Annotated in this window: 46 protein-coding genes (1 of these 46 running past the window's edge); 30 read left to right on the top strand and 16 right to left on the bottom strand. The window is 72.5% G+C overall.

Annotated features, from left to right (window positions below; translation table 11 throughout):
• From ACIQFX_RS28215 to ACIQFX_RS28180, 8 genes are all read left to right on the top strand, one after another.
• A protein-coding gene (locus ACIQFX_RS28215) for an acyl-CoA dehydrogenase family protein (RefSeq protein WP_402468910.1) crosses the window boundary here: on the top strand, window positions 1-975 show its 3' portion. It extends 948 nt beyond the left edge of the window; only the last 975 of its 1,923 coding nucleotides appear in the window; the start codon falls outside the window, past its left edge; the stop codon is at window positions 973-975.
• A 176-nt stretch (window positions 976-1,151) separates the two neighbouring features.
• Window positions 1,152-2,399, top strand: a complete 1,248-nt coding sequence (gene aroA / locus ACIQFX_RS28210) for a 3-phosphoshikimate 1-carboxyvinyltransferase (RefSeq protein ID WP_402468908.1) — start codon at window positions 1,152-1,154, stop codon at window positions 2,397-2,399.
• A gap of 80 nt (window positions 2,400-2,479) precedes the next feature.
• Complete coding sequence (dxr, locus tag ACIQFX_RS28205) at window positions 2,480-3,730, top strand: 1-deoxy-D-xylulose-5-phosphate reductoisomerase (RefSeq protein WP_402468905.1); 1,251 nt, start codon at window positions 2,480-2,482, stop codon at window positions 3,728-3,730.
• The gene (locus tag ACIQFX_RS28200; RefSeq protein WP_402468903.1) at window positions 3,727-5,037 is read left to right on the top strand and encodes a M50 family metallopeptidase; all 1,311 of its coding nucleotides are present in this window, start codon (window positions 3,727-3,729) and stop codon (window positions 5,035-5,037) included. The genes dxr and ACIQFX_RS28200 overlap by 4 nt, the downstream gene beginning before the upstream one ends.
• Window positions 5,038-5,140: 103 nt before the next feature.
• Complete coding sequence (gene ispG, locus ACIQFX_RS28195) at window positions 5,141-6,298, top strand: flavodoxin-dependent (E)-4-hydroxy-3-methylbut-2-enyl-diphosphate synthase (RefSeq protein WP_402468901.1); 1,158 nt, start codon at window positions 5,141-5,143, stop codon at window positions 6,296-6,298.
• A 227-nt stretch (window positions 6,299-6,525) separates the two neighbouring features.
• Window positions 6,526-7,371, top strand: a complete 846-nt coding sequence (locus tag ACIQFX_RS28190; protein WP_402468899.1) for a GNAT family N-acetyltransferase — start codon at window positions 6,526-6,528, stop codon at window positions 7,369-7,371.
• A 28-nt stretch (window positions 7,372-7,399) separates the two neighbouring features.
• Window positions 7,400-7,945, top strand: a complete 546-nt coding sequence (locus ACIQFX_RS28185) for a GNAT family N-acetyltransferase (RefSeq protein ID WP_402468896.1) — start codon at window positions 7,400-7,402, stop codon at window positions 7,943-7,945.
• 71 nt (window positions 7,946-8,016) lie between these two features.
• Complete coding sequence (locus tag ACIQFX_RS28180) at window positions 8,017-9,717, top strand: proline--tRNA ligase (protein ID WP_402468893.1); 1,701 nt, start codon at window positions 8,017-8,019, stop codon at window positions 9,715-9,717.
• A gap of 352 nt (window positions 9,718-10,069) precedes the next feature.
• Here the strand turns inward: ACIQFX_RS28180 and ACIQFX_RS28175 are convergent, their stop codons facing one another.
• From ACIQFX_RS28175 to ACIQFX_RS28160, 4 genes are read right to left on the bottom strand one after another with little or no spacing between them, the layout of a single operon-like run.
• The gene (locus tag ACIQFX_RS28175) at window positions 10,070-11,059 is read right to left on the bottom strand and encodes a slipin family protein (RefSeq protein ID WP_402468890.1); all 990 of its coding nucleotides are present in this window, start codon (window positions 11,057-11,059) and stop codon (window positions 10,070-10,072) included.
• A 46-nt stretch (window positions 11,060-11,105) separates the two neighbouring features.
• On the bottom strand, window positions 11,106-12,047 hold the full coding sequence (locus ACIQFX_RS28170; protein WP_402468888.1) for an aminoglycoside phosphotransferase family protein: 942 nt from the start codon (window positions 12,045-12,047) through the stop codon (window positions 11,106-11,108).
• Between the two features lie 32 nt (window positions 12,048-12,079).
• A complete protein-coding gene (locus tag ACIQFX_RS28165; protein ID WP_402468886.1) occupies window positions 12,080-12,496 on the bottom strand; it encodes a ferritin-like domain-containing protein in 417 nt (138 codons plus the stop codon).
• Complete coding sequence (locus ACIQFX_RS28160; RefSeq protein WP_402468884.1) at window positions 12,493-13,089, bottom strand: hypothetical protein; 597 nt, start codon at window positions 13,087-13,089, stop codon at window positions 12,493-12,495. The genes ACIQFX_RS28165 and ACIQFX_RS28160 overlap by 4 nt, the downstream gene beginning before the upstream one ends.
• Before the next feature lie 168 nt (window positions 13,090-13,257).
• Between ACIQFX_RS28160 and rimP the strand changes: the two genes are divergently transcribed.
• From rimP to ACIQFX_RS28115, 9 genes are all read left to right on the top strand, one after another.
• On the top strand, window positions 13,258-13,755 hold the full coding sequence (gene rimP / locus ACIQFX_RS28155) for a ribosome maturation factor RimP (protein WP_402468882.1): 498 nt from the start codon (window positions 13,258-13,260) through the stop codon (window positions 13,753-13,755).
• 2 nt (window positions 13,756-13,757) lie between these two features.
• Window positions 13,758-14,753: a transcription termination factor NusA gene (gene nusA, locus ACIQFX_RS28150; protein ID WP_367826738.1), complete on the top strand. Its 996-nt coding sequence runs from the start codon at window positions 13,758-13,760 to the stop codon at window positions 14,751-14,753.
• A 74-nt stretch (window positions 14,754-14,827) separates the two neighbouring features.
• Window positions 14,828-15,109 (top strand): YlxR family protein, encoded by a 282-nt coding sequence (locus ACIQFX_RS28145; protein WP_078905268.1) that lies wholly within the window; start codon window positions 14,828-14,830, stop codon window positions 15,107-15,109.
• Window positions 15,110-15,255: 146 nt separating this feature from the next.
• A complete protein-coding gene (gene infB, locus ACIQFX_RS28140; protein ID WP_402468879.1) occupies window positions 15,256-18,339 on the top strand; it encodes a translation initiation factor IF-2 in 3,084 nt (1,027 codons plus the stop codon).
• A 150-nt stretch (window positions 18,340-18,489) separates the two neighbouring features.
• Window positions 18,490-18,783: a DUF503 domain-containing protein gene (locus tag ACIQFX_RS28135; protein ID WP_017235865.1), complete on the top strand. Its 294-nt coding sequence runs from the start codon at window positions 18,490-18,492 to the stop codon at window positions 18,781-18,783.
• A 30-nt stretch (window positions 18,784-18,813) separates the two neighbouring features.
• Window positions 18,814-19,254 carry a 30S ribosome-binding factor RbfA gene (gene rbfA, locus ACIQFX_RS28130; protein WP_017235864.1) on the top strand — a complete coding sequence of 147 codons (441 nt, stop codon included), beginning with the start codon at window positions 18,814-18,816 and terminating at the stop codon, window positions 19,252-19,254.
• Window positions 19,251-20,150, top strand: a complete 900-nt coding sequence (gene truB / locus ACIQFX_RS28125) for a tRNA pseudouridine(55) synthase TruB (protein ID WP_402468876.1) — start codon at window positions 19,251-19,253, stop codon at window positions 20,148-20,150. Before rbfA ends, truB begins: the two co-directional genes overlap by 4 nt.
• Window positions 20,151-20,398: 248 nt before the next feature.
• The gene (locus ACIQFX_RS28120; protein ID WP_402468874.1) at window positions 20,399-24,205 is read left to right on the top strand and encodes a trypsin-like peptidase domain-containing protein; all 3,807 of its coding nucleotides are present in this window, start codon (window positions 20,399-20,401) and stop codon (window positions 24,203-24,205) included.
• A gap of 31 nt (window positions 24,206-24,236) precedes the next feature.
• A complete protein-coding gene (locus ACIQFX_RS28115; RefSeq protein ID WP_402468871.1) occupies window positions 24,237-25,202 on the top strand; it encodes a bifunctional riboflavin kinase/FAD synthetase in 966 nt (321 codons plus the stop codon).
• A 97-nt stretch (window positions 25,203-25,299) separates the two neighbouring features.
• On the opposite strand, the gene ACIQFX_RS28110 is transcribed toward ACIQFX_RS28115, so the two are convergent.
• The 8 genes from ACIQFX_RS28110 to eccE all read right to left on the bottom strand — a co-directional run bounded on the left by ACIQFX_RS28110 (window position 25,300) and on the right by eccE (window position 37,221).
• On the bottom strand, window positions 25,300-26,373 hold the full coding sequence (locus ACIQFX_RS28110) for an ABC transporter ATP-binding protein (protein ID WP_402468868.1): 1,074 nt from the start codon (window positions 26,371-26,373) through the stop codon (window positions 25,300-25,302).
• Entirely contained in the window at window positions 26,370-27,335 is a 966-nt protein-coding gene (locus ACIQFX_RS28105) for an ABC transporter ATP-binding protein (protein WP_402468866.1), read from the bottom strand. The genes ACIQFX_RS28110 and ACIQFX_RS28105 overlap by 4 nt, the downstream gene beginning before the upstream one ends.
• Window positions 27,332-28,342 carry an ABC transporter permease gene (locus ACIQFX_RS28100; protein WP_402468863.1) on the bottom strand — a complete coding sequence of 337 codons (1,011 nt, stop codon included), beginning with the start codon at window positions 28,340-28,342 and terminating at the stop codon, window positions 27,332-27,334. The genes ACIQFX_RS28105 and ACIQFX_RS28100 overlap by 4 nt, the downstream gene beginning before the upstream one ends.
• Window positions 28,339-29,400, bottom strand: coding sequence for an ABC transporter permease (locus ACIQFX_RS28095; protein ID WP_402468861.1), 1,062 nt, complete (start codon window positions 29,398-29,400; stop codon window positions 28,339-28,341). Before ACIQFX_RS28095 ends, ACIQFX_RS28100 begins: the two co-directional genes overlap by 4 nt.
• 3 nt (window positions 29,401-29,403) lie before the next feature.
• Window positions 29,404-31,236, bottom strand: coding sequence for an ABC transporter substrate-binding protein (locus ACIQFX_RS28090; RefSeq protein ID WP_402469315.1), 1,833 nt, complete (start codon window positions 31,234-31,236; stop codon window positions 29,404-29,406).
• A gap of 192 nt (window positions 31,237-31,428) precedes the next feature.
• Window positions 31,429-34,842, bottom strand: a complete 3,414-nt coding sequence (locus ACIQFX_RS28085) for an SCO5717 family growth-regulating ATPase (protein WP_402468859.1) — start codon at window positions 34,840-34,842, stop codon at window positions 31,429-31,431.
• Between the two features lie 238 nt (window positions 34,843-35,080).
• The gene (locus ACIQFX_RS28080) at window positions 35,081-35,917 is read right to left on the bottom strand and encodes a hypothetical protein (RefSeq protein ID WP_402468856.1); all 837 of its coding nucleotides are present in this window, start codon (window positions 35,915-35,917) and stop codon (window positions 35,081-35,083) included.
• Entirely contained in the window at window positions 35,917-37,221 is a 1,305-nt protein-coding gene (eccE, locus tag ACIQFX_RS28075) for a type VII secretion protein EccE (protein WP_402468854.1), read from the bottom strand. The genes ACIQFX_RS28080 and eccE overlap by 1 nt, the downstream gene beginning before the upstream one ends.
• A 188-nt stretch (window positions 37,222-37,409) precedes the next feature.
• Here eccE and eccB point away from each other — a divergent pair, with 188 nt between their 5' ends.
• From eccB to ACIQFX_RS28055, 4 genes are all read left to right on the top strand, one after another.
• Window positions 37,410-38,957, top strand: coding sequence for a type VII secretion protein EccB (gene eccB, locus ACIQFX_RS28070; protein WP_402468851.1), 1,548 nt, complete (start codon window positions 37,410-37,412; stop codon window positions 38,955-38,957).
• 13 nt (window positions 38,958-38,970) lie between these two features.
• Window positions 38,971-40,227, top strand: coding sequence for a type VII secretion-associated serine protease mycosin (gene mycP, locus ACIQFX_RS28065; RefSeq protein ID WP_402468849.1), 1,257 nt, complete (start codon window positions 38,971-38,973; stop codon window positions 40,225-40,227).
• A 190-nt stretch (window positions 40,228-40,417) separates the two neighbouring features.
• Window positions 40,418-40,768: a WXG100 family type VII secretion target gene (locus ACIQFX_RS28060; protein ID WP_376480946.1), complete on the top strand. Its 351-nt coding sequence runs from the start codon at window positions 40,418-40,420 to the stop codon at window positions 40,766-40,768.
• Between the two features lie 50 nt (window positions 40,769-40,818).
• Window positions 40,819-41,109: a WXG100 family type VII secretion target gene (locus ACIQFX_RS28055; protein WP_017235850.1), complete on the top strand. Its 291-nt coding sequence runs from the start codon at window positions 40,819-40,821 to the stop codon at window positions 41,107-41,109.
• A gap of 73 nt (window positions 41,110-41,182) precedes the next feature.
• Here ACIQFX_RS28055 and ACIQFX_RS28050 read toward each other — a convergent pair whose 3' ends face one another.
• Window positions 41,183-41,467 carry a DUF397 domain-containing protein gene (locus tag ACIQFX_RS28050; RefSeq protein WP_402468845.1) on the bottom strand — a complete coding sequence of 95 codons (285 nt, stop codon included), beginning with the start codon at window positions 41,465-41,467 and terminating at the stop codon, window positions 41,183-41,185.
• Window positions 41,468-41,530: 63 nt separating this feature from the next.
• Window positions 41,531-45,484, bottom strand: a complete 3,954-nt coding sequence (gene eccCa, locus ACIQFX_RS28045) for a type VII secretion protein EccCa (protein ID WP_402468842.1) — start codon at window positions 45,482-45,484, stop codon at window positions 41,531-41,533.
• A 184-nt stretch (window positions 45,485-45,668) separates the two neighbouring features.
• On the opposite strand from eccCa, the gene eccD reads away from it, so the two are divergent.
• The 6 genes from eccD (at window position 45,669) to ACIQFX_RS28015 (ending at window position 52,763) form a co-directional block, all read left to right on the top strand.
• The gene (eccD, locus tag ACIQFX_RS28040) at window positions 45,669-47,144 is read left to right on the top strand and encodes a type VII secretion integral membrane protein EccD (protein ID WP_402468840.1); all 1,476 of its coding nucleotides are present in this window, start codon (window positions 45,669-45,671) and stop codon (window positions 47,142-47,144) included.
• A 213-nt stretch (window positions 47,145-47,357) separates the two neighbouring features.
• Complete coding sequence (gene rpsO / locus ACIQFX_RS28035; protein ID WP_030693282.1) at window positions 47,358-47,648, top strand: 30S ribosomal protein S15; 291 nt, start codon at window positions 47,358-47,360, stop codon at window positions 47,646-47,648.
• Window positions 47,649-47,931: 283 nt separating this feature from the next.
• On the top strand, window positions 47,932-50,151 hold the full coding sequence (locus ACIQFX_RS28030; RefSeq protein WP_402468837.1) for a polyribonucleotide nucleotidyltransferase: 2,220 nt from the start codon (window positions 47,932-47,934) through the stop codon (window positions 50,149-50,151).
• The gene (locus ACIQFX_RS28025; RefSeq protein ID WP_402468835.1) at window positions 50,148-51,527 is read left to right on the top strand and encodes a M16 family metallopeptidase; all 1,380 of its coding nucleotides are present in this window, start codon (window positions 50,148-50,150) and stop codon (window positions 51,525-51,527) included. Before ACIQFX_RS28030 ends, ACIQFX_RS28025 begins: the two co-directional genes overlap by 4 nt.
• A 25-nt stretch (window positions 51,528-51,552) precedes the next feature.
• The gene (dapB, locus tag ACIQFX_RS28020; protein ID WP_402468833.1) at window positions 51,553-52,305 is read left to right on the top strand and encodes a 4-hydroxy-tetrahydrodipicolinate reductase; all 753 of its coding nucleotides are present in this window, start codon (window positions 51,553-51,555) and stop codon (window positions 52,303-52,305) included.
• 5 nt (window positions 52,306-52,310) lie between these two features.
• Window positions 52,311-52,763, top strand: a complete 453-nt coding sequence (locus tag ACIQFX_RS28015; RefSeq protein ID WP_367826714.1) for a hypothetical protein — start codon at window positions 52,311-52,313, stop codon at window positions 52,761-52,763.
• Here ACIQFX_RS28015 and ACIQFX_RS28010 read toward each other — a convergent pair.
• Complete coding sequence (locus tag ACIQFX_RS28010; protein WP_402468831.1) at window positions 52,753-53,313, bottom strand: hypothetical protein; 561 nt, start codon at window positions 53,311-53,313, stop codon at window positions 52,753-52,755. The genes ACIQFX_RS28015 and ACIQFX_RS28010 overlap by 11 nt on opposite strands.
• Window positions 53,314-53,367: 54 nt before the next feature.
• Window positions 53,368-53,607 carry a hypothetical protein gene (locus ACIQFX_RS28005; protein ID WP_367826712.1) on the bottom strand — a complete coding sequence of 80 codons (240 nt, stop codon included), beginning with the start codon at window positions 53,605-53,607 and terminating at the stop codon, window positions 53,368-53,370.
• 165 nt (window positions 53,608-53,772) lie between these two features.
• Between ACIQFX_RS28005 and thyX the strand changes: the two genes are divergently transcribed.
• The 3 genes from thyX (at window position 53,773) to ACIQFX_RS27990 (ending at window position 57,375) form a co-directional block, all read left to right on the top strand.
• Window positions 53,773-54,513, top strand: a complete 741-nt coding sequence (gene thyX, locus ACIQFX_RS28000) for an FAD-dependent thymidylate synthase (protein ID WP_402468829.1) — start codon at window positions 53,773-53,775, stop codon at window positions 54,511-54,513.
• 178 nt (window positions 54,514-54,691) lie between these two features.
• The gene (gene dapA / locus ACIQFX_RS27995) at window positions 54,692-55,591 is read left to right on the top strand and encodes a 4-hydroxy-tetrahydrodipicolinate synthase (protein WP_402468827.1); all 900 of its coding nucleotides are present in this window, start codon (window positions 54,692-54,694) and stop codon (window positions 55,589-55,591) included.
• Between the two features lie 98 nt (window positions 55,592-55,689).
• Complete coding sequence (locus ACIQFX_RS27990) at window positions 55,690-57,375, top strand: ribonuclease J (protein WP_402468825.1); 1,686 nt, start codon at window positions 55,690-55,692, stop codon at window positions 57,373-57,375.
• Window positions 57,376-57,671 lie beyond the last annotated feature (296 nt).

The raw sequence follows: 57,671 nt of genomic DNA, 5'->3' as shown, positions 1-57,671 counted from the left end.
GTGCGCGAGCAGTGGGGCAAGCCCGTGGCCCGCCACGAGGCCGTCGGCACCAAGATCTCCTTCATCGCCGCCACCGCGTTCGCCCTGGAAGCCGTCGTCGACCTCGCCTCCCAACTGGCCGACGAGGACCGCAACGACATCCGGATCGAGGCCGCCCTCGCCAAGCTGTACGGCTCCGAGAAGGCCTGGCTGATCGCCGACGAACTCGTCCAGATCCGCGGCGGCCGCGGCTACGAGACCGCCGACTCCCTCGCCGCCCGCGGCGAACGCGCCGTCCCCGCCGAGCAGTTGCTCCGGGACCTCCGCATCAACCGGATCTTCGAGGGCTCCACCGAGATCATGCACCTGCTGATCGCCCGCGAGGCCGTCGACGCCCACCTCTCCGTCGCCGGCGACCTCATCGATCCCGACACCTCCCTCGCCGACAAGGCCAGGGCGGGCGCCCGCGCCGGCGGCTTCTACGCCCGCTGGCTGCCCGGACTCGTGGCCGGCCAGGGGCAACTCCCGCGCTCGTACGCGGAGTTCGGCGACCTGGCCGCCCACCTCCGGTACGTCGAACGCACCTCCCGCAAGCTCGCCCGCTCCACCTTCTACGCCATGTCCCGCTGGCGGGGCCGCATGGAGCTCAAGCAGGCCTTCCTCGGCCGGATCGTCGACATCGGCGCCGAACTCTTCGCCATGAGCGCGGCCTGCGTCCGCGCCGAACTCCTCCGCACCACCACCGACCACGGCCGTGAGGCCCACCAGCTCGCCGACGCCTTCTGCCGCCAGGCCCGCCTCCGCGTCGACGACCTCTTCACCCACCTCTGGTCCAACACCGACGACCTCGACCGCCGGGTCGCCGACGGGGTGCTCGCCGGCCGCTACACCTGGCTGGAGGAGGGCATCGTCGACCCGGGCGACGACGGGCCCTGGATCGCGGACGCCACGCCGGGGCCGTCGACCCGGGAGAACGTCCACCGCCGCATCCCCTGACCGCCGCGTCCCGGCCGGATCGTCGTCCTGGGCGACGGCACCGTGACGGGGCCGCCTCTACCGGTGGGGGTGCGGCCTCGATCGGGCAGGGCCCGCGGTGCCACGCCTCGGTGCGCGGCGTTCCGCGATGCGGAACGCGGGTCCGCCCGGCGGGACGGGACGGCAGGATGGGGGGCGTGACCGTCATCGACATCCCCGGATCCAAGTCCGTCACCGCCCGCGCGCTGTTCCTCGCCGCGGCCGCGGAGGGCACGACGACCCTCCTCAGGCCGCTCGTCTCCGACGACACCGAGGGCTTCGCCGAGGGCCTCACCGCCCTCGGCTACGCCGTCCGCCGCGAGGACGACGCCTGGCACATCGAGGGCCGCCCCGCGGGACCCGGCGCGGAGTCCGCCGACGTCTACTGCCGCGACGGTGCCACCACCGCCCGCTTCCTGCCCACCCTCGCCGCCGCGGGCCACGGCACCTACCGGTTCGACGCCTCCGCGCAGATGCGGCGACGGCCCCTGGCTCCGCTGACGGCGGCCCTGCGCACGCTCGGCGTCGACCTGCGGCACGGCGGGAAGGAGGGGCACCACCCCCTCGACGTCCACGCGCACGGCGTGAAGGGCGGGGCGCTGACCCTCGACGCGGGGCAGTCCTCGCAGTACCTGACGGCCCTGCTCATGCTGGGCCCGCTCACCGCGGAGGGCCTCGACATCACCGTCACGGACCTGGTCTCGGAGCCGTACGTCGAGATCACGCTGGCGATGATGCGGAGCTTCGGTGCGGAGGTCACGCGGGAGGACGGCCGGGAGGGGCGTACGTACCGGGTGGCTCCCACCGGCTACCGGGCGCGGACGTACGGCATCGAGCCCGACGCCTCCACCGCCAGCTACTTCTTCGCCGCCGCGGCCCTCGAACCGGGCCGGTCGGTCACCGTGCCGGGGCTCGGCACCGGCGCCCTCCAGGGCGACCTGGCGTTCGTCGACGTGCTGCGCCGCATGGGCGCCGACGTCGAGACCACCGACGCCGCGACGACGGTCCGGTCCACCGGCGGGCTGCGCGGCCTGACGGTCAACATGCGGGACATCTCGGACACGATGCCGACGCTGGCGGCCATCGCGCCGTTCGCCGACGGGACGGTCCGCATCGAGGACGTGGCGAACACGCGGGTCAAGGAGTGCGACCGGCTCGACGCCTGCGCGGAGAACCTCCGCCGCCTCGGCGTCACCGTGCGGACCGGCCCGGACTGGATCGAGATCGACCCCGGCGCCCCCGCCGGACCGGCCGAGATCGCCACACACGGCGACCACCGGATCGTCATGTCGTTCGCGGTGACGGCGCTGCGCACGCCCGGGATCACCTTCGACGACCCGGGGTGCGTGAAGAAGACGTTCCCCGATTTCCACCGGGCCTTCGGCGACTTCGTCCGTACGGTGTGAGGACGGCGCCCCGCGGACGCCGCACCCCTTGAGGACCACCCCGTGAGGACCGCACGGGGTTTGCGGCAAGAATGGGGGGCATGAGCGACCGCCCCTCTCCTCTCGCCGACCCGCACATCGCCTTCGACGCGTCCGAAGGACGCCGGGACATCGTCGTCCTCGGCTCGACCGGGTCCATCGGCACGCAGGCCATCGACCTGGTGCTGCGCAACCCCGACCGTTTCCGGGTCACCGCCCTGGCCGCTTCCGGCGGCCGGGTCGGACTGCTCGCCGAGCAGGCGCACCGGTTGAAGGTCGCGGCGGTCGCCGTCGCCCGGGAGGAGGTGCTGCCGGAGCTGCGGGACGCGCTGAAGGCGCTGTACGGCACGGAGCCGCTGCCGGAGCTCCTGGCGGGCCCCGACGCGGCGACCCGGCTGGCGGCCTCGCCGTGCCACACGGTGCTCAACGGCATCACCGGCTCCATCGGCCTCGCGCCGACCCTCGCGGCCCTCGAAGCCGGCCGTACGCTCGCCCTCGCCAACAAGGAGTCGCTGATCGTCGGCGGCCCGCTGGTGAAGGCGCTCGCGAAGCCGGGGCAGATCATCCCGGTCGACTCCGAGCACGCGGCCCTCTTCCAGGCGCTCGCCGCCGGCACCCGCGCCGACGTCCGCAAGCTGGTCGTCACGGCCTCCGGAGGCCCGTTCCGCGGGCGTACGCGGGAGCAGCTGGCCGACGTCACCCGCGAGGACGCGCTCGCCCACCCGACCTGGGCGATGGGCCCGGTGATCACGGTCAACAGCGCGACCCTGGTGAACAAGGGCCTGGAGGTCATCGAGGCCCACCTGCTCTACGACATCCCCTTCGACCGCATCGAGGTCGTCGTCCACCCCCAGTCGTACGTCCACTCGATGGTCGAGTTCTCGGACGGTTCGACGCTCGCCCAGGCGACCCCGCCGGACATGCGCGGCCCCATCGCCATCGGCATCGGCTGGCCGGAGCGGGTCCCGGACGCGGCCCCGGCCTTCGACTGGACCAAGGCCTCCACCTGGGAGTTCTTCCCGCTGGACACGGAGGCCTTCCCGTCCGTCGGCCTGGCCCGGCACGTCGGCACGCTGGGCGGTACGGCCCCCGCCGTCTTCAACGCGGCGAACGAGGAGTGCGTGGAGGCTTTTCTCGCCGGGCGGCTGCCGTTCAACGGAATCATGGATACCGTCACTGCGGTCGTCACCGAGCACGGACAGCCCGCCAAGGGAACCTCGCTCACGGTGTCGGACGTCCTCGAAGCGGAGACCTGGGCGCGCGCCCGGGCCCGTGAGCTCGCAGCGAAGGCAACAGCGGAGGCCCGCGCATGACCGAAATGCTCCTGTACGCCCTGGGCATCGTGCTGTTCGCCCTCGGGCTCCTCGTCTCCATCGCGTGGCACGAGCTCGGGCACCTCTCCACGGCCAAGCTCTTCGGCATCCGCGTGCCGCAGTACATGGTCGGCTTCGGCCCCACCATCTGGTCGAAGAAGCGCGGCGAGACCGAGTACGGCATCAAGGCCATTCCGGCCGGCGGCTACATCCGCATGATCGGCATGTTCCCGCCCGGCGAGGACGGCAAGATCGAGGCCCGCTCCACCTCGCCGTGGCGCTCCATGATCGAGGACGCCCGCGAGGCCTCGTACGAGGAACTCCAGCCCGGCGACGAGACCCGGCTCTTCTACACGCGCAAGCCGTGGAAGCGCGTCATCGTGATGTTCGCCGGACCGTTCATGAACCTGGTCCTCGCGGCGGCGCTGTTCTTCGGCTCGATGATGACGCTGGGCGTCGCGAGCCCGACGACCCAGGTCGCGGGCGTCCAGAAGTGCGTCCTCAAGCTGAGCGACGAGCGCAAGGAGTGCCGCACGGGCGACCCGGTGTCCCCGGCGTTCGCGGCCGGCCTGAAGGACGGGGACAAGATCCTCGCCCTGAACGGGCAGACGGTGAAGGACTGGGACGCCCTCTCCGACAGCATCCGCAACGCCGCCATCGGCCCCGCCACGCTCACCGTCGAGCGGGACGGGCAGCGGATCGACCTGCACCCCACCCTCGTCTCCAACGAGGTCGAGAAGAAGGACGCCGACGGCAACGTCGTCCGGCCCGTCCAGTACGTCAAGGCCGGCTACCTCGGCTTCCAGCCGGAGTCCGAGGTCGCGCCCCTCACGTTCGGCGAGACCAGCGAGCGGATGACCGACCTCCTGGAGAGCGGCGTCCACTCCGTCATCGCCCTCCCCGGCAAGATCCCCGGCCTGTGGGACGCCACCTTCGGCGACGGCGAGCGCGCCGAGGACTCCCCGGTGGGCGTGCTCGGCGCCGCCAGGATCACCGGCGAGCTGATGACCGTCGAGGCGCCGCCGACGACGATCCTCGTGATGTTCATGAACCTGCTGGTCATGTTCAACGTCTCGCTGTTCCTGTTCAACATGCTCCCGCTGCTGCCGCTCGACGGCGGCCACATCGCGGGCGCCCTGTGGGAGTCCGTACGCCGCCACACGGCCCGGATCTTCCGGCGCCCCGACCCCGGCCCGTTCGACGTGGCCAAGCTGATGCCCGCCGCCTACGTGGTGGCCGGCGTCTTCGTCTGCTTCACCCTGCTCGTCCTCGCCGCCGACATCGTCAACCCGGTGAAGCTGACGTAACCCTCACGGGGGTCGGACCCGGTGGTGTCCGGCCCCCCGCCCCCGGGGCGGTAACCTCGGAGACCTGAGCCCGCCGACGCACAACCTTGAGGTTGCACAAAAGATGACCGCGATTTCTCTCGGTATCCCGACCGTCCCGACCCGGCTCGCCGAGCGGCGCAAGAGCCGTCAGATCCAGGTCGGCAGCGTGGCCGTCGGCGGTGACGCCCCCGTCTCCGTGCAGTCGATGACCACGACCCGCACGTCCGACATCGGCGCCACGCTCCAGCAGATCGCCGAGCTCACCGCCTCCGGCTGCCAGATCGTGCGCGTCGCCTGTCCCACCCAGGACGACGCCGACGCGCTCGCCACCATCGCCCGGAAGTCGTCGATCCCGGTCATCGCCGACATCCACTTCCAGCCGAAGTACGTCTTCGCCGCGATCGACGCCGGCTGCGCGGCCGTCCGCGTCAACCCGGGCAACATCAAGCAGTTCGACGACAAGGTCAAGGAGATCGCCAAGGCGGCCTCCGACGCCGGGACCCCGATCCGCATCGGCGTCAACGCGGGCTCGCTCGACGCGCGGCTCCTGAAGAAGTACGGCAGGGCCACCCCCGAGGCGCTCGTCGAGTCGGCGCTCTGGGAGGCCTCCCTCTTCGAGGAGCACGGCTTCCGCGACATCAAGATCTCGGTCAAGCACAACGACCCGGTCATCATGGTCGAGGCCTACCGCCAGCTCGCCGCCCAGTGCGACTACCCGCTGCACCTCGGCGTCACGGAGGCGGGCCCGGCCTTCCAGGGCACCATCAAGTCGGCCGTCGCCTTCGGCGCCCTGCTCTCCCAGGGCATCGGCGACACCATCCGCGTCTCGCTCTCCGCGCCGCCGGCCGAGGAGATCAAGGTCGGCATGCAGATCCTGGAGTCGCTGAACCTGCGCCAGCGCCGCCTGGAGATCGTCTCCTGCCCGTCCTGCGGCCGCGCCCAGGTCGACGTCTACAAGCTCGCCGAGGAGGTCACCGCCGGCCTCGACGGCATGACCGTCCCGCTGCGCGTCGCCGTCATGGGCTGCGTCGTCAACGGCCCCGGCGAGGCCCGCGAGGCCGACCTCGGCGTCGCCTCCGGCAACGGCAAGGGCCAGATCTTCGTGAAGGGCGAGGTCATCAAGACCGTCCCCGAGTCGAAGATCGTCGAGACCCTCATCGAAGAGGCGCTCAAGATCGCCGAGCAGATGGAGAAGGACGGCATCGCCAGCGGCGAGCCGACCGTCGCCATCGGCGTCTGACACCCCGGACGCCCTGGGCGTCCGACACCCGGACGCCCCCGGCGTACGACGCCCAGGACCCCCTCGGCGTACGACGCGCCCCGGACGCCCTCGGCGCCCGCTCCGGCGCACGCGCGAAGCCCCTCCACCCCACCGGGCGGAGGGGCTTCGCGCGTGCGGGACGACCCCTCACTCAGGGCACGGGGGTACAGTGCGGAGACCAGCAGACCGCACCGTGAGGCCCCCTCGTGTTGACACAGACGACCACCCGGGTCCTCGAACCCGCCGACCTCGGCGCCGCGCTCGCCGTCCTGGAGAGCGCCCCCGTCGAGAACGCCTTCGTGGCCGCGCGCGTCCAGGTCGCGGGGCTCGACCCCTGGCGGCTCGGCGGCGAGATGTGGGGCTGGTACACCGAGGGCAGACTGCGCTCCCTCTGCTACTCCGGCGCCAACCTCGTGCCCATCTGCGCCACCCCCGAGGCCGTCCGCGCCTTCGCCGAACGGGCGCGCAGGATCGGCCGCCGCTGCTCGTCGATCGTCGGCCCCGCCGAACCCACCGCCGAACTCTGGCGGCTCCTGGAGCCCAGCTGGGGCCCCGCGCGCGACGTCAGGGCCCACCAGCCGCTGATGGTCACCGAGGAGCCCTCCGCCACCGTCACCCCCGACGCGCTCGTGCGCCGCGTCCGCAAGGACGAGATGGAGGCGATCATGCCCGCCTGCGTGGCCATGTTCACCGAGGAGGTCGGCATCTCCCCGCTCGCCAACGACGGGGGACTCCTCTACCAGGCCCGGGTCGCCGAGCTGGTCGGGGCGGGCCGCTCCTTCGCCCGCATCGAGGACGGCAAGGTCGTCTTCAAGGCCGAGATCGGCGCCGCGACCCGCCAGGCCTGCCAGATCCAGGGCGTCTGGGTCGCCCCCGAGCACCGCGGCAAGGGCCTCTCCGAGACCGGCATGGCCGCCGTGCTCCGGTACGCCCTGGCGGACGTCGCCCCCGTCGTCAGCCTGTACGTCAACGACTACAACACCCCCGCGAGGGCCGCGTACCGCCGCGTCGGCTTCCGTGAGACGGGCGCCTTCATGAGCGTGCTGTTCTGAGGCCCCGGCCGCTTGTAGGGTGCGCCGCATGGATGACGCAGAGGTCGTGATCGGGCCGGTCAATCTCGCCGCCCGGGTGGACGAAGCCCTCGACGTACAGGCGCTCGCCTTCGGCCTGGACGCGGGCGAGGTCGCCGTACGCCGCCACATCGTGCTGCGCCACCTGCTCAGCCCCGGCGCCCGCGCCTACGGGGCCACCACCCCCGACGGACGGCTCGTCGGCTTCGTGTACGGCATGCCCAACGACCGCACCCACTGGTGGTCCACCGTCGTCGAGGCGTACCTCAGGGCCACCGGCACCGCCGACTGGCTCGACGACTCCTTCGTCATCACGGAACTGCACGTCCACCCCGACTTCCAGGGCCGCGGCGTGGGCCGGGAACTGATCACGACCATCACCGACGGCGCCGCGGAACCCCGCTCGATCCTCTCCGCGATCGACATCGACTCCCCGGCCCGCGGCCTCTACCGCGCCCTCGGCTACCGGGACCTCGCCCGCCAGGTGCACTTCCCGAGCGCCGCCCGCCCGTACGCCGTGATGGGCGCGCCGCTGCCGCTGCTGCGCCGGAACTGATTTCTCCGACCAGGGGCGGCCCGGCTAACCTCGGGGCCATCAACGTCAGTCCCGGCAGGAGTACGAGAATCATGGCCAACGCACCGGTCCAGCGCATGTCCCAGTTGATGGCGAAGACGCTGCGCGACGACCCGGCGGACGCCGAGGTCCTCAGCCACAAGCTCCTCGTCCGCGCGGGCTACGTCCGCCGCACCGCCGCCGGCATCTGGAGCTGGCTGCCCCTCGGCAAGAAGGTCCTCGCCAACGTCGAGCGCATCGTCCGCGAGGAGATGGACGCCATCGGCGCCCAGGAGGTCTCCCTCCCCGCCCTCCTGCCCCGCGAGCCCTACGAGGCGACCGGCCGCTGGGACGAGTACGGCGCCGAGCTGTTCCGCCTCCAGGACCGCAAGGGCGGCGACTACCTCCTCGGCCCCACCCACGAGGAGATCTTCACCCTCCTGGTCAAGGACCAGTGCTCCTCGTACAAGGACCTGCCGGTCATCCTGTACCAGATCCAGACGAAGTTCCGCGACGAGGCCCGCCCCCGCGCCGGCATCCTCCGCGGCCGCGAGTTCCTCATGAAGGACTCCTACTCCTTCGACACCGAGGACGAGGGCCTCGCCCAGTCCTACGCCCTGCACCGCCAGGCCTACCAGCGCGTCTTCGAGCGCCTCGGCCTCGACTACCGCATCTGCGCCGCCACCGCGGGCGCGATGGGCGGCTCGAAGTCCGAGGAGTTCCTCGCCCCCGCCGAGGCCGGCGAGGACACCTTCGCCGACTGCCCCAACTGCGACTTCGCGGCGAACACCGAAGCCGTCTACCAGCAGGTCAAGACGGTCGACGCCGCCTCGGTCCCCGCCGCCGAGGAGATCCCCACCCCCGACACCCCCACCATCGAGACGCTCGCCGCCTCGCTGGGCGTGCCGGCCTCCGCCACCCTGAAGAACCTCCTGGTGAAGGTCGACGGCGAGATCGTCGCCGTCGGCGTCCCCGGCGACCGCGAGGTCGACATGGACAAGGTCGAGGCGCACTTCGCCCCGGCCGCCGTCGAGCTCGTCACCGAGGCCGACTTCGCCGTCCGCTCCGACCTGGTCCGCGGCTACGTCGGCCCCCAGGGCCTGGAGAAGGTCACCTACATCGCCGACCCCCGCGTCGCCCCCGGCACCGCCTGGATCACCGGCGCCAACAAGGAGGGCATGCACGCGAAGAACGTCGTCGCGGGCCGCGACTTCGAGGTCGGCGAGTACGTCGACGTCGTCGTCGTCCAGGAAGGCGACCCGTGCCCCAAGTGCGGCACCGGCCTCAAGCTGGACCGCGCCATCGAGATCGGCCACATCTTCCAGCTCGGCCGCAAGTACGCCGACGCCCTCAAGCTCGACGTCCTCGGCCAGAACGGCAAGCCCGTCCGCGTCACCATGGGCTCCTACGGCATCGGCGTCTCCCGCGCCGTCGCCGCCCTCGCCGAGCAGACCGCCGACGACAAGGGCCTCTGCTGGCCCGCCGAGGTCGCCCCCGCCGACGTCCACGTCGTCGCCGCCGGCAAGGCCCTCCAGACCGAGCTCGCCCTCGAGGTCTCCGACAAGCTCGCCGCCGCCGGGCTCCGCGTCCTCGTCGACGACCGCCCCGGCGTCTCCCCCGGCGTCAAGTTCACCGACTCCGAGCTCATGGGTGTCCCCAAGATCCTCGTCGCCGGCCGCCGCGCCGCCGAGGGCATCCTCGAGCTCAAGGACCGCCGCACCGGCGACCGCCAGGAACTCACCATCGCCGAAGCCCTCACCCACCTCACCGCCTAACCCCCGACGGGCCCCACTCCCGGGGCCCGTCCCCCACTCCCGTGGTGGCGCCCACCGCCGTGTGGGCCTGCGCCCGCGCGCCCAGCCCGTCGGCCCGCCGCCGTGTGGGCCCGCACGGTGGCAGGCTGGCGCAGCGCACAGCCTGGGCACGGCAGCGGGCGCAGCCGACAGCGGCCGGGAACGGCAAGCCTGCGCACGCCTCGGGGCGGCAGAGGCGCAGCCTGCAACGCGGTGGGCCGCGGCCAAGGCCCGGCGAGGTCGCCCACAACCCGCGGCCAAGGCCCGGCGAGGTCGCCCACACCCCGCGGGCGGCGGCGCGCGGCCAGGGCCCGTGGCACGGAGGCGCCCGCAGTCAGGGCGCGGCGTCCGGCTCGTGCGGTGTGGGGTCGATGGAGGGCCCGGTGAGGTCGCCGATGGAGTCGAGCGCGTCGACGCGCCCCTTGAGGTAGGCGTCGCTGAGCACCGACGCGGCCGCGTCGGTGCCGGGCACGGTCCCGGAGTCGGGCGCGGCGGAACCGGCCGCGGTACCGGAGTCGGGCGCGGCGGAACCGGCCGCGGTCTCGGAGTCGGCCGCGGCGGCACTCGGCGCGGCGCGTTCGAGGAAGCGGAGGAGCTCGACGGGGATGGGGAGGACGAGGGTGGAGTTCTTCTCGGCGGAGACGGCCATGACGGTCTGGAGGAGGCGGAGCTGGAGCGCCGCGGGCTGGGCGGACATGACGCCCGCCGCTTCGGCGAGCTTCTTGGAGGCCTGGAGTTCGGCGTCGGCGTTGATGACGCGGGCGCGCCGCTCGCGGTCGGCCTCGGCCTGGCGGGCCATGGAGCGCTTCATGGTCTCGGGGAGGGAGACGTCCTTGATCTCGACGCGGTCGATGGCGACGCCCCAGCCCATGGCGGGGCTGTCGAGCATGAGCTCGAGGCCTTGGTTGAGCTTCTCGCGGTTGGAGAGGAGGTCGTCGAGGTCGCTCTTGCCGATGATGGAGCGGAGCGAGGTCTGCGCCATCTGGGAGACGGCGAACTTGTAGTCCTCGACGCGGATGAGCGCGTCGGCGGCGTCGACGACCTTGAAGTAGACGACGGCGTCGACGCGGACGGTCACGTTGTCGCGGGTGATGCCCTCCTGCGCGGGGACGGGCATCGTGACGATCTGCATGTTGACCTTGTGGAGCCGGTCGACGACCGGGACGATCATGGTGAAGCCGGGGGAGCGGATGCCGTCGCGCAGCCGGCCGAAACGGAAGACGACGCCGCGCTCGTACTGCTTGACCACCCGTGCCGCCGCGGCCGCGTACACCGCGGTCGCCGCGGCCGCGCCGGCCACCGCCATCAGCAGCTCTTGGAACATCACGGCCCCCTGGGATCGAGCCGAACGGTACAAAAAGGGTATTCCCCTACAGCCAGCTCGCGAACTCCAGGAGCAGCTCGGCGTCCTGCCGCCGTCCGGCGGTCAGTGCCCGCGTCCCCGATTCGACGGCGCGGAAGAGGGTCCAGCCGTGGAGCCGTTCCCGGTCGAGGTCGAGGGAGTCGGCCAGTTTGTTGACCCGTCTGCGGGCAGTCGAGGCGCCGGAGGAGGCGGCGACGAGGTCCTCGACCCGGTCGCGTACGAGCCGGGCGAGGTCGTAGGCGCGCTCGCCGACCAGCGGCTCGGGGCCGACGGCCAGCCAGGGGGCGCGGTCGCCGGCGAGCACTTTGCCCTGGCGGAAGTTGCCGTGCAGCAGCAGGGACTCGGCGGGGGCGGCGACGAGCTCCTCGCGGGCGGCGAGGGCGGCGGCGGTCAGCGCGGCGATCTCGGCCGAGGTCGCGGCGGCCCCGGTCGAGGCCTCGGGGGAGTCGGACCCCTGGAGGTAGGGGGCCATGGCCCGGGCCTGGCGGGCCGTGCGCTCGGCCACCGTCTCGAAGCCGTGCCCGGCCGGGGGCTCGACCCACAGTTTGCGTACGGTCCCGGCGGCTTCGAGGAGCGCCTTCGCCTCGGGGAGGGAGCGCAGCGAGACCTCGGGGTGGAGGCGTTCGAGGACGAGCGCGCCCTGCCCGGCCTCGTCGAGGAGCTGGACCGCGCCCCAGCCGTTCCAGTGCGCGAGGGCGTCCCGTTCCAGGTCCGGCCGGGTGAACGGGGGTGCGATCTTGAGCGCGGCGGGGGAGCCGTCGGGTCGCCGGACGAGGGCGACGAGGCTGCTGCGCCCGCCGGGGGCCATCACCCGTTCGGCGTCCAGGGAGGTGTGGCCGAGCGCTTCGTCGGCGAGCGCGGGCAGCTTCGCGAGCCACTCGGCCGCCGCGGCGTCCCCGTACGTCTCGCCGAGGCTCCTGGCGAGTCGCTGCGGCGGTTCGAAACCCATGCGTGCGTCGTTTCCTTCGGTCGGGTCGGGGCTCAGACCCGCTCGGCGAGCCCAGGAAAGGTTACGTCGCTGCCGCGCCAGCGGACGGCCCGTACCGCCGTCTCCCGGAGCGCGGCGGCGGCCTCGCGGCGCAGCGGGCCGCCGGTGGCGCGTACGAGGTCGGAGTAGGCGCCGGCCACCCGGTCCTCCAGGATCGCGGCCAGGCGCACGGCGCCGGCCGGGTCCGCGACCCGGAAGGGCAGCTCGTACGCGGCCTCCGAGGCGACGGGCGTGCCGCCGAGGTCGCGGACGGTGCGGCGCAGCGCGTCCCGGCGCGCCCGGTGGGCCTCGTAGGCCGCGGTGGCCTCGGGGCGCCGTTCCGTTCCGATCCGGCCGCCGACGACCCCGTACCCGTACACCGCCGCGTGTTCGGCGGCCAGGGCGGCCTGGGCCGCGTCGAGGGCGGTCATGCCCGTGCTCCTTCGGTCAGCAGGTAGGCGTGGGCGGCGCCGGCCGCCGCCACGGAGGCGAGCAGCCGGGCGTACTCGGGCGGGGCGGTGAGCAGGGCGGTCGTGTGCTCGTCGGCGGCGGCGCGCGCGGCGGCGGCGAGCTCCTTCAGCGCCGCCCGGGGCTCGGCGGGCACCGGCGCCGGAGCGGGCCCGGCGGGTGTGGTCGCGGTGGCGGGCGGAGTGGTGGACGAGGCCGCGGACGGCGCGGCGGAGGCCTTCGCGGAGTCCGGCGCGGGGGTCGCCGTCGTGCCGCCTTCGCCGAGGGCCGTCGCGTGGGCCGCCACCGAGCGCCGCAGCGGGGTCAGGCGGGGCGCGAGGGCGGGGTGCGCGGCGAGGGTGGCGTCGTAACGTTCCAGCAGGCCGTGTGCGGAGGTCACGGCGCGCCGGCGGAGCTCCGCCTCGGCGCGCGCCACCCGTTCGGCCTCCCGTCGGGCCTCCTGTTCGGCGGCGCTCGGCGGCGTGCCGCCGTCGGATGGGGAGCCGCAGCCGGCGAGGGCCGCCGCTCCCGCCGCCGCGCCCGCCACCAGGAGCGCGCGCCTGCCCGTCGTCGTCACGCCTTCTCCCTCGGCTGTCGTCCGTCGTCGAAGATCGTCGAGATCACCGCAGGCGAGCGTACCCGCGGGCCCCGGGGCGGTGGACGGCAACACCCTCCGGGACCGGATACCCTTTGGTCTGACACGCGACGAACCCACAACAGCACACGCGGCCGAGGAGTCACCCGGATGAGCACCACCCAGAGCGACAGGCTGCGCGGACTCGTGGAGCCGCTCGTCGCCGCGAAGGACCTGGATCTGGAAGAGATCGAGGTGTCCCGGGCGGGCCGCCGCGGACTGCTGCGGATCGTCGTCGACTCGGACGAGGGCGTCGAGCTGGACGTCTGTGCCGAGCTGAGCCGCGCGATCTCCGAGAAGCTCGACGAGACCGACGCGATGGGCGAGGGCGAGTACGTCCTCGAAGTCAGCTCCCCCGGTGCCGACCGCCCCCTGACGGAGCACCGCCACTACGTGCGCGCCACCGGCCGGCTGGTCAAGTTCCAGCTCGCCGAGGACGGCGAGCTCGTCGCCCGGATCCTCGCCGTGGACGAGGACGGCCTCGACCTCGAAGTGCCGGGCGTGAAGGGGCGCAAGCCCACCGCCCGCCGGGTCGTGTTCGCCGACGTCGCCAAGGCGCGTGTCGAGATCGAGTTCAACCGCAAGGACAAGAAGGAAGAGGAGGCGTAGCCGTGGACATCGACGTGAAGCTTCTCAAGGGCTTGGCGCATGAGAAGGAGATCTCCTTCGACCTGCTGGTCGAGGCGATCGAGTCGGCCCTCCTCATCGCCTACCACCGCACCCCCGACGCCCGCCGCCACGCGCGCGTGGAGCTGAACCGGCAGACCGGTCACGTCACGGTGTGGGCGAAGGAAGACCCCTCCGAGCTGGAGGAGGGGCAGGAGCCCAAGGACTTCGACGACACCCCGTCGGACTTCGGCCGGATCGCGGCGAGCACCGCCCGCCAGGTCATCCAGCAGCGGCTGCGGGACGCCGAGAACGACGTGACGTTCGGCGAGTACGCGCGCCGTGAGGGCGATGTCGTCGCCGGTGTGGTGCAGCAGGGCAAGGACCCGAAGAACGTCCTGGTCCGTCTGGACGACAAGCTGGAGGCGATCCTCCCGGTCCAGGAGCAGGTGCCGGGCGAGGACTACACGCACGGTCTGCGCCTGCGGACGTACGTCGTCCGGGTGGCCAAGGGCGTCCGCGGTCCGTCCGTCACCCTTTCGCGCACCCACCCCAATCTGGTGAAGAAGCTCTTCGCCCTGGAGGTGCCGGAGATCGCCGACGGTTCCGTCGAGATCGCGGCCATCGCCCGCGAGGCCGGCCACCGCACCAAGATCGCCGTCCGTTCCACCCGTTCGGGCCTGAACCCCAAGGGCGCCTGCATCGGCCCGATGGGCAGCCGCGTCCGCAACGTGATGGCGGAGCTGCTCGGCGAGAAGATCGACATCGTCGACTGGTCGGACGACCCGGCCGAGATGGTGGCGAACGCGCTCTCCCCGGCGCGGGTCTCCAAGGTCGAGGTCGTCGACCTGGCCGCCCGTTCCGCCCGGGTGACGGTGCCGGACTACCAGCTGTCGCTGGCGATCGGCAAGGAGGGGCAGAACGCCCGCCTCGCCGCGCGCCTCACCGGCTGGCGGATCGACATCCGTCCGGACACGGAGCCGGCCGGTCCGCAGGACTGAGACCGTTTTTGGCCAACAACTGTTCGATTCTTGCCCCAAACGGGTGGGGTCGGTACGGGGAGGTAGACTTAATCGTGTCTGGCCGGACGCAAGCCCGCGTATGCCCTGAACGAACCTGTGTGGGATGTCGGGAGCGAGCGGCCAAGAGCGATCTGCTGCGGATCGTGGTGATCAAGGACGAGTGTGTTCCGGATGATCGCGGTACGCTGCCCGGCCGGGGTGCGTACGTGCACCCCGCCGTGGTCTGTCTCGACCTTGCGGTCCGCCGCCGGGCGTTCCCCAGGGCCTTCAAGGTCCAGGGCCCGCTCGACACGGCGGAACTGCGTCACCACGTCGAGCGGTCGGCACCGCAGTGAAGAAGTACGGCACGGATCACCGTGCGGTCAGGTACCTCGCGAGTTGGAAGTAGGTCGAGATTGCGATGAGCACTCGATGAGTACGCGATGAGTACGCCCATGAAGTAGCGACGGTCCGGCGGTAATCCGGACCTCAAAGGAGCGAAGTGGCTAAGGTCCGGGTATACGAACTCGCCAAGGAGTTCGGCGTGGAGAGCAAGGTCGTCATGGCCAAGCTCCAAGAACTCGGTGAATTCGTCCGTTCGGCGTCCTCGACGATCGAGGCGCCGGTCGTGCGCAAGTTGACTGATGCTTTGCAGGGTCCCGGCGGTGGCGCCGGCAAGACCGCAGCGAAGCCCGGCGCGCCCCGCAAGGCGACGCCTTCCCCCGCCGCGCCGAAGCCGGCGCCGGCATCCCCCGCGCCGTCCCCGGCGCAGACTGCTCGTCCCGCCGCCCCGAAGCCTGGCGCGCCCACCCCGGCGCCCAAGCCCGCGGCCGCGGAGAAGCCCGCGACGCCGGCCCCCGGCGGCACGCGTCCCACCCCGGGTCCGAAGCCCGCGGCCGCGCCGAAGCCGGCGCCGGCCTCCCCGGCTCCGACGACCCCGGAATTCACCGCGCCTCCGGCGGCTCCGGCCGCCCAGCGCCCCGCCGGCGCGACCCCGGGCCCCCGCCCGGCTGCCGCCCGCCCGGGTCAGCAGGCTCCCCGCCCGCAGGGTCAGGGTGCTCCGCGTCCCGGTGGCCAGCAGGCCCCTCGTCCGGGCGGTGCCCGTCCGGCCGGCCCGCGTCCCGGCAACAACCCGTTCACCTCGGGTGGCTCCACCGGCATGGCGCGACCGCAGTCGCCCCGCCCCGGTGGCGGCGCCCCGCGTCCGCAGGGCGGCCCCGGCGCCGTTCCGGGCGCTCCGCGTCCGCAGGGCGGCCCCGGTGGCGCCCCGCGTCCGCAGGGCCAGGGCGGCGCGCGTCCCACCCCCGGTGGCATGCCGCGTCCGCAGGCTCCCCGTCCGGGCGGCGCGCCCGGCGGTAACCGTCCGAACCCGGGCATGATGCCGCAGCGTCCCGCTGCCGGCCCGCGCCCCGGTCCCGGCGGTCGTGGTCCCGGTGGCCCCGGCGGTCGTCCGGGTGGTCCCGGTGGCGGCGGCGGTCGTCCCGGCTTCGCCGGTCGTCCGGCCGGTCCCGGCGGCGGTGGCGGCGGCTTCGCCGGCCGTCCCGGTGGTCCCGGTGGTGGCGGCGGCGGTCGTCCGGGTGGTCCCGGCGGTGGCGGCGGCTTCGGCGGTCGTCCCGGTGGCTTCGGTGGCCGTCCCGGTGGTCCGGGTGCCCGTGGTGGCACGCAGGGCGCCTTCGGTCGTCCCGGTGGTCCCGCGCGTCGTGGTCGCAAGTCGAAGCGTCAGAGGCGCCAGGAGTACGAGGCCATGCAGGCCCCGTCCGTGGGCGGCGTGATGCTGCCTCGCGGCAACGGCGACACCATTCGCCTGTCGCGCGGTGCCTCCCTCACCGACTTCGCCGAGAAGATCGGCGCCAACCCGGCGTCGCTCGTCGCGGTGATGATGAACCTCGGTGAGATGGTCACGGCCACGCAGTCCGTCTCCGACGACACGCTGACGATGCTCGGCGAGGAGATGAACTACACCGTTCAGATCGTCTCGCCCGAGGAGGAGGACCGCGAGCTCCTCGAGTCCTTCGACATCGAGTTCGGCGAGGACGAGGGCGGCGAAGAGGCTCTGGTCTCCCGTCCGCCGGTCGTCACCGTCATGGGTCACGTCGACCACGGTAAGACCCGACTGCTCGACGCGATCCGCAAGACGAACGTCGTCGCGGGCGAGGCCGGTGGCATCACCCAGCACATCGGTGCCTACCAGGTGGGTACCGAGGTCAACGGCGAAGAGCGTCGCATCACCTTCATCGACACCCCGGGTCACGAGGCGTTCACCGCCATGCGTGCCCGTGGTGCGAAGTCGACCGACATCGCGATCCTCGTGGTCGCGGCCAACGACGGCGTCATGCCGCAGACGATCGAGGCGCTCAACCACGCCAAGGCCGCCGGCGTCCCGATCGTCGTCGCGGTCAACAAGATCGACGTCGAGGGTGCCGACCCGACCAAGGTCCGCGGCCAGCTGACCGAGTTCGGTCTCGTGGCCGAGGAGTACGGCGGCGACACGATGTTCGTCGACATCTCCGCCAAGCAGGGTCTGCACATCGACTCCCTGCTCGAGGCCGTCGTCCTCACCGCCGACGCCTCGCTCGACCTGCGGGCCAACCCGAACCAGGACGCGCAGGGCATCGCGATCGAGTCCCACCTCGACCGCGGTCGTGGTGCGGTCTCGACCGTCCTCGTCCAGCGCGGAACGCTGCGCATCGGCGACACCGTGGTGGTCGGCGACGCGTACGGCCGAGTCCGGGCGATGCTCGACGACAAGGGCAACAACGTCGAGGAGGCGACCCCGTCGACTCCCGTCCTGGTGCTCGGTCTCACCAACGTGCCGGGTGCCGGCGACAACCTCCTGGTCGTCGACGAGGACCGTACGGCCCGTCAGATCGCCGAGAAGCGCGCCGCGCGTGAGCGCAACGCCGCCTTCGCCAAGCGCGTCCGCCGGGTGTCCCTCGAGGACCTCGACAAGGTGCTCAAGGCCGGTCTCGTCCAGGAACTCAACCTCATCATCAAGGGCGACGCGTCCGGTGCGGTCGAGGCCCTCGAAGCCTCGCTGCTCCAGCTCGACGTCGGCGAAGAGGTCGACATCCGCGTCCTGCACCGCGGTGTGGGTGCGGTCACCGAGTCCGACATCGACCTGGCGATGGGCTCCGACGCCATCGTCATCGGCTACAACGTCCGTGCGGCCGGCCGTGCCGCGCAGATGGCGGAGCGCGAAGGCGTCGACGTCCGCTACTACTCGGTGATCTACCAGGCCATCGAGGAGATCGAGGCGGCGCTCAAGGGCCTCCTCAAGCCGGAGTACGAAGAGGTCGAGCTCGGTACGGCGGAGATCCGCGAGGTCTTCCGCTCGTCCAAGCTGGGCAACATCGCGGGTGTTCTCATCCGCTCCGGCGAGGTCAAGCGCAACACCAAGGCGCGCCTCATCCGCGACGGCAAGGTCATCGCCGAGGACCTCACCATCCACGGTCTGCGCCGCTTCAAGGACGACGTCACCGAGATTCGTGAAGGCTACGAGGGCGGTATCAACCTCGGAAACTACAACGACATCAAGATCGACGACGTCATCGCGACGTACGAGATGCGCGAGAAGCCGCGCGCCTGATCGCGTCCGATCGTGCAGGTGAGTCGGGGCCGGTCGGCGGAAGTTATTCCGTCGATCGGCCCCGGCCGTTGCGTGTACGGTTCTGGTGTCCCTGCCGAGCGACGGCCCGGCAGGCCACCGAACCCGAACCGGCGGGACATCCGGCACCGCATGTACGTGGGGACTCTGTCCTTCGATCTGCTCCTCGGCGACGTCCACTCGTTGAAGGAGAAACGCTCCGTCGTCCGGCCCATCGTCGCCGAGCTCCAGCGCAAGTTCTCCGTGAGCGCGGCCGAGGTGGGCGACCAGGACCTCCACCGCAGGGCCCGGCTGGGCGTCGCGCTGGTGTCCGGGGACCACGGATTCGTATCGGACGTGCTCGACCGCTGTGAGCGGCTCGTCGCCGCGCGTCCCGAGGTGGAGCTGCTGTCGGTGCGCCGCAGGCTCCACACTGATGAAGACTGACTTGAGCAAGGCAAAGAAGGAGAAGGACCAGTGGCCGACAACGCGCGGGCGAAGAAGCTGGCGGACCTCATCCGGGAGGTGGTCGCCGAGAAGCTGCAGCGCGGCATCAAGGACCCCCGCCTGGGTACGCACGTGACCATCACGGACACCCGCGTCACCGGTGACCTGCGGGAGGCCACGGTCTTCTACACGGTCTACGGCGACGACGAGGAGCGCGCGAGCGCCGCGGCCGGCCTGGAGAGCGCCAAGGGCATCCTCCGTTCGGCCGTGGGCCGGGCGGCGGGGACCAAGTTCACCCCGACCCTGACCTTCGTGGCCGACGCCCTCCCGGAGAACGCCAAGACGATCGAGGACCTCCTCGACAAGGCGCGGGCCTCGGACGCCCAGGTGCGGGAGGCCTCCTCGGGCGCCTCCTTCGCGGGCGACGCCGACCCCTACAAGAAGCCGGGCGAGGACGAAGCCGCCGAATGAGCACCGCAGCCAAGACGCCCGACGGCCTTGTCATCGTCGACAAGCCGTCGGGCTTCACCTCGCACGACGTCGTGGCCAAGATGCGCGGGATCGCCAAGACCCGCCGCGTGGGCCACGCCGGCACGCTCGACCCCATGGCCACCGGCGTCCTCGTCCTCGGCGTGGAGCGGGCGACCAAGCTCCTCGGTCACCTCGCGCTGACCGAGAAGGAGTACCTGGGCACCATCCGGCTGGGCCAGACGACGATCACCGACGACGCCGAGGGCGAGATCACCGCCTCCGTGGACGCCTCCAAGGTGACCCGCGAGGGCATCGACGCGGGCGTCGCCGAGCTCACCGGCGCGATCATGCAGGTGCCGTCGAAGGTCTCCGCGATCAAGATCGACGGCAAGCGGTCGTACGCGCGCGTGCGCGGCGGCGAGGAGTTCGAGATCCCGGCCCGCCCGGTCACCGTCTCCTCCTTCCGGGTGTACGACGTGCGGGAGGCCGTGGCCGAGGACGGCACGCCCGTCGTCGACCTCGTCGTCTCGGTCGTCTGCTCCTCCGGTACGTACATCCGCGCGCTGGCCCGGGACCTCGGTGCCGGGCTCGGGGTGGGCGGTCACCTGACCGCGCTGCGCCGCACCCGTGTCGGGCCGTACAAGCTGGACGCGGCCAGGACCCTGGACCAGCTCCAGGAGGACCTGACGGTCATGCCGGTCGCCGACGCGGCCGCGGCGGCGTTCCCGCGCTGGGACGTCGACGAGAAGCGGGCCAAGCTGCTGCTCAACGGCGTCCGCCTGGAGATGCCGGAGTACCCGAAGGGGCCCGTCGCGGTCTTCGGGCCGGAGGGCACGCTGCTCGCGCTGGTCGAGGACCAGCGGGGCAAGGCGAAGAGCCTCGCCGTCTTCGGCTGAGGACGTTCCCGAAGCCCTCGTGGGGCGGACACGCACACGCGTGTCCGCCCCACGGCGTTTCCCCCGGCTTCCCCCGCGCCCCCCGGCTTCCCCTGCGTTCCCCCGGCTTCCCCCGGGAGGTCTCTGTCCGGCGGAGCGCCGGAAAGTCACCCCATCGGGGAGGCGCTCGAAGTGAACGGGGGAGTGACAGGGGGCGCGTTTCCCCGCGAGCGCCGTGGCGTGATCACCGGCGACCTACCGTCGTCACCATGGGACGCGGGGACCTGGCGACGCTGGTGCGGATCTGCGATCTGGCGGGCCGGCCGCGCGGCACCGGGTTCCTCGCCGACCACCACGGAACGGTCGTCACCAGTCATGAAGCCGTCGACGGGCTCAGTCGCGTCGTCCTGCACGCCCCCGGCGACCGCACCTGGCTCGCCGAGGCCGAGGCCGTCGTCCGACTGCCCCAGAGCGGGCTCGCCCTCGTACGCACCGAAGGGCTCGGCGGGCGCCCGCTGCCGCTCGCGACCCGCGCCGAGATCGAACCCGGTACGTACGTGCGGATCGCCGCCCACGGCTGGCGCGAGGCGCGCGTCCTCGGCCCCGCCGCCGTCACGTACACCGCCACCGACCGCTTCCACGCCCTCGACGACGCCCTCGAACTCGCCATCGGCACCGAGGGCGCCGAGGCCCTCAGGCTCGGCGGCCAGGCCGCCGGCGGGCCCGTCCTCGACACCGCCACCGGCACCGTCCTCGCCGTCCTCGGCACCGCCCTGCACGGCGACCGCCAGGCCGCCGGATACGCGGTGCCGCTCCGGCCCGACGGCCCCCTCACCGCCCTGCTGCGCCGCAACGCGGCCACCGTCCCCGCCTACGGGCCCGACCTCAACCTTGCCGGCGTCCTCGAACTCACCGCCACCTCCACCGGACCCGCACCCGAACAGGGACCCTGGCCCGAACCCGTCGAACGCCCCGACTGCGCCCGCGAGTTCGCCCGCTTCACCGCCGGCGGCGTGCCCGTGCTCGCGCTGGTCGGCGGCCCCGGCACCGGCCGCACCACCGCCCTCGCCTCTCTCTGCGCCCACCGGGCCCGCGGCGAGGCGCCCGCCCCCACCGTCCGGCTGCGCGGCGCCGACCTGCGTGCCGAGGACCGCTCCCTCGCCGACGCCGTCGACCGCGCCCTCCACCAGGCGGGCCGCATCGTCGCCGCCTCCGGAGCCCTCGGCGACACCACGACCGCCACCCCGGAACGGGCCGCCGCGCTCGCCCGGGAAGCCGGACGCCCCCTCCTCGTCGTCCTCGACGGCCCCGAGGAGATGCCGCCGCGCCTGGCCCACCGCCTCGCCGACTGGACCGCCGCCACCGAGGGGTGGCTCCGCGCCCACGACGTCCGCCTCGTCACCGCCTGCCGCCCGGAGCACTGGGAACAGGCCGGCGCGCTCTACGGCCCCGACGCCCTCCACCGGCCGTCGGGACACCCCGGGGACGGGCCGCCCGCCGCCGTCGCCCTCGGCCCGTACTCCGAGGCCGAGGCCAGGGCCGTACGCCAGGGGTACGGGATCGGCGAGACGGACCTCGCCGAGGCGGACGCCCGGCACCCGCTCGCCCTCCGGCTGCTCGCCGAGGTCCGCGCGGCCCTGCCGGACGGCGTCCCCGGACGGCCCGGCCGCGAGGAGATCTTCACCGCCCACCTCGACCTCATGTGCCTCCGCGTCGCCGTCCGGATCGCCGCGGGCTCCCGGCCCCTCCTCCGCGGCACCGCCGTCCGCCGGCTCGCCGCGCGCGTCACCGGCCAGGTCCACGAGGCGGCCCGCCGCTGCCTCGGACCCGGACACGGCCTCCTCGACCGCGCCTCCTTCGAGGAGCTGTTCCCCTGGCGTGAAGGCTGGGCCTCCGCCGTCCTCACCGAAGGCCTCCTCGTCCCCGCCGGCTCCGGCTACCGCTTCGCCCACGAGGAACTCGCCGACTGGGTCCAGGCCGCCCACCTCGACCTCGACACCGCCCTCCACTCCCTGGTCCACCGTCACCACACCGAACCGCCCGGCCCCGGCACCGACCACCCCGTACGACACACGCGCACCGCGGCGGCGGGTGGCCCTGGTGTCCCCGGCGCCCCCGTCGCCGGTGGCGTTCCCGGCGTCCCGGGCGGCCCCGGCGTCCCTCCGCCCCGCCCCGGAGCCGACCGACCCGTACGACGCACGCGCACCGCGCCGGACGGCGAGGTGGCGGGCGGCCCTGTCGGCTCCGGCGCCCCCGCGCCGACCGTCGGCGTGCCCCGGCAGCGGGACGGTGTCCCGCAGCGGCAGGGCGTCCCCCCGGCGGGGGAGGTCGAGCACCTGCCCGTGCCTCCGCATCGCATCGGTCCGGTCCTCCAGGCCCTGCTGCTGCTCCACCGGGAGCGCGGGCCGGCCGGACTCGCCCCGCGCCTGGCCGCGCTCGTCGAGTCCCTCGCACGCTTCGCGGACAGGAGCCCCGACGAGGCCGCCGGCGGGGACGGGCCGTGGTGGGCCGCCCGGCTGCTCGGCGAGAGCATCCGGCGGTTGCCCGACCCCCGCCCCTACCTGCCCGTCCTGCGGCTGCTGGCCGACCGCGTCGGAGCCCGGCCCGGCCGACACCCGGCCCTCACCCCCTTCGGACCCGCCTTCTGGCAGGCCCTGCCGCTCGGCGAGGACGAGCGCATCGACCTGCTGCGGCGCCTCGTCCCGGCGGACCCGCCGCCGGGACACCCCGAGGGCACGCCGGCGGGCGACGCCGAGAACATGTCCGCGGGCGCAGACGCGGACGGGTCCGCGGGCGCGTCGCCCCGCCGGGTGCGCGGCGAGGAGCGGGCCCTCGACGTCGTCGCGGGGATGCTGGTGGCGGACCCCCGGGGAGTGCAGCCGCTGCTGTGCCGCTGGTTCGGCGACGAGCGGCCGCTGCCGGCCGTGCCGCACGAGACGGTGGCGACGGCGGCGCAGGCGCTGCTGCACGCCCGCAGGGGTCCGGCCGTCGACGACCTGTGCGAGGCGCTGGTGGCGACGGCGCACCCGCTGGCGGACGGGCTGCTCGCCAGGCTCGCCGGCGACGAGCCGTCGGCCGTGTGCCGGGCGGTCGACCGGTGGGCCCACGACGACGGGCGGCCGGAGCGGCGGGTGGCCGCCGCCGCGTACGGGCAGCTGGTCGCCGGGCACGCGGCGACCTCCGCCGACCGGGAGCTGCTGCGCTACGCCGCGCTCGCCCTGCTCGCCCGCCCCGGCGACCGGGCGCTCCACGGGGCGGCCCTGGGCCTGCTGGTCCGCGACCCGCACACCCGCGCCCGGCATCTGCCCCGGGCGCTGGCCGAGCCGCAGGTGCCCGCGTCCGCGCTCGCCGAGGCGCTGAGCAGCCACCCCGAGTTGGTCCTCGGCGCGCTCCGGACCCGGCTGCGGGGCGACGGCGAGGCGCCGGCCGCCGCGCTGCGGGCGCTCGCCGAGGTCGACACGCCCGCCCTGGCCCGCCGGATCGCGGTCCTCGTGCGCGACTACGCGGGCCGCCACCCCGAGGGCGCCGGGCACGTGGCCGCCTTCGTCGACCGCCGGTTCGAGGACGGCCCGGCGGCCAGGGCCGTCCTCCACCCGCTGGTCGCCGGCCTGATCAGGGGCCGTCCCGCCGCTGTCCGCCGCGCCCTGGCGCCCGTCCTCGCCGCGCCAGGCACAGGCGCCTCCCGCCATCTGCGGGCCGAGCTGCTCGACGTACTCGTCGAGCACGAGCGGTACGAGGCGGAGGTGGGGGAGTTCACGGTCCTGGAGGCGCTCCTGCGGGCCGCGGCCGAGGGCGCGGGGCGGCGCAGCGAGCCGCGCACCCGGGACCTCGTGCACCGGGTCGGCGTGCTGTGCGCCCGTACGCCCGAGGGGGTCCGGCGGTTCGACCGGGCCCTCGCCGGGCACTGCCGCGAGCTGTCCGGTGTCGCCGGGCTGCTCGCCGACTGGACGGCGGCCGCCCCCGGCGACTGGGCACCGTTGCTGGGCCCGGACACCCTCCGGGTGCTGCGGAGCCGCGGCACCTCCATGCCGATGCCAACCGAAGGCCGTGGGCATGGCAGTCTTAGACCGGCGTAATCGGCGAACAGGCGGACGAGGAGCGGTCACAGTGCAGCGCTGGCGTGGCTTGGAGGACATTCCCCAGGACTGGGGGCGCAGCGTCGTCACCATCGGCTCCTACGACGGGGTGCACCGCGGACACCAGCTGATCATCGGGCGCGCCGTCGAGCGCGCCCGGGAGCTCGGCGTCCCCACCGTCGTGGTGACGTTCGACCCGCACCCCTCCGAGGTCGTGCGGCCCGGCAGCCATCCGCCGCTGCTCGCCCCGCACCACCGGCGTGCCGAGCTGATCGCGGAACTCGGCGTGGACGCGGTGCTCGTGCTGCCGTTCACCGCCGAGTTCTCCCAGCTGTCCCCGGCCGACTTCATCGTCAAGGTGCTGGTCGACAAGCTGCACGCCAAGGCCGTCATCGAGGGCCCCAACTTCCGCTTCGGGCACCGGGCCGCGGGCAACGTCGCGTTCCTCGCCGAGCTCGGCGAGACGTACGACTACGAGGTCGAGGTCATCGACCTGTACGTCAGCGGGGAGGCGGGCGGCGGCCAGCCGTTCTCGTCGACGCTCACCCGCCGGCTCGTCGCCGAGGGCGACATGACCGGAGCGGGCGAGATCCTCGGACGCCCGCACCGGGTCGAGGGCATCGTCGTCCGCGGCGCCCAGCGCGGCCGCGAGCTCGGCTTCCCGACGGCCAACGTCGAGACGCTCCCGCACACGGCGATCCCGGCGGACGGCGTCTACGCCGGCTGGCTGACGGCGGCGGGGGAGCGGATGCCGGCGGCCATCTCGGTCGGCACCAACCCCCAGTTCGACGGCACGGAGCGGACCGTCGAGGCGTACGCGATCGACCGCGAGGGCCTCGACCTGTACGGGCTGCACGTGTCCGTGGACTTCCTGGCGTACGTGCGCGGCATGCTCAAGTTCGACACCCTCGACGACCTGCTCCTGGCCATGGCCGGCGACGTGAAGCGCTGCCGGGAGCTGACGGAGACCTACGACCGGGAGAACCCCGCTTCGTAGGGCCCCGCCCGACGGCGGGACGGCCGGAGGCACCGGGGCGAAGCCCGCGGTGCCCCGGACCTGTGAGCCGGCGGGCCGGTACCCCGGTCCGGGGCGCTCAGCCGCCCGCCCTCGCCCCCGCCGCCTCCCGTCCCGCCCAGTGGCAGGCCACCGCCTGCTCCCCGCCGCCGCCCAGGATCGGCAGGAGTTCTTCGCGGCAGCGTTCCGCGACGGCCGCCGCCTCGCCCGAGGCGAGGATCTGGCAGCGGGCGTGGAAGCGGCAGCCGGAGGGGATGCGGGAGGGGTCCGGGGGTTCGCCGGTCAGCACGACCGGCGCGTCGCCGGACTCCGGAAGGACCGACAACAGGGCCTGGGTGTAAGGGTGTCGGGGACGGGTGAGGACGGACTCCACGGTGCCGGTCTCCACGACCCGGCCCAGGTACATCACCGCCACCCGGTCGGCGATGTTCCACGCGAGCCCGAGGTCGTGCGTCACCACCAGCGCGGAGAGCCCTAGTTCGTCGCGCAGGCGCAGCAGCAGCGCCAGGATCTCGCCGCGTACGGACGCGTCGAGCGAGGCCACCGGCTCGTCGGCGACGATCAGCTCGGGCTCCAGGACGAGCGCGCCCGCGATGACGACGCGCTGCCGCTGCCCGCCGGACAGCTCGTGCGGGTAGCGCAGGAAGAAGCGCTCCGGGGGCCGCAGTCCGGCCCGGGCGAGGGCGCCGGCGACCGCGGCCCGCTCGTCCCCCGCGTACCCGTGGATCCGGAGCCCCTCCGCGACCGCGTCGTACACGGTGTGCCGGGGGTTCAGCGAGCCGCTGGGGTCCTGGAGGACCAGCTGCGCCCGCTTCCGGTAGGCCTTGAGGGCCCCGGAGGCGTACGACAGCGGTGCGCCGTCGAAGGCGACCGTGCCCGACGTGGGGCGGACCAGGCCGAGGAGGGAGCGGGCCAGTGTCGTCTTGCCGCAGCCCGACTCCCCGACGAGGGCCACGATCTCGCCGGTGCCGATGTCCAGGTCCACCCCGTCCACCGCGCGCGCGGGTGGCGCGCCGCGCCGGCCGGGGAAGGTGACGTGCAGGCCGCGCGCCGAGAGCAGCGGCCCCGCGGAGGTCCCCGTACGCCCGGCGCCGCCGGGGCCCGCGGAGTCGTCGGCGGCGCCGTCCACGGCGTCGCTCACGGTGTCCGTCATGCCGTGCTCCCCACGTGTACGCAGGCGGCGCGGCGCCCCGCGCCCGCCTCCCGCAGTTCCTGGTCCTCCGCGGCGCAGGCGTCGAGCGCCACCGGGCAGCGCGGCCGGAAGGCGCAGCCGCCCGGCAGGTCGGCCGGGTCGGGCGGGTCGCCCGGCAGGCCGCGCGGCGCCCGCCGGGACGCGGGGTCGCCGATGCGGGGGAACGCCGAGGACAGCGCCCGCCCGTACGGGTGCTCGGCGGCCTCGTACACGGCCCGCGCCGGCCCCTCCTCGACGACCCGGCCCGCGTACATCACGGCGAGCCGGTCGCAGGTGTCGGCGAGGACGGCCAGGTCGTGGCTGATCATCAGGAGGCTGATGGACTGCTCGGCGACGAGCCCCTCGATCAGCCGCAGGATCTGCGCCTGGATCATCACGTCCAGGGCCGTCGTCGGTTCGTCCGCCACGATCAGCCGGGGGTCGCAGGCCAGCGCCATCGCGATCATCACGCGCTGCCGCTGCCCGCCGGACAGCTCGTGCGGGTAGGCGGCGGCCCGCGCGGCGGGCAGACCGACGTGTTCGAGCAGCTCCCCGACCCGCTCGCGCGCCGCCGCGGGGGTCGCCCGGCCGTGCACGAGCAGCGGCTCGGCGATCTGGTCGCCGATCCGGTGCACGGCGTTCAGCGAGTGCATCGCGCCCTGGAAGACGATCGACGCGCCCGCCCAGCGCACGGCCCGCAGCCGGCCCCACTTCATGGCGAGGACGTCCTCGCCGTCGAGCAGGACCTCGCCCTCGATCCGCGCCGAGGCCGGGAGCAGCCGCAGCAGCGCGAGCGCGAGGGTGGACTTGCCGCAGCCGGACTCGCCCGCCACGCCCAGCTTGCTCCCCGCCTCCAGGGACAGGTCGACCCCGCGCACGGCGGGCACGGCGTCCGCGCCCGATCCGTACGTCACCTTCAGATTCCGTACTTCGAGCAGGCTCAACGCCCCACCCCCAGCTTCGGGTTGAGCACGGACTCGACGGCCCGTCCGCACAGGGTGAACGCCAGGGCGACGAGCGCGATGGCGATTCCGGGCGGGGCCAGGTACCACCAGTGCCCGGAGGAGACCGCGCCCGCCTCGCGGGCGTCCTGGAGCATCCCGCCCCAGGAGACCACCGTCGGATCGCCGAGCCCGAGGAACGCGAGGGTCGCCTCCGTGAGGATGGCTGTGGAGATCCCGAGCGTGGTCTGCGCGAGCACCAGCGGCATCACGTTCGGCAGCACGTGCTTGCTCATGACGTGGCCGTGGCCCCCGCCGAGCGCGGTCGCCCGCTCGATGTACGGGCGGGACTCCACGGCGATCGTCTGCGCCCGCACCAGCCGGGCGGTGGTCGGCCAGGAGGTCACCCCGATGGCCAGGACCACCGTCCACATCGACCGGGACATGACGGTGGCGAGCACGATCGCCAGGACCAGCGTCGGCATCACCAGGAACCAGTCGGTGATCCGCATGACGACGGTCGAGAACCAGCCTCCGTAGTGCCCGGCGATGATCCCGACCAGCGTGCCGATCGCGACCGACAGGGTCGCCGCGAGCAGGCCGACGAGCAGCGAGATCCGCGCCCCCCAGATCAGCAGGCCGAGCAGCGAGCGCCCGAACTGGTCCGTGCCGAGTGGGAATTCGGCGCTCGGCGGCTCCAGCGCGGTGCCCGGGGCCTCGGTCACCGACTGCACGTCGGCGCCGACGAGCAGCGGCGCGGCGAGGGCGATCAGGGCGATCAGCGTGAGCCCGGCGAGGCCGGCGAGCCCGGCGCGGTGGGTGCGGTACCGCTTCCAGAAGCGGGCCACCGTCGCGCGGCGGCGCGCCCACACCAGCGACGTCCCGGTCGGGGGCGTGTCCTTCGCGACCGTGGAGTCGGTGGAGTCGGTGGAGTCGGTGGAGTCGGTGGAGTCGGTGGAGTCGGTGGAGTCCGTGGGATCCGTGGGCTCCGTGGTGTCCGTCGTGGTCATCGTCCCACCCGGGGATCGAGCAGCGGATAGAGCAGGTCGGCGATCAGGTTCATCAGGATCATCGCCCCGGCGAAGACCACGAACAGGCCTTGCACGAGCGGCAGGTCGGGCACGCTCAGCGCCTGGTAGAACAGCCCGCCGAGCCCCGGCCAGGAGAACACCGTCTCCACCAGGATCGACCCGGCCGCCACATGGCCCAGGTTGATGAAGATCATGGTGACGGTCGGGAGCAGCGCGTTCGGCACGGCGTGCCGCCGCCGCACCACGTCGTCGCGCAGTCCCTTCGCGCGGGCCGTCGTCAGGTAGTCGCCGCCCATCTCGTCGAGGAGCGAGGAGCGCATCACGAGCAGCGTCTGCGCGTAGCCGACCGCCACCAGGGTGACCACCGGCAGGACCAGGTGGTGGGCGACGTCGAGGACGTGGGCGAAGCCGGTCTCGCCCGTGCCGGACTCCATGCCGCCGGTCGGGAAGAGCCCCGGGATCGGCCCCATGCCGACCGAGAAGACGATGATGAGCAGCAGTCCGAGCCAGAAGGACGGCACCGACCACAGGGTCAGCGCGATGCCGGTGTTCACCTTGTCGCCGAGGCCGCCGTGCCGCCACGCCGAGCGGGTGCCGAGCCACAGCCCGAGCGCCGAGTAGAGCACCACGGCGACGCCGGTCAGCAGCAGCGTGGCGGGCAGCTTCTCCGCGATCAGGTCGCCGACGGGCGCGCGGAACTGGAACGAGGTGCCGAGGTCGCCGCTCAGCGCCTTGGCGCAGTAGTCGGTGAACTGCTGCCACAGCGGCAGGTCGAGGCCGAACTGGCGCCTCAGCGTGGCCAGTTGCTCGGCCGAGGTGGGTACGCCGTGGGTCATCGCCTTGACCGGGTCACCGGGGATGATCCGGAAGAGGAAGAAGCTGGTGACCAGCACGGCGAAGAGCGAGACGAGTGCGCCGCCGAGCTTCCCCGCCGCGTGGCGGAGGTACCCGGCGGAGGAACCGGTGCGGGACGCGCCGTCCGTGGCGCGGGCCTCCTCGGCCCGCGCCACGTCGGCGGGGGTGCTTGCCGTCGTCACGTCCTACTCGCGGTCGTCGGCGGTGGAGCGGCGGCGCAGTCCGAGGAAGAGGCCGACGCCGAGCACGACCACCACGGCCGCGCCGATGCCGACGACCACCCCGGTGGACGAGCCGCCCTGGTCGTCCTCGGCCTGCGCGGTGGGCACGGCGGACCACCAGCTCCAGTAGCCGTCTTGCCCCCACAGGTTGCCGGCGGCCTCCGGCATGGTCGTGATGGACCGGATCTGGTCCGTGCGGTACGCCTCCAGGGCGTTCGGGTAGGCCATGATGTTCATGTACCCCGTGTCGTACAGCCGGGACTGCATCCGCTTCACCAGATCCGCCCGCTTGGCGGCGTCGTACTCCACCGCCTGCTGCGCGTAGAGCCCGTCGAACTCCTTGTCGCAGATGAAGTTGTCGGTGGCCCCGCTGTCCTTCGGTGTCGCCGGCAGCGTGCCGCAGGTGTGGATCGACAGGACGTAGTCGGGGTCGGGGTTGACCGACCAGCCGTCGAAGGCGAGGTCGTAGTCGCCCTTGACCCACGGGTCGGAGACGCTGTCCAGGCACTCGACCTTGAGCCCGACGCCGATCTTGCCCCACCACTCCTGGAGGTACTTGCCGACCGCCTTGTCGTTCGGGTCGGTGGCGTGGCACAGGATCCGGAAGTCGAGCGGCCTGCCGTCCTTGCCGACGCGCTTGCCGTCGGCGTTCTTCCGGTAGCCGGCGGCGTCGAGGACCTTCTCCGCGGCGGCCGGGTCGTACCCCCGCTTCTGCCCGGCCGGCGGCTCCCAGAAGTACGAGCCGAAGCGCGGCGGGATGTAGCCCTGGCCCTCGACGGCGTGGCCCTGGAAGACCTTGTCGACGATGGTGGTGCGGTCGACCGCGAGGAAGAGCGCCTTGCGCACGGCGGGGTCGAGGAGTGCCGGGTGGCCGTTGCCGAAGGTCTTGCCGTCCTTGGCCTTCGCGCCCGGGTTGGTCGCCAGCGCGTAGAAGCGGCGGCCGGGGGCGTCGTTGACCTTGATGTCCTTCTGGGTCTTCAGGGCGTCGGCCTGGGCGGGCGTCAGGTTCGGGACGAAGGACACCTCGCCCTTCTGCAGGGCGGCGACGGCCGCGTCACCGTCCTTGTAGTACTTGAAGACCAGCTCGTCGAACTTGGGTGCGCCCCGCCAGAACTTCCTGTTCGGCTTGAGCTTGATGTACTGGTCGACCTTGAAGTCGGTGATGACGAACGGGCCGTTGCCCACGATGGGGAACTGCTTGTCGTTGTTGAACTTCGAGAAGTCGCCGACCTTCTCCCAGACGTGCTTCGGCACGATCGGCACGTCGAGCGCCGTCATCGTCGCCTGCGGCTTCTTCAGCCGGATCACCAGCGTCTGCGGGGTGGTGGCGGTGACCTGCGCGAAGTTGGCCGTGAAGCTGCCGTTCGCCGTGGCGGCGTTCGGGTCGGTCATCATCTTGCCGAAGGTCCAGGCCGCGTCCTCGGCGGTGACCGGCTTGCCGTCGGACCACGTCGAGTCCTTGCGGATCGTGTACGTCCACGTCAGCTTGTCCGCCGACGCCGACCAGGCCGTCGCCAGGCCCGGGACCGTCCGCGCGTCCTTCGGGTCGTAGTTGGTGAGGTACTCGTACGCCAGCCGGTGGATGCTGGTCGAGGTGAGCTTCTGGGCGAGGAACGGGCTCAGCGAGTCGATGCTCTGCGAGACGGCCACCGTGAGGGTGGTGCCGCCGGACTTCTCGTCCTCCGCCTGCGCGGTGCCGGGGACGGCGGCGAGCGAACCGGCGGCGAGACCGGCGGCGAGCACCACCCGGAGGGCTCTGCGGGCGGGGGCGGGACGGGGTGGAACCTTCGTGACCATGACCATGGGACGTGACCTCGCGTCGGGGTTTCTGTCGTGGATCTTGGGCTGACGATGGGTGAAGCGAAGGTGTATCAGCGCTGGTCTGCCGTCGTCAACGACCACTCAAACCCCTTGTGGGCTGCGGGAACGCCAAGAGGCTCCGTATCGGAGAGCCGATACGGAGCCTCATTGGTCTATGCCTGTGACGCCTTACTGCTGAGGGGCTGGCGGTGCCTGCGGAGGCGTCTCCGGGTCCGCCTGCGGGGGCAGCGGCTGCCCCGGCTGAGACGGCGCCGGCTGCTGCTGCCAGGCCTGGGGCACGCCCGGCTGACCCGGCTGCTGCGGGTACGGCTGTCCGGGCTGCGGCACCTGCGCCGGATACGGCTGCCCGGGAGCGGGCTGCCCCGGCGCGTACTGTCCCGGTGCGTACTGCCCGGGCGCGTACTGACCGGGCATCGCCTGCCCCGGCATCGGCTGACCCGGCTGCGGGTACGTCTGGGACGGGTAGGGCTGACCCGGCTGCTGCGGGTACGGCTGTCCGGGCTGCGGCACCTGGGGCGCGTACGGCTGACCGGGGACCGGCTGCCCGGGCGGCGCGTACTGACCGTGCGTCGGCTGACCCGGCATCGGCTGGCCGGGCACGTGCTGACCCGGCATCGGCTGACCCGGCATCGGCGGCGCCATGTGCGGCGGCACCGCACCCTGGCCGTCGCCGGTCCACAGGCCCTGCGCCTGCTGCGCGCGGACGAAGTCCTCGGCCACCATCGCCGAGAGGTGGAAGTACGCCTCCCGGGTCTTCGGCCGCATCATGTCGAGGTCGACCTCGGCGCCGGCCGAGAGGTGCTCGTCGAAGGGCACGACCACGACGCCGCGGCAGCGGGTCTGGAAGTGCTGGACGATGTCCTCGACCTTGATCATCTTGCCGGTCTCGCGGACCCCGGAGATGACCGTGATGGACCGCTGCACCAGGTCCGCGTAGCCGTGCGCGGACAGCCAGTCCAGCGTCGTCGACGCGCTCGACGCGCCGTCCACCGACGGCGTCGAGATGATGATCAGCTGGTCGGCCAGGTCGAGCACCCCGCGCATGGCGCTGTACAGCAGACCCGTGCCCGAGTCGGTCAGGATGATCGGGTACTGCTTGCCGAGGACGTCGATCGCCCGCCGGTAGTCCTCGTCGTTGAACGTCGTCGAGACGGCCGGGTCCACGTCGTTGGCGAGGATCTCCAGACCGGACGGCGCCTGCGAGGTGAACCGGCGGATGTCCATGTACGAGTTGAGGTACGGGATCGCCTGCACCAGGTCGCGGATGGTCGCCCCGGTCTCGCGCCGCACCCGGCGGCCCAGGGTGCCGGCGTCCGGGTTCGCGTCGATCGCCAGGATCTTGTCCTGCCGCTCGGTCGCCAGGGTCGCCCCGAGCGCGGTCGTCGTCGTGGTCTTGCCGACACCGCCCTTGAGCGAGATGACCGCGATCCGGTAGCAGGAGAGCACCGGCGTCCGGATCAGGTCCAGCTTCCGCTGCCGCTCCGCCTCCTCCTTCTTGCCGCCCAGCTTGAAACGGGCCGCGCTGCCCGGCGTCCGGCTCGACTTCGGCTTCTGCTTGTTGTTCCGGAGCAGACGGTCGGACGACAGCTCGACGGCCGCGTTGTACCCGAGCGGCGCCCCCGGCACCGACCGCTCCCGCTGGTCGTGCGTCACCGGCGACGGCCAGGCCGCACCCGTCCGCGGATCGACGGCCTGCTGGCCCTCCCGCGGCGGCTGCGCCTGCGGCTGCGGGGCCTGCGGCACCTGAGGCGCCCCCGGCGCCACGGCTCCGGGCTGCGGGTACCCGTACCCACCCTGCGCCTGCGCCTGCGGCGGTACGCCCCCGCCGGCCCCGGGCTGCTGCGGGTAGCCGTAACCGGCCTGCTGCGGCGGAGTCCCGGGGTGCGGGAACCCGTAGCCACCCTGCGCCTCCGGCTGCGGCTGCGCCTGCGGCGGTACGGGAGCGGGCGCGGCCGCCGTGGGTGCGGCGGGCGCGGCCGGAGCCGGCCAGCCCGCGGTCGGCGGCAGCGGCGCGGCCGGCGGCAGCTCCTGCCCGCCAGGACCGGGCTGCCCGCCCGGACCGGGCTGCGCGGGCCACTGCTGCGCGGGCCCGGGAGCCGCCGGCTGGAACGACGGCGGCAGCGGCGGCAGCCCGGCCCCGCCCTGCGGAACGTGCGGCGCCTGCGGGCCCTGCTGACCGGCACCCGGGTACGCCCCGGGCATGCTGCCGTCGGCGCCCGGCGCCGCCGGGTACCCGGGCGCCGGGAACGGCCCGGGCGCCACACCGTGACCACCCGGCTGACCCGGCCGGCCGCGCTGACCCGCCTGCGGACCGGCGGCCGGATACGGCGCCTGCCCCGCGTCGGGACCCGATCCCTGCGGGGCGGCCCCGCCCGGATAGGGCGCCTGGCCCGCGCCCGGACCGAAGCCCTGCGGCGGGGGAACCTCGTGCGGCGCCGCGGTCGGGTACGGCCCCGCGACCGGAGCCGCACCGGGGCCACCGGCCTGCGGCGCGGCGATCGGGTACGCCCCGGGCGCGCCCGGAACACCGTCGATCGGTTCGGCGGCGGGGAACGGCGGGGGAACGGCCGCCTCGACGGCCTCGACCGCCGCCTCAGGCGCGGCCGGGCTCTCGGCGCCGGAAACACCGGAAGCGTCGGGAGCAGCGGGGGCGTCCGTCAGGGACCCGGAGTCTCCGGAATCCGCGGAGTCCCCGGAACCCGCGGAGTCCGCGGCGGCGTCCGCCTCGACGCCGGTGCCGGTGCCGGTGCCGGACACGGACTCGGCGTCGGCGTCGACGACCGCCACGGAATCCGCGGCCGCTTCGGCGTCGTTCGTGCGGTCGGCGTCGCCGTCGGCCACATCGTCGGCCGCGGCCTCCGCCGCGACGTCCTCACCGGCCGAGCCGGTGGCCGACTCGTCCGCCACGCCCTCCGCCGACGAGCCGTCAGCGCCGTCACCGCTGTCAGCGCCCTCGGCGGCGGTCTCGGCCGGCGGCGGCGTCTCGGAGGCGAGCCGGATCGGCTCGTCGGGCTCCGGCGCGGTGGTGATCGGGACGGGGCCGGTGCCGGCGGGCGCACCCGTACCGCCGGTTCCGTCGGGGGAGGTCGCGCCCGCGCGCTCGGCGATCTCGCGCTGCAGCGCGGCGGGGGAGAAGCGCATGGTCGCGCCGCTCTCCACGTCTCCGCCACCGAAGGGCGCGCCGGGCGCGCCCCCGTGCGGCCCGACGGCCGGTGCGACGGGTGCGAAGGGCTCGGCCGGAGCGGGCGCGACCGGCGGCACGGCGACCGGCGGCACGGCCGCGGGCGGTGCCGCCGGGGCCGGGGTCTGGTTCCAGCCGGGTTCGAAGCCGCTGCCCGCCGGAAGTCCGGGGACGGGGACGCCGGGGACGGGAGGGAGTCCGGGCACCGGGACCGGCGTACCGCTCGGGGGCGGGGGAGTGACACCGCCCGTCCCCGTACCGCCCGACGCGTTCTGCGTGTACCAGGCGGGCGGGGTGTAGTCGATGGTGAACTCACCCGTCATCTCGGCGGGATCCGCGTCGGACTGATCGTCGGCGGGCGGATTCCAACCCCCGTGGACCTCGTCGCGATCGCCGTTCACTTTGCCTCCTGGTGTGGTCGAGCACCCTTGTGCCGTGGTGGGCGGGGCCCGTCCAGCCTAATCGGCGCGGGCATCCGCCGGGCAGGCCCGACGGGCGCTCCGCACAGGTCTCCACGGCCCGTCCACGCCCCCAAGTGACCCGGTTGCGCCGCAGAGTGAGAACCCCACCGTTCAGAACAATGTCAAAACGCTGCAAAAACGGACGTATTCGAGCGACTTCGTTTCCCCTCGTCGCCGCTCAGTCCATGCGGCGCGCGCCGCCCAACAATCCGGTCTCGGCGTCCGTCGCCTGCGTCATCACGAACTGGCGGTCGTTCTGGGTGCACCAGAGGGTCACCCCGTCCGCGAGCGTGGACAGCGCCTCGTACTCGTGACGGGGGAGGCTCATGATCCGGCCGATCTGCGCCGCCTCGTCCGGGGACACCCGCTGGACCCCGACGAGCGAGGACTTCTCCAGGAGCCGGGGCGCGACGGGGCTCAGATAGGGGAGCAGCGTCACCACCGACTGCCAGGGCGCCGACACCACACGGCCGCGCGGGGGCCGCATGCCGCAGTCCCGGACCACGACCACCGGGCTGCCGGCCGACGCGCCCTGCGGCGGCACCCGGCCGACGTCGTGCAGCGCGATGCACGGCTGCCCGCCGCCGGCGGCCTGCGCGAGAGCCGTCCACGCCTGAGCGCGGCCGGTCTCGACGGCCACCCGGGCCCCCGTCGCGGCGGCCCGCAGCGCGAGGACCTGCGCGGTCCACAGACCGCCGATGAGGGTGACGTCGTACGGCACGGGGCGGTTGATGCCGAGCACGGCGGGCCGGTTCTCGGCGTCCACGCCGATCACCATGCCGTCGTCGCCGACCGGCAGGGCCAGCGCGTCCAGCTGATCCAGGGGAACGGAATGCCGGTCGCGGCGCGGCCCGACGAGCCCGAAACCGAACCGGGGCCGCGTCCCCCGGCTTGTACGCGGGGAAGCGGAGGCGCCGGAGCCGGACTGCGTACCGAACGCGCCGGAGCCGGACTGCGTACCGAAGGAACCGGAAGCGCCGGAGGGCGGCTGCGTACCGAAGGAGGCGGTGGACATCAGCGCGCACCCCCCAGCGGCAGCGTCGCGAGCATGCCCGGCACCTGTTCCCGGTCGAGACGCACCAGACCCGTCCTCACCCCGCGCGCCGCGCGCTCCAGTTCGTGCCGCGCGGCCACGAGCTCCTCGTCACTGCGCCCGGTGATCCGCACGTGCCCGGTCACGGTCACCTCCTGCCGGTCCCCGCCGCTCAGCGTCAGGCTGAACGTCGTCGCGAGCGCGGGCAGCGAGGTCAGCAGGGCCACCAGCTGCGGCATCGACGCCCCCGCGCCCCCGCTCCGGCCGCCCAGCTGGGGCCAGCGCCCCACCCAGTACGTCGTGTGCCGCCGGTCGTCCACCCGCCAGGTCCGCGCGGTCTCCTGCGTACGCCGCGTCTGCGCCTGGCCCCGGCCCGCCTGCGCGATGGCCATCGGGCTCGCGCAGGTCGAGGTGGCGAGGGCCGACGTGAGCTCCTGCTCGGTCAGCACGTCCGCCCGGAAGCCCGCGCCCGCCAGCCGGCTCGCCAGCTGGTCGGCCGCCCGCACCACGCACTTCTGCGCGCCGGTCATGCCGCCGCCGCGCGCGGCGACCGCCTCCGGGCAGAGCTCGGGGTCGAGCTTGAGGGCGATCCAGGTGATCCGCACCGCGGGCGAACCCGTCTGCGCCTGGAGCGGCCCGTAGTTGCGCGCGGCCATCGACTGCGGGGGCAGGTGCGGCGCGGGCGCCGGCTGCGTGTGCTGCACGATCTGCGCCGACTCCAGCCGGATGCCGTCCACCGCGAGGACGTCCCGGACCAGCCCGACGGGCAGCGGCCGTGCCGCGCGGTCCGGGCGCAGCGCGGTGCCGTCCGACTCGACCCGCAGGACGGCGGTGAGGAAGGTGCCGTCGCCGATCATCCCGACCGGACGGCGGTCGCGGTCGCTGTACGCGTAGGTCCGCAGCGCCGGATCGCACTCCACGACCGGCGCGAGCCCCGGCTCGGTGCCGGCCGGCACCGTGAAGGAGGAGGCCCGGCGCGACCGGGCGCGCAGCGCGAGGAAGGTGCCGAGCCACTCCGGCAGGGAGCGCCGGTGCCTGCGCACCAGGGCCAGGAGGACGAGCGCGACGGCGACCACGCCCGCGGGCACGAGCAGCACCGGCTCCACGACCCAGGCGACGGCGAGCAACGCGGCCGCCACCTCGATCAGTACGAGCTGTTGCAATCGGAACGACCCGAAGTGTCCGGGACGTGCCTGGAGCCTCGGCGAGACCGAGGAGGCGGGTCCGGTGGACGGGGGCGCGGAGGCGTCGGCCGCGGCGGGCCGCGTCCGCGTCGCGGAAGCCATGATGGAGAATCCCCCTCAATTCGTCCGATCACCCTGGCCCGCCAGGGCTTTGGCGGCCGGATCACCCTACCCGCCCCACGAACCCCACGGGACAGCAGGCATAGTAGGGGTCCGGTCCGACAGCCGGGGCCCGGTCGCCACCTCTCCGATCCCCGCGCGAAGACTGCGCCTGACGAGAATGGGGACTCATGGCATCGCGCCGGGACGAGCTCAACGCGTACACCTTTGCGAAGAAGCGCACGGTGGCGGCATTCCTCCAACCCTCGCCCTCCGGAACGGAGGAGGGGGCGCCGAAGCCGCTGCGGGCCATCGTCCCCGGGTTGATCGTCGCCGCCCTCGTCGTCGCCGGGTTCGGCGCCTGGGGCATGTTCAGCCCGACCGCTCCCAAGGGCTGGGACACCCCCGGCACCCGGGTCATCGTCGGCAAGCAGTCGACGACCCGTTACGTCGTGCTGCAGACCGGCAATGGCAAGGACGCGAAGACCCTGCTCCACCCCGTCCTCAACCTCGCCTCGGCCCGACTCCTGCTCAACCCCGACCAGTTCCAGGTCGTCCAGGTCGACGACAAGACGCTCGACCTCGGCAAGCCGCCGCGCGGCCCCATCCTCGGCATCCCCTACGCCCCCGACCGGCTGCCCGCCGAGAACGACGCGGGCGTGCCCAAGCGCTGGGCCGTCTGCGAGCAGCCCGGCGGCGGCAAGGGCGCCAGCGTCCAGAAGGCGACCTTCCTCTTCGCCAAGCGGGACCAGGAACGCACCGAGGGGAAGGGGAAGCTGAAGGACGGGGACGTCCTCTACGTCCAGGGGCAGACCGGGAAGGCCCGCTTCCTCGTCGACCACACCGGCACCAAGTACCCGGTGAAGGCCGACTCCACCGGACTGCTCACCACCCTCTTCGGGCTCAACAAGGAGTCCCAGCCCGTCACCGACGACTGGCTCGCCACCCTGAAGACCGGCGACGAGATCGACTTCCCGCACGTCGAGGGCGAGGTCGGCGCCCCCGCCGGCGTCCCCGGCGGCGGCCTGACCGCGACCGAGAACCGGGTCGGCATGGTCCTCGTCGCCCAGACCGGCTCGGGCCCCCAGCAGTACGTCGTACTGCCCGGCAAGGTCCGGCCCGTCAGCGACTTCACCGCCTGGCTCCTCATCAACGCCCCGCAGACCGGCCCCCTCGACATGGACGGCAAGGCGTCCGCCGTCAACGCCTCCGACTTCGAACCCGACTCCACCGTCTTCCAGCCCCGCGCGCACTGGCCGGCGAAGAAGTCCGACCAGGCCAACGACGTCACCGGCACCGACGGCGGCCGGGACACCGTCTGCAGCGTCCTCACCGGCGTCGACGAGGCCGGCAACACCACCCTCACCACCTGGGCCGGCACCGAGTACCCCGCCGACATCACCGCCGGCGGCACCAGCACGTACGTCACCCCGGGCAGCGGTCTGCTCTACACCCAGATCCAGGGCAAGCAGAAGTCGCCCGACGGCTCGCTCTTCCTCGTCACCGACACCGGACTGCGGTACGCCGTCCAGTCCAACGGCGACAGCGACTCCGCCCGCTCCGAGATCGGCGCCGGCGAACAGAAGGAGAACGGCGGACGCCCGGAACCCAGCGACGCGCAGAAGCGTCTCGGGTACGAGAAGGTCAAGCCGGCCCTCGTCCCGATCGAATGGTCGGAGTTCCTGTCGAAGGGCCCGCGGCTCGACACCAACAGCGCGCGTCAGCCGCAGGGTTCCTGAGGGGGTGGCACCGGTGACGACGACGTACCGCACGGCGGCCCTGCTCGCCGCGGGCACCCTCACCGCCCTGCTCGCGGCACCCGCCGCGGCCGCCGCGCCCCGCCACGGCGGCCCCGGCCTCGACGGCAGCGGCGAGTGCACCTTCCCCATGAAGAAGCAGATCGAGGGCATCCCCTGGCCGCTCCAGCGGGTCCTCCTCGACGAGCTGTGGCAGGACACCAAGGGCAAGGGCGTCCGGGTCGCGGTCATCGACACCGGCGTCGACGACGTCAACCCGCAGCTGAGCGAAGCCGTCGACGCCAAGGCGGGCAAGGACTACCTCACGCCCGACAAGGAGAACCCCGGCTTCGGCGACGAGAAGCGCGGCAAGACCGACGGCACCGTCGACGACGTCGGCCACGGCACCAAGGTCGCCGGCATCATCGCCGCCCGCCCCCGCAAGGGCACCGGCTTCGTCGGCCTCGCCCCCGAGTCGACCGTCATCCCGATCCGGCAGAACGACGAGAAGAACAGCGGCAAGTCCGACACGATGGCCAAGGCCATCGACCACGCCGTCGCCAAGGGCGCGCAGGTCATCAACATCTCGCAGGACACCACCCAGCCGCTGAGCCCCGACTCGCCGATGGGCAGGGCCGTCGCCCGGGCGATCGCCGAGGACGTCGTCGTCGTCGCCTCCGCGGGCAACGACGGCATCGACGGCAACCGCAAGAACACCTACCCCGCCGCCTTCCCCGGGGTCCTCGCCGTCGCCTCCTCCGACCGGAACAACGAGCGCGCCGAGTTCTCCCAGGCCGGCACCTTCGTGGGCGTCGCCGCCCCCGGCGTCGACATCGTCTCCACGGTCCCCGGCGGCGGCCAGTGCGTCGACAACGGCACCAGCTTCTCCGCCCCGTACGTCGCCGGCGTCGCCGTCCTGCTCCGCGCGAAGTACCCGGAGTGGAGCGCGGCCCAGATCGTCACCCGGATCGAGCAGACCGCCGTCCGCTCCGTCAAGGGGCGTGACGACTACGTCGGCTGGGGCGTCGTCGACCCCGTACGGGCACTCGCCGACGCCGGCCCCGGGGTGCCGCCGGCCTCGCCCACGCCCGACCCGGGCCCGCCCAGGCCGCCGGCGCCCGAAGCGGCCCGCCTGGCGCTGTCGGAGACGCCCCAGGAGCGCTCCGAACGGCTCGCCACCTATGCGTTGGGGATCGGCGGCGTCCTGGTGGCCGTGGTCGCCGGAACGGCCGTCGTGATCCGCGACAGCCGCCGCGGAAGGGGGGTCCGATGAGCCGCCTCACGGCCAAGTATCCGGACCTTCCTTTGCAGTTGGAACTGTCGCCGTCAATGGCTACAGTGACCGCTGGGGGCACGGGAGTGCGAACCCAGCACGGGGGCGGCATCAGAAGATTCCCGTCCGCATCACGACCGGATGGCCCGACGGCCCGGCCGTCGACGCCGCCGAAGGAAGAAGGGGCAAGATGTCGAAAGACCTGAACGTAACCAGTGCCGAACAAGTCAAGCTCGCCGGCCGGATCCAGGACTTCTCCGACGAGCTCCAGGCCCGCATCACCTCCCTCAACGGTGTGGTGGACCGCGTCCAGGCGGGCTGGCAGGGCGCTGCGAGCAAGGAGTACGACCGGGTCCAGAACGACCTGAACCAGCGCCTGCGCAGCATGCGCGCCGAGCTCACCAAGCTCGAGGAGATCATGCGCATGAGCGCCGACGGGTTCACGCGCGAGGAGGAGGACCGCCTGCGCTCCTTCCGCACGATGGACGGCGGCGGCTCCGGCGGCGGTGGCGGCAACCAGAGCGCCATCCTCGGCATCTGAGCCACGACAGACCAGTCCTCCGCGCCACACTCACTCCAGGAGTCAACACCATGACCACTGCGGTCAATTACGACACCGTGACGCAGGCGGCGGCCGACACCCGGCTGACGTCCAGCACCCTCACCCAGAAGCTCGACGACCTCATGGCCGAGGTCAACCGCGTCGCCTCCAACTGGGAGGGCGAGGCGAAGATCGCGTACCGCGAGAGCCAGGACCGCCTCACCCGCGACATGGCCGGCATGAACCAGGACCTGGCGCGCATCGCCCAGCTCCTCGACGAGTCGGTCGCCGGCTACCAGGACACCGACAAGGGCAACGCGGCCCGGTTCCGCATGATGTGACACCCCGCGCACACCTGAGGGGGCGGCCCGTCCGACGGGCCGCCCCCTCACGCGTGCCCGCTCCGGGGCACGGCTAGCGCAGGTCGAACTCGCCATCCCTGGCGCCCAGGACGAACGCGTCCCACTCGGCCTTCGTGTACCGCAGCACGGTCTCCTTGTCGAGGGACGAGCGCATCGCCACCGCTCCCTCGGGGAGGCGCGCGATCTCCACCCGCTCCTCGTCCGGGTCCGTCCCCGGAGCGCCCTGCCACTCGACGCCGGAGATGTCGAGCGCGTACAACTCGTCCTTCTGCCGCTGCTTCTCCGCGGCCCGGGCGGCGTCCGCGCTCTCGGCGGTGGTCTCGTGGGCGTCGGTCATCGGCGCTTTCCCTTCGCGGTGGTACGGCGGTCCCTCCCACAGTAGTGGGAGGGACCGCTCCACTCAGTGCTGTTCGGGCAGCCAGCCCAGCTGCACCAGCGGCGTCCCGCGCTTCCGCGACACGAACGTGCCCCGGCCCGGCGGCATCGGCCGCGCCCGGACACCGCCCAGGACGTCGCCCTCCTGCGGATCGCCGGAGAGGATCACGCCCTGCGCGCCCAACTCCCGCATCCGCTGCATGAACGGCTCGTACATCGCCCGCGAGGCACCCGCCTGGCTGCGCGCCACGATGAACCGGATGCCGACGTCCCGCGCGAACGGCAGGTTCTCCACGAGGACCGCCATCGGGTTCCCCGAGTTGGTGGCCACCAGCTCGAAGTCGTCGACGAGCACGAACAGCTGCGGTCCCGTCCACCAACTGCGGTCGCGCAGCTGCTGCGGCGTGATGTCCGGCTTCGGCGCCCGCTTCGTCATCACCGTGCTGATCGCGTCCATGTGCATCTGCATGGCCGACGCCATCGGCGCGTACTCCAGCAGGTGCGAGGGCGCCACGGCCTCCAGCATCGTCCGCCGGTAGTCGCCCACCACGATCCGCGCCTGCTCCGGCGTGTACCGCTCGCACAACTGCTTGGCGATGAGCCGCAGCAGCGCCGTCTTGCCGGACTCGCTCTCACCGAAGACCAGCAGGAACGGATCCGCCTCGAAGTCGACGAACACCGGCTCCAGGTTCGTCTCGTCGATGCCGATCGCGATGCCGTGCTGCGGGTACTCGAAGCCCTTCGGCAGCTGCTCCGCCGGCAGCCTGCGCGGCAGCAGCCGCACCGCCGGTGCCGGTGCACCGGTCCAGCTCGCCTTCACCGTGCGCACGAACGCCGCCGTGCCCTCCGCCAGGTCGGCGGACGAGCTCGACCCGTCGATCCGCGGCAGCGCGCCCATGAAGTGCAGCTTCTCCGGCACCTGGCCGCGCCCCGGCACCCCGGTCGGCACGTTCGCCGCGACCTTGCGGTCGAACTCCGAGTCCATGACGTCACCGAGCCGCAGCTCCAGCCGCCCCAGCATCTGGTCCTTGAGCGCGGCCCGCACCTCCATGTACCGGGAGGCGGTGATCACCACGTGGATGCCGTAGCCCAGACCGCGCGCCGCGATGTCGGCGACGATCGGCTCCAGCATGTCGTAGTCGTTGCGGAAGCCGCCCCAGCCGTCCACGACCAGGAACACGTCGCCCCAGGCCTCGCCCGGCAGCTCGCCCGCGGCCCGCTTGCGCCGGTAGGTCGCCATCGAGTCGATGGAGTGCGTCCGGAAGAACTCCTCCCGCCGGTTGAGCACGCCCATCACCTCGGCGACCGTCCGCCGCACCCGCTCCGGGTCGAGCCGCGACGCGACCCCGCCGACGTGCGGCAGGTCCGCGAGCGACACCATGCCGCCGCCACCGAAGTCCAGGCAGTAGAACTGCACCTCGGCCGGGGTGTGGGTGAGCGCGAACGACGAGATCAGCGACCGCATGATCGTCGACTTGCCGGACTGCGGACCGCCGACCACCATCATGTGGCCGGCCGCGCCCGAGAAGTCCCGGTACAGCACCTCGCGCCGCTGCTCGAACGGCTTGTCGATGAGGCCGAGCGGCACGGTGAGCGCGCCCTGCCGCGTGTACTCCGTCGCCGTGAGGCCCCGGTCCGCCGTCTGCGCCAGCCCCGGGAGCAACTGGTCGAGCGACGGCGCCTGGTCGAGCGGCGGCAGCCACACCTGGTGGGCCGGCACGCCCTGCCCCTCCAGACGGCGCACGATCACGTCGAGGACGGTGTCCGCGAGCGCGTCGTCCTCCTCGGCCCGCTGCGCCGTCAGGTACGCCGGGTCCGGCGCCGCGTACACCACCGGCACCGGCGCCGCCGTGAACAGCGCGGGCCGCCGCTCCACCGGCAGCTGCCCGATCTCCAGCCGAGGCCCGCCCGTGCGGTACGTCCCCGACACGTACGCCGCCTTGAAGCGGGTCATCTCGTCCGTACCGAACTTCAGATAGCCCGAACCCGGCACCGACGGCAGGTGGTAGGCGTCCGGCACGCCGATCGCCGTCCGCGACTCCGCCGCCGAGAAGGTCCGCAGACCGATCCGGTACGAGAGGTACGTGTCGAGGCCGCGCAGCTTGCCCTCCTCCAGGCGCTGCGAGGCCAGCAGCAGATGGACGCCCAGCGACCGGCCGATGCGGCCGATCTGGATGAACATGTCGATGAAGTCGGGCTTGGCGGTGAGGAGTTCGGAGAACTCGTCGATCACCAGGACCAGCGAGGCCAGCGGCTCCAGCGGGGCGCCCGCCGCCCGCGCCTTCTCGTAGTCGTGGATGTTCGCGTAGTTGCCCGCCGAACGCAGCAGCTCCTGGCGGCGCTGCAGCTCGCCGCGGATCGCGTCGCCCATGCGGTCGACCAGCGTCAGGTCGTCCGACAGGTTCGTGATGACCGCCGCCACGTGCGGCATCTGCGACATGCCCGCGAAGGTCGCGCCGCCCTTGAAGTCCGCGAGGACGAAGTTCAGCGTCTCCGAGGAGTGCGTCACCGCCAGGCCGAGCACCAGCGTCCGCAGCAGCTCCGACTTGCCGGAACCCGTCGCGCCCACGCACAGGCCGTGCGGGCCCATGCCCTCCTGCGCGGCCTCCTTCAGGTCCAGCATGACCGGCTGGCCGTCCTCGCCGACACCGATCGGCACCCGCAGCCGCTCGGCCACCGACCGCGGCCGCCAGGTCCGCGCCACGTCCACCGACTCGGCGTCCCCGAGGTTCAGCAGATCCGTGAAGTCCAGATTGGCGAGCAGCGGCTCGTCGTCGTCACCGCCGCCCATCCGCAGCGGCGCCAACTGCCGGGCCAGCGCCTCGGCCGCCGGCAGCGAGATCCCGTCCGGCAGCCCCTCGTACGCGAACCCGCCGCCCGACTCCAGGCGCAGCCGGCCCGGCCGCACCACCACCGACAGGCCGCCGCGCGGCTCGTCGAGGTCGCCGGAGACCACCTCCACGATCGTCACGCCCTGGAGGCCCTCGGCCGCCGCGAGCAGCGAGTCCGGCGGCACCATCCCGCCGTCGAGGACGACGACCACGTGCGGCTGGTCGAGCACCGGCTGGTTCTCCCGCGAGAACCGCGGCCGCCCGTCCAGCTTCGAACGGACCAGGTTCTCCAGTTCGCCGAGGTCGTCACCGAACAGCCGCTTCGTACCGGCCCCGTCGACCTGACCGGGCACCTGCGTGTGCGGCAGCCACTTCGTCCAGTCCCACCGCTCCTGCGAGGCCCGCGCCGCCACCACTGCGAGCATCAGGTCGTCGGGGGAGTGCAGCGTCACCAACTGAGCCACCAGCGCACGCGCCACGGCCTGCGCCGACTCCGGCTCGCCCGACACCGTCACGTGGTAGAACGCCCGCATCGAGACCGCCATCGGCAGCCCGTCCAGTGTCCCGTGCACCGCGAGGAACTGCTGCATCGCACCCGCGCACAACGGCTCCAGCTCGTCCACCGGGGCCGTGTCGGGCGCCACCAGCGGCGTCGCCAACTGCTGTGCGCCGAGCCCTATGCGCGCCTGCCCGAAGTCGTGGTCGCCGACCCGGCGCTCCCACACCCGCGACCCCTCGGCCACCACCGACCACAACTGCTCGGGGGACGGGTGCAGATACAGCTGCGCGTCCCGCTGCGCGCGCGCCGTCCGCCGGACCGTACGCCGGGTCTGGGCGAGGTATTTGAGGTAGTCGCGTCGGACATCGGACATTTGCCCCTGCGTACCGCGACGGAATCTGACGAACTGGGCGACGGCCATCGCGACCGTCGACGCCAGCATCAGCGTGCCCATGATCCGCATGATCGGCGACGGCGTCATGAAGAAGAAGACCACCGAGGAACCCATGCCCAGCATCGGCAGGAGCTGCATCAGCGCCGACTCCTGCTGCCCCCGCGGAAGTTCCGGCGGGGACTCCAGGACCAGTTCCTCGCCGGGCACTTCCGGTGGAAGCGCCCTCGGCGGGCGTTTGACGACGATCTGGCTCACCGGCGCATCAATCCCTCGTTGGAGGCGGGCTCGTGGCGGGAGCATCCGCACCGGCACCCCAGTCGGCGACCGAGCGCGCGGACTTCCCCCATGGGACGGCGATCCTACTTGCAGCCCCCACCGGCCGTCCCCGGTAGGGTGGCGCGCGCATCGTGCGCAACCGCGAATCAGGGGGTCCAGACACGTGAGTACGACCGCAGCGACCGGCTTCTGCCGCGTCACCGTCGTGGCGCCGGACAGCCGCATCGACGTCGCGCTCCCCGAGGACATCGCCGTCGCCGACGTCTACCCGGAGATCCTGCGGCTCACCGGGCAGACCCAGGCCGCCGGCACCCCCACCGGGTACCACCTGGTCCGCCGCGACGGATCCGTCCTCGACGGCGCCCGCACGCTCGCCGCCCAGCAGGTCCTCGACGGCGAGGTGCTCTCCCTGCGCCCGTTCGCGCAGTCGCTGCCGCCGGCCGTCTACGACGACGTGTCCGACGCCGTCGCCTCCGCCGTCACCCGCGACCGGCACCTGTGGAGCGACGAACTGCTGCGCGGCGCCGGCCTCCTCGGCGGCGTGCTGCTCCTCGTCCTCATGGGCTTCGTCCTCTGGTTCGCCGACCCCGTCCGCCACGACATGCACAGCCTGCCCGGGATCATCGCGGGCGCCGCCGGCCTCCTCCTCACCGCCTTCGCCGGCGTCCGCGCCCGCGTCTACGGCGACCGGGCCACCGCCGTGGCCCTCGGCCTCGGCGCCCTGCCGCTGCTGCTCATCGCCGGCTCCGGCATCGTCGGCCCCGACGCCGGCGAGGGCCCCGGGCGCCTCCAGTTCCTCCTCGGCTGCGTCACCGTGCTCGTCGCCGCGGTCGCCCTCGTCGCGCTCACCCCCAGCGGCGACGCGCCCTTCGTCGCCGCCACCTTCCTCGCCGGCGTCGGCACCCTCGCCACCTTCCTCGCGATCCTCACCGAGACCACCGCCACCGAGACGGCCGCCGTCTGCGCCCCCGTCGCCATCGGCCTGGTCGCCTTCCTGCCCGGCCTCTCCGCCCGCTTCGCCCGCCTCCCCATCGGTTACGCGGCCCCGCGCAGCGCCGCCGACGACGAGTTCCTCGGCGACGCCCAGCACCCCGGCGAGGAGGCGCAGCCCGTCGACGGCGAGCGCATCGCCCTCCAGTCCCGCCGCGGCCACGAGATGCTCCTCGGCCTGGTCGGCGGCTGCGCGGCCGTCGTCGTCGGCTCCGCCGCCGTGCTCGGCTTCGCCGGAAACGTCTGGGGCCAGTTCCTCGCCCTCGGCGCCGGCCTGGCGATGCTGCTGCGTGCCCGCCTCTTCCGCTACACCTCGCAGGTCGCCTGCGTCCTGGTCGCCGGCATCGCCGCCGTCGCGCTGCTCGTCCTCGGCCTCTCCCTGAACCCGCCGGCCGACCTGGTGAAGGACCTCCTCATGTACGGGGACCGGGGCGGCCTCGACATCCGTACGATCTGGCTCACCGCGGCCGTCGCCGCCGGAGCCGCGCTGATCACCGCCATCGGCCTGATCATCCCGAAGAAGGGCCTCTCCCCCTTCTGGGGCCGCCTCCTCGACCTCACCGAGGGCTTCGTCCTGCTCTCCCTCGTGCCGCTCTGCCTCGCCGTCCTCGACGTCTTCACCTCGGTCCGCGCGCTGACCAGCAAATAGCCGCGAACGGAAATCCCCACCGGGGGCGCTCCGGCGAGCTGGTACGCTGTGTGACGGCCGTTTGTGTACGCGCTCCCGGTATGCCCCCGAGATTCACTCGGATGCCTCTGGAAGCTGCGCCCATCGGACCTTCGCCCGTCGAGTCACGGAAGCTTCCCCTGAGACCTAGACCAGGGGCACTCGCGGGCGCACGAACACCTAGAGGAGATCCGCGTGGCTCTCGACGCCGCTGTCAAGAAGCAGATCATGGCCGAGTTCGGCACCAAGGAGGGCGACACCGGCTCCCCCGAGGTCCAGGTCGCCATGCTGTCCCGTCGCATCTCGGACCTGACCGAGCACCTCAAGCAGCACAAGCACGACCACCACTCCCGCCGTGGTCTGCTGATCCTGGTCGGCCAGCGCCGCCGCCTGCTGCAGTACCTGGCCAAGAAGGACATCCAGCGCTTCCGTGCGCTGGTCGACCGCCTCGGCATCCGCCGCGGTGCGGCCGGCGGCGCCAAGTAAGACGCCGTGGAGGGAGCGGTTCCCACTTTCAGGGGGCCGCTCCCTTTGCTGTACGTGCACAAAGTGCGCATCGGCACTTAGGCTGGTCGCACAACCCCATACGACGAGCGAGAAGCCGCCGGCCAGCCGCCGGTCCTCGGTAGTGGCCCCCGGAAACGAAACGCCGGGAGCTTCGATCGAAGACCGGCCCGCACCCGAGGCGAGCTTCTCCGCCACCGTCGCACACCGTCCCCGGCCACACGGGCCGAAGGACGCAAAGACGAACACGTAGGAGAAACCGCTAGTGGAGAACGAGACCCACTACGCCGAGGCCGTCATCGACAACGGCGCCTTCGGTACCCGCACCATCCGCTTCGAGACCGGCCGTCTGGCCAAGCAGGCCGCCGGCTCCGCCGTCGCCTACCTGGACGACGACACGATGGTCCTCTCCGCGACCACCGCCTCGAAGCGGCCCAAGGACCAGCTCGACTTCTTCCCCCTCACGGTGGACGTCGAGGAGCGGCAGTACGCGGCCGGCAAGATCCCCGGCTCCTTCTTCCGCCGGGAGGGCCGCCCCTCCGAGGACGCGATCCTCACCTGCCGCCTGATCGACCGCCCGCTGCGCCCCTCCTTCAAGAAGGGCCTGCGCAACGAGATCCAGATCGTCGAGACGATCATGGCGCTCAACCCCGACCACCTGTACGACGTGGTCGCGATCAACGCCGCCTCCGCGTCGACGATCCTGGCGGGCCTGCCCTTCTCCGGCCCCATCGGCGCCACCCGCGTCGCCCTGATCAAGGGCCAGTGGGTCGCCTTCCCGACGCACACCGAGCTCGAGGACGCCGTCTTCGACATGGTGGTCGCCGGTCGTGTCCTGGAGGACGGCGACGTCGCGATCATGATGGTCGAGGCCGAGGCCACCGAGCGGACGATCGAGCTCGTCAAGGGCGGCGCCGAGGCGCCGACCGAGGAGGTCGTCGCCGCTGGTCTCGAGGCCGCGAAGCCCTTCATCAAGGTCCTCTGCAAGGCCCAGTCGGACCTCGCCGCCAAGGCCGCCAAGCCCACCGGCGAGTTCCCGGTCTTCCTGGACTACCAGGACGACGTCCTGGAGGCGCTCACCGCCGCCGTCAAGGGTGAGCTCACCAAGGCGCTCACCATCGCCGGCAAGCAGGAGCGCGAGGCCGAGCTCGACCGCATCAAGGAGCTCGCCGCCGAGAAGCTCCTCCCGGCCTTCGAGGGCCGCGAGAAGGAGATCGGTGGCGCGTACCGCGCGCTGACCAAGAAGCTGGTCCGCGAGCGCGTCATCAAGGACAAGGTCCGCATCGACGGCCGTGGCCTCACGGACATCCGTACGCTCGCGGCCGAGGTCGAGGCCATCCCGCGCGTGCACGGCTCGGCGCTGTTCGAGCGTGGCGAGACCCAGATCCTGGGCGTCACCACCCTCAACATGCTCCGTATGGAGCAGCAGCTGGACACCCTCTCCCCGGTGACCCGCAAGCGCTACATGCACAACTACAACTTCCCGCCGTACTCCGTCGGCGAGACCGGCCGCGTGGGCTCGCCCAAGCGCCGCGAGATCGGCCACGGCGCCCTCGCCGAGCGCGCCATCGTGCCGGTCCTCCCGACCCGCGAGGAGTTCCCCTACGCGATCCGTCAGGTGTCCGAGGCCCTCGGCTCGAACGGCTCGACGTCGATGGGCTCCGTCTGCGCCTCCACCATGTCGCTGCTGAACGCCGGTGTGCCGCTCAAGGCCGCCGTCGCCGGCATCGCCATGGGCCTGATCTCCGAGGAGATCGACGGCCAGACGCACTACGTCGCCCTCACCGACATCCTCGGTGCGGAGGACGCCTTCGGCGACATGGACTTCAAGGTCGCCGGCACCAAGCAGTTCGTGACCGCGCTGCAGCTCGACACCAAGCTCGACGGCATCCCCGCCTCGGTCCTGGCCGCCGCGCTGAAGCAGGCCCGCGACGCGCGTCTGCACATCCTCGACGTGATGAACGAGGCGATCGACGTTCCGGACGAGATGTCCCCGAACGCGCCGCGCATCATCACCGTCAAGATCCCGGTGGACAAGATCGGTGAGGTCATCGGCCCCAAGGGCAAGATGATCAACCAGATCCAGGAGGACACCGGCGCCGAGATCACGATCGAGGACGACGGCACCATCTACATCGGTGCCCAGCAGGGCTCGCAGGCCGAGGCCGCCCGCGCCACGATCAACGGCATCGCCAACCCGACCATGCCGGAGGTCGGCGAGCGCTACCTGGGTACGGTCGTCAAGACCACCACCTTCGGTGCCTTCGTCTCCCTGCTCCCGGGCAAGGACGGCCTGCTGCACATCTCGCAGATCCGCAAGCTCGCCGGTGGCAAGCGCGTGGAGAACGTCGAGGACGTGCTCGCGATCGGCTCCAAGGTCCAGGTCGAGATCGCCGAGATCGACCAGCGCGGCAAGCTGTCCCTGATCCCCGTGATCGCGGACGAGGACGCTGCCGAGGGTGACAAGGACGACGCTGCCAAGTGACGTCCCGTAGTTCCCGCGCGACGGCCCGCCCCTCTTCGGAGGGGCGGGCCGTCGCCCGTACCCAAACGCTTCTCCCGGGCAGGGACGGCATCGGCACGGTCCGCCGTACGACCCTCCCCGGTGGCCTCCGGATCGTCACCGAGACCCTCCCCTCCGTGCGCTCCGCCACCTTCGGCATCTGGGCGCACGTCGGCTCCCGCGACGAGACCCCGACGCTCAACGGCGCGACCCACTACCTGGAGCACCTCCTCTTCAAGGGCACCCGCAAGCGGTCCGCCCTCGACATCTCCGCCGCGATCGACGCGGTCGGCGGCGAGATGAACGCCTTCACGGCGAAGGAGTACACCTGCTACTACGCGCGGGTCCTCGACACCGACCTGCCGCTGGCGATCGACGTCGTCTGCGACATGCTCACCGGCTCCCTCGTCCTCGACGAGGACGTGGACGCCGAGCGCGGTGTCATCCTCGAAGAGATCGCGATGACCGAGGACGACCCCGGCGACGTCGTGCACGAGCTGTTCGCGCAGACGATGTTCGGCGACACCCCGCTGGGCCGCCCGGTCCTCGGCACCGTCGACACCATCAACGCGCTCACCCGCGGCCAGATCGCCCGCTTCTACAAGAAGCACTACGACCCGACCCACCTGGTCGTCGCCGCCGCCGGCAACGTCGACCACGCCACGGTGGTGCGCCAGGTCCGCCGCGCCTTCGAGAAGGCCGGCGCCCTCGGCCGCACCGACGCCGTCCCCGTCGCCCCCCGCGACGGCCGGCGCACCCTGCGCACCGCGGGCCGCGTCGAGCTCCTGAACCGCAGGACCGAGCAGGCCCACGTGGTCCTCGGCATGCCGGGCCTGGCCCGCACCGACGAGCGCCGCTGGGCCCTCGGCGTGCTGAACACCGCCCTCGGCGGCGGCATGTCCTCCCGCCTCTTCCAGGAGGTCCGCGAGAAGCGCGGCCTGGCCTACAGCGTGTACTCGTACACCTCGGGCTTCGCCGACTGCGGCCTCTTCGGCGTGTACGCGGGCTGCCGGCCCAGCCAGGTCCACGACGTCCTCAAGATCTGCCGGGACGAGCTCGACAAGGTCGCCTCCGACGGCCTCACCGACGAGGAGATCACCCGCGCGGTCGGCCAGCTCTCCGGATCGACCGTCCTCGGCCTGGAGGACACCGGCGCGCTGATGAACCGCATCGGCAAGAGCGAGCTCTGCTGGGGCACCCAGATGTCGGTCGACGACATGCTCACCCGCATCGCGGCGGTCACCCCGGACGAGGTCCGCGAGGTCGCCCGCGATGTACTGGAGCAGCGGCCCTCGCTCTCGGTGATCGGCCCGCTGAAGGACAAGCAGGCGGACCGCCTCCACCAAGCGGTCTCCTGACCCACCAGTCCCCTAAGGAAGAGCAATGAGCAAGCTGCGCGTGGCGGTCCTCGGAGCCAAGGGCCGTATCGGCTCGGAGGCCGTCAAGGCCGTCGAGGCCGCCGAGGACATGGAACTGGTCGCGGCGCTCGGCCGCGAGGACGACCTGGCGACGCTCACCGAGGTGGGGGCACAGGTCGTCGTCGAGCTGACGACCCCGGCCTCGGTCATGGAGAACCTCGAATACTGCGTGGGGCACGGCATCCACGCGGTCGTCGGCACCACCGGCTGGACCGAGGAACGCCTCGCGCAGCTGAACGGCTGGCTCGCCGCCTCCCCGGGGACCGGCGTCCTGATCGCCCCGAACTTCTCCATCGGCGCGGTCCTCACCATGAAGTTCGCGCAGATCGCCGCCCCGTACTTCGAGTCGGTCGAGGTCGTCGAACTGCACCACCCGAACAAGGTCGACGCGCCCTCCGGCACGGCGACCCGCACCGCCCAGCTCATCGCCGAGGCCCGGTCGAAGGCAGGCTGCGCCCCGCAGCCCGACGCCACGACCACCGCCCTCGCCGGTGCGCGCGGGGCGGACGTCGACGGCGTGCCCGTGCACGCGGTACGCCTCCGGGGCCTGCTGGCCCACCAGGAGGTGCTGCTCGGCGGCGAGGGCGAGACCCTCACCGTCCGCCACGACTCCCTGCACCACTCCAGCTTCATGCCGGGCATCCTGCTGGGCGCCCGCCGCGTGACCACCGCTCCGGGCCTCACCTTCGGCCTGGAGCACTTCCTGGACCTGGGCTGACGGCCATGGGCGGAAAGATCACGTACGTCTTCCTGGCCACCGTCCTCGTGCTCGTCTTCGGCGTGGTGGCGATGGAGGGCGTCCTGCTGCTCCTCACCGGCGAGCCGGCCGCCATGGGCATGGGCGCAGTGGCGTTCCTGCTGCCCGGCGTCGGCGGCTGGTTCCTCTGGCACAACACCCGGTTCGCGCGCCGGGCCGGCCGCCTCGCCACCGAACTGGAGGCGGAGGGCGGCCTGCCCGTCGACGAGCTGAAGCGCTCCGAGGGCGGCCGGATCGACCGGGACTCGGCCGACGAGGTCTTCGCCCGGCGCAAGGCCGAGACGGAGGACTCACCCGAGGACTGGCGCTGCTGGTTCCGGCTCGCGGTCGCCTACCACGACGCCCGCGACACCCCCCGGGCGCGCAAGGCGATGCAGCGTGCCATCGCGCTCCACGAGGGGCGTCCGGTCAGCGCGTAGCGGCCGGGACCACGCCGTACTCGGCGTTCCACGCCTCGACCGTGTCGGCCGCCCGGTCGAAGGCCTCGACACGGGAGAGGAAGTCGGCGTTGTGGTCGGTGAGCAGCAGCAGCTGCTCACCGACCTGCCGGTCGAGCACCAGGGCCTGGCCCTGGACCGTGCGGGGGAGTCCCAGCCAGCGCACCGGCTGCTGGGTGGTCCGCACGGATGTCACCTTTGCCCACGGCACGGTGACGGTGGAGAAGAAGCCCACGCGCCGCACCCCGGCGCGGCTCACCCATGCCCCCATGCGCAGCACGCGCAGGGCGGCGGCGATGACGAGCGCGGCGATGCCGAAGGTGGCGAGCGCGCCGCTGAAGGCCCCGGCGGCGGCGATGATCACCGCGGCGAGCAGCACGAAAGAGGCGAGCAGCAGCGCGAGTGCCGCCGCCCCGACCCGCCATGACCCCGGCCGGTAGGGACGACGCCACTGGTCGTGGTCGTCGAACGGCAGGGCGACGTGGTCGGTCGTGTCAAAAGCACGGTCGGCCGTCAGGAAGGGCAGGGGCACGACAGGTCCTCACTCACAGGCACGCTCGAAGGGGCAGTGCCCGGTGAGGCTACCTCAGCGGTTGTCGGAGGCTTCGGACTGCTGTTGACGAGTGGCCGAGTCCCCCGACTGGAGCGACGGCATGCCGAAGATCAGAGCTCCGACGAGTCCGGCGACGACGGTCAGTCCGATCAGCGTACGGCCCATGATCTCCGCCGCGCCGGGACGCTCCCGTGGCGGCGGAGTGACGTTACTGCGGAAGTGGTCCGCCTCCGCGACGAACGCGAACGGTACGGCCTCTTTCCGGCTGAACATCAGGTCCACTCTCCTCGGTCGTCGATGTGCGTCGTCGATGTGCCTCACAGAGAGAGACGACAGAACCGGCACTTTGGTGCCCTTTTTCACCAAAGCAGCCGAATCTCATCCTCCGGTAGGACGTCGTTAGAGTGGGCGACTGCACCCCGACTGGAAGGACCGCTGGTGAGCGACAGCCCCACCGAGAACGTGAAGATCGACTTCCGGAGCGACGTCACCGTCGAGCTGGTCAAGAGCGCGGCGGCCGACTCCGACGTCCTCTGGGCGGCCCGGGTCTCCACGGCGGGCGAGCAGTCCCTCGAAGAGCTCCAGAAGGACCCGGAGCGCTCCAAGGGCCTCATCAACTACCTGATGCGGGACCGCCACGGCAGCCCCTTCGAGCACAACTCGATGACCTTCTTCATCAGCGCGCCGATCTTCGTGTTCCGCGAGTTCATGCGGCACCGCGTCGGCTGGTCGTACAACGAGGAGTCGGGCCGCTACAGGCAGCTGGAGCCGGTCTTCTACGTCCCCGACGCCTCCCGCAAGCTGGTCCAGGAGGGCCGCCCGGGCAAGTACGTCTTCGTCGAGGGCACCTCCGAGCAGCACGAGCTCGTCGGCCGCGCGATGGAGGACTCGTACCGTCAGGCGTACGCCACCTACCAGGAGATGCTGGCCGCCGGCGTCGCCCGCGAGGTCGCCCGCGCCGTCCTCCCGGTCGGTCTCTTCTCCTCGATGTACGCCACGTGCAACGCCCGCTCGCTCATGCACTTCCTCGGTCTGCGCACCCAGCACGAGCTCGCCGCGGTCCCGTCCTTCCCGCAGCGGGAGATCGAGATGGTCGGCGAGAAGATGGAGGAGCACTGGGCCCGGCTGATGCCGCTGACCTACGACGCCTTCAACAAGAACGGCCGTGTGGCCCCGTAGCGCACGCATGTCCGAACACCTCGTACGAAGTGTCCGTATTGCGACGTTTCAAGAAGTTCATCTAGGCTGATCAAACGGACCCGGCGCTGCCTGAACCCCCGAGCAGGCAGCGCCGGGCTCCCTTTATCGTGTCCCCCTCGGGGACACCCGGCGCTGAGCAGCGAGTAGCGTGTTACCCATGGCTCCGATCTCCACTCCGCAGACCCCCTTCGGGCGGGTCCTCACCGCCATGGTCACGCCCTTCACGGCGGACGGCGCACTCGACCTCGACGGTGCCCAGCGACTGGCCACCCATCTGGTGGACGCAGGCAACGACGGCCTCGTCATCAACGGCACCACCGGCGAGTCCCCCACCACCAGCGACGCGGAGAAATCGGAGCTCGTACGAGCGGTGCTGGAGGCGGTCGGCGACCGCGCCCACATCGTCGCCGGCATCGGCACCAACGACACCCACCACTCCGTCGAGCTCGCCCGCGCCGCCGAGCGCGACGGCGCCCACGGCCTCCTCGCCGTCACGCCGTACTACAACAAGCCCCCGCAGGAGGGCCTGTACCGGCACTTCTCGGCCATCGCCGACTCCACCGGCCTGCCGGTCATGCTCTACGACATCCCGGGCCGCAGCGGCGTCCCGATCGACACCGAGACGATCGTCCGCCTCGCCGAGCACCCCCGCATCGTCGCCAACAAGGACGCCAAGGGCGACCTCGGCCGCGCCAGCTGGGCCATCGCCCGCTCCGGCCTCGCCTGGTACTCCGGCGACGACATGCTCAACCTGCCGCTGCTCTCCGTCGGCGCCTGCGGCTTCGTCTCCGTCGTGGGCCACCTCGTCACCCCGGAACTCCGCGCCCTCCTCGACGCCCACCTCGGCGGCGAGGTCCAGAAGGCCACCGAGATCCACCAGAAGCTGCTCCCGGTCTACACCGGCATGTTCCGCACCCAGGGCGTCATGACCACCAAGGCCGCCCTCGCCCTCCAGGGCCTCCCGGCCGGCCCCCTGCGGCCGCCGCTCGTCGAGCTCTCCCCGCAGGAGACGGACCAGCTCAAGGTCGACCTGGCCGCCGGCGGGGTAGAACTCTGACATCGGACTTCACAACTGAACACTGACAACAGCAAGTGCACGAATGTCATGCGCGCCACGTGCCACCGGTACGTGGCGCGCGTGGTGAGGAGAGTCTTTTGAGTCATCCGCATCCTGAACTCGGCGCCCCGCCGAAGCTCCCGAAGGGCGCCCTGCGCGTCATCCCGCTCGGCGGGCTCGGCGAGATCGGCCGCAACATGACGGTCTTCGAGTTCGACGGCCGTCTGCTCATCGTCGACTGCGGCGTCCTCTTCCCCGAAGAGGAGCAGCCGGGCATCGACCTGATCCTTCCCGACTTCACCATCATCCGGGACCGTCTCGACGACATCGAAGGCATCGTGCTCACGCACGGCCACGAGGACCACATCGGTGCCGTCCCCTACCTCCTCCGGCTCAAGCCGGACATCCCGCTCATCGGCTCCAAGCTGACCCTCGCCCTGATCGAGGCCAAGCTCCAGGAGCACCGCATCCGCCCCTACACCCTCGAGGTGAAGGAGGGCGACCGCGAGGCCCTCGGCCCCTTCGACTGCGAGTTCGTCGCGGTCAACCACTCCATCCCGGACGCCCTGGCCGTCGCCATCCGCACCCCCGCGGGCATGGCCGTCGCCACCGGCGACTTCAAGATGGACCAGCTCCCGATGGACGGCCGGCTCACCGACCTCCACGCGTTCGCGCGGCTCAGCGAGGAGGGCATCGACCTCCTGCTGTCCGACTCGACGAACGCCGAGGTCCCCGGCTTCGTCCCGCCGGAGAAGGACATCTCCAACGTCCTGCGGAACGTCTTCGCCAACGCCCAGAAGCGCATCATCGTGGCCAGCTTCGCCAGCCACGTGCACCGCATCCAGCAGATCCTCGACGCCGCCCACGAGTACGGCCGCCGGGTCGCCTTCGTCGGCCGCTCTATGGTCCGCAACATGGGCATCGCCCGCGACCTGGGCTACCTCCGGGTCCCGGCCGGCCTCGTCGTCGACGTGAAGACCCTCGACGACCTGCCGGACGACGAGGTCGTGCTGGTCTGCACCGGCTCCCAGGGCGAGCCCATGGCCGCCCTGTCCCGCATGGCCAACCGCGACCACCAGATCCGGATCGTCCCCGGCGACACCGTGATCCTGGCGTCCTCCCTCATCCCGGGCAACGAGAACGCGGTCTACCGCGTGATCAACGGCCTGACCCGCTGGGGCGCCAACGTCGTCCACAAGGGCAACGCCAAGGTCCACGTCTCGGGCCACGCCTCGGCCGGCGAGCTGCTGTACTTCTACAACATCTGCCGCCCGAAGAACCTCATGCCGGTCCACGGCGAATGGCGCCACCTGCGCGCCAACGCCGAGCTCGGCGCCATGACGGGCATCCCCAAGGATCACATCGTCATCGCCGAGGACGGCGTCGTCGTCGACCTGATCGACGGCCGCGCCCGCATCACCGGCAAGGTCCAGGCGGGTTACGTGTACGTGGACGGCCTCTCGGTCGGCGACGTCACCGAGACGCACCTCAAGGACCGCCGCATCCTCGGTGACGAGGGCATCATCTCGGTCTTCGTGGTCGTGGACTCCTCGACCGGCAAGATCGTCAGCGGTCCGAACATCCACGCCCGGGGCTCCGGCATCGAGGACTCGGCCTTCGACGCCGTCATCCCGAAGGTCGACCAGGCCCTGAACAAGTCCGCCCAGGACGGCGTCGTCGAACCCCACCAGCTCCAGCAGCTGATCCGCCGCACCGTCGGCAAGTGGGTCTCCGACACCTACCGCCGCCGCCCGATGATCCTCCCGGTCGTCGTAGAGGTCTGACAGGCGCCCTGACCAGCGCCGCACCGGAGCGGGGCCCCTCGATTTGCATCGGGGCGCCCCGCTCCAGTACGTTTACGGCTCCGCCAGATCGAGAACCACCCGGCGCCGTCGTGCGCCTTAACGGTTCTTCGGGAGGCGGGAAATTCGACTCAGATCTTCTGATAAAGTCGGAACCGCCGAAAGGCCCCCGGAGCGAAAGCAAAAAGGGACCGGAAAGCACCGAGGAAATCGGATCGGAAAGATCTGATAGAGTCGGAAACGAAGGAAGCGCCCGGAGGGCCTGGAAACAGGAACGA

The sequence above is a fragment of the Streptomyces sp. NPDC093089 genome (assembly GCF_044754405.1).
Lineage (GTDB): Bacteria > Actinomycetota > Actinomycetes > Streptomycetales > Streptomycetaceae > Streptomyces.
The sequence above is the reverse complement of the archived record's forward strand: the minus strand, read 5'-3'. Positions and strand labels throughout refer to the sequence as shown.

Coding starts and splice junctions, on each gene's coding strand:
- ACIQFX_RS28090 (WP_402469315.1), bottom strand. CDS start 31,236: ATGGTCACGAAGGTTCCACCCCGTCCCGCCCCCGCCCGCAGAGCCCTC.
- ACIQFX_RS28005 (WP_367826712.1), bottom strand. CDS start 53,607: ATGTTCAGCCGGAAAGAGGCCGTACCGTTCGCGTTCGTCGCGGAGGCG.
- ACIQFX_RS28135 (WP_017235865.1), top strand. CDS start 18,490: ATGTACGTGGGGACTCTGTCCTTCGATCTGCTCCTCGGCGACGTCCAC.
- ACIQFX_RS28100 (WP_402468863.1), bottom strand. CDS start 28,342: ATGACCACGACGGACACCACGGAGCCCACGGATCCCACGGACTCCACC.
- ACIQFX_RS28055 (WP_017235850.1), top strand. CDS start 40,819: ATGACCACTGCGGTCAATTACGACACCGTGACGCAGGCGGCGGCCGAC.
- ACIQFX_RS28120 (WP_402468874.1), top strand. CDS start 20,399: ATGGGACGCGGGGACCTGGCGACGCTGGTGCGGATCTGCGATCTGGCG.
- ACIQFX_RS28175 (WP_402468890.1), bottom strand. CDS start 11,059: ATGTTCCAAGAGCTGCTGATGGCGGTGGCCGGCGCGGCCGCGGCGACC.
- dapA (WP_402468827.1), top strand. CDS start 54,692: ATGGCTCCGATCTCCACTCCGCAGACCCCCTTCGGGCGGGTCCTCACC.
- dxr (WP_402468905.1), top strand. CDS start 2,480: ATGAGCGACCGCCCCTCTCCTCTCGCCGACCCGCACATCGCCTTCGAC.
- ACIQFX_RS28185 (WP_402468896.1), top strand. CDS start 7,400: ATGGATGACGCAGAGGTCGTGATCGGGCCGGTCAATCTCGCCGCCCGG.
- truB (WP_402468876.1), top strand. CDS start 19,251: ATGAGCACCGCAGCCAAGACGCCCGACGGCCTTGTCATCGTCGACAAG.
- ispG (WP_402468901.1), top strand. CDS start 5,141: ATGACCGCGATTTCTCTCGGTATCCCGACCGTCCCGACCCGGCTCGCC.
- eccE (WP_402468854.1), bottom strand. CDS start 37,221: ATGGCTTCCGCGACGCGGACGCGGCCCGCCGCGGCCGACGCCTCCGCG.
- ACIQFX_RS28200 (WP_402468903.1), top strand. CDS start 3,727: ATGACCGAAATGCTCCTGTACGCCCTGGGCATCGTGCTGTTCGCCCTC.
- ACIQFX_RS28180 (WP_402468893.1), top strand. CDS start 8,017: ATGGCCAACGCACCGGTCCAGCGCATGTCCCAGTTGATGGCGAAGACG.
- ACIQFX_RS28080 (WP_402468856.1), bottom strand. CDS start 35,917: ATGTCCACCGCCTCCTTCGGTACGCAGCCGCCCTCCGGCGCTTCCGGT.
- ACIQFX_RS28170 (WP_402468888.1), bottom strand. CDS start 12,047: ATGGGTTTCGAACCGCCGCAGCGACTCGCCAGGAGCCTCGGCGAGACG.
- ACIQFX_RS28060 (WP_376480946.1), top strand. CDS start 40,418: ATGTCGAAAGACCTGAACGTAACCAGTGCCGAACAAGTCAAGCTCGCC.
- ACIQFX_RS28110 (WP_402468868.1), bottom strand. CDS start 26,373: ATGACGGACACCGTGAGCGACGCCGTGGACGGCGCCGCCGACGACTCC.
- ACIQFX_RS28050 (WP_402468845.1), bottom strand. CDS start 41,467: ATGACCGACGCCCACGAGACCACCGCCGAGAGCGCGGACGCCGCCCGG.
- rimP (WP_402468882.1), top strand. CDS start 13,258: ATGAGCACCACCCAGAGCGACAGGCTGCGCGGACTCGTGGAGCCGCTC.
- ACIQFX_RS28015 (WP_367826714.1), top strand. CDS start 52,311: ATGGGCGGAAAGATCACGTACGTCTTCCTGGCCACCGTCCTCGTGCTC.
- ACIQFX_RS28165 (WP_402468886.1), bottom strand. CDS start 12,496: ATGACCGCCCTCGACGCGGCCCAGGCCGCCCTGGCCGCCGAACACGCG.
- dapB (WP_402468833.1), top strand. CDS start 51,553: ATGAGCAAGCTGCGCGTGGCGGTCCTCGGAGCCAAGGGCCGTATCGGC.
- eccB (WP_402468851.1), top strand. CDS start 37,410: ATGGCATCGCGCCGGGACGAGCTCAACGCGTACACCTTTGCGAAGAAG.